The organism is Enterococcus sp. AZ067 (assembly GCF_051715005.1).
In the GTDB taxonomy this organism is placed as follows: domain Bacteria; phylum Bacillota; class Bacilli; order Lactobacillales; family Enterococcaceae; genus Enterococcus_D; species Enterococcus_D casseliflavus.
In genome coordinates this window covers 1-57,671 of record NZ_JBIOSY010000002.1, presented here as the reverse complement: position 1 = coordinate 57,671, position 57,671 = coordinate 1, and the positions used below count along the sequence as shown (strand labels likewise).

Annotated in this window: 54 protein-coding genes (1 of these 54 running past the window's edge); 47 read left to right on the top strand and 7 right to left on the bottom strand. The window is 37.9% G+C overall.

The window, feature by feature from the left end; all coding sequences use genetic code 11:
• From IGI82_RS18240 to IGI82_RS18210, 7 genes are all read left to right on the top strand, one after another.
• Window positions 1–90: the 3' portion of an LPXTG cell wall anchor domain-containing protein gene (locus IGI82_RS18240; protein WP_429976870.1), read on the top strand. It extends 243 nt beyond the left edge of the window; 90 of the gene's 333 nt are visible here — the last part of the coding sequence; its start codon lies off the left edge, out of view; its stop codon occupies window positions 88–90.
• On the top strand, window positions 87–827 hold the full coding sequence (locus tag IGI82_RS18235; RefSeq protein WP_438842652.1) for a WxL domain-containing protein: 741 nt from the start codon (window positions 87–89) through the stop codon (window positions 825–827). The genes IGI82_RS18240 and IGI82_RS18235 overlap by 4 nt, the downstream gene beginning before the upstream one ends.
• Before the next feature lie 89 nt (window positions 828–916).
• Entirely contained in the window at window positions 917–1,957 is a 1,041-nt protein-coding gene (locus IGI82_RS18230) for a DUF916 and DUF3324 domain-containing protein (RefSeq protein WP_438842651.1), read from the top strand.
• A gap of 15 nt (window positions 1,958–1,972) precedes the next feature.
• A complete protein-coding gene (locus IGI82_RS18225) occupies window positions 1,973–7,138 on the top strand; it encodes a WxL domain-containing protein (protein ID WP_438842650.1) in 5,166 nt (1,721 codons plus the stop codon).
• Window positions 7,139–7,291: 153 nt separating this feature from the next.
• Window positions 7,292–8,269 carry a helix-turn-helix domain-containing protein gene (locus IGI82_RS18220; RefSeq protein ID WP_438842649.1) on the top strand — a complete coding sequence of 326 codons (978 nt, stop codon included), beginning with the start codon at window positions 7,292–7,294 and terminating at the stop codon, window positions 8,267–8,269.
• A gap of 50 nt (window positions 8,270–8,319) precedes the next feature.
• Complete coding sequence (locus IGI82_RS18215; RefSeq protein ID WP_438842648.1) at window positions 8,320–8,769, top strand: hypothetical protein; 450 nt, start codon at window positions 8,320–8,322, stop codon at window positions 8,767–8,769.
• Window positions 8,770–8,791: 22 nt separating this feature from the next.
• Window positions 8,792–9,142: a DUF7006 family protein gene (locus tag IGI82_RS18210; protein ID WP_438842647.1), complete on the top strand. Its 351-nt coding sequence runs from the start codon at window positions 8,792–8,794 to the stop codon at window positions 9,140–9,142.
• A 675-nt stretch (window positions 9,143–9,817) separates the two neighbouring features.
• Here IGI82_RS18210 and IGI82_RS18205 read toward each other — a convergent pair.
• Entirely contained in the window at window positions 9,818–10,354 is a 537-nt protein-coding gene (locus IGI82_RS18205; RefSeq protein WP_429976769.1) for a TetR/AcrR family transcriptional regulator, read from the bottom strand.
• Between the two features lie 112 nt (window positions 10,355–10,466).
• Between IGI82_RS18205 and IGI82_RS18200 the strand changes: the two genes are divergently transcribed.
• The 6 genes from IGI82_RS18200 (at window position 10,467) to IGI82_RS18175 (ending at window position 15,917) form a co-directional block, all read left to right on the top strand.
• Complete coding sequence (locus IGI82_RS18200; protein ID WP_429976768.1) at window positions 10,467–11,477, top strand: alpha/beta hydrolase; 1,011 nt, start codon at window positions 10,467–10,469, stop codon at window positions 11,475–11,477.
• Window positions 11,478–11,621: 144 nt separating this feature from the next.
• Window positions 11,622–12,506 (top strand): alpha/beta hydrolase, encoded by an 885-nt coding sequence (locus tag IGI82_RS18195; RefSeq protein ID WP_438842646.1) that lies wholly within the window; start codon window positions 11,622–11,624, stop codon window positions 12,504–12,506.
• Window positions 12,507–13,306: 800 nt separating this feature from the next.
• A complete protein-coding gene (locus tag IGI82_RS18190) occupies window positions 13,307–13,948 on the top strand; it encodes a recombinase family protein (RefSeq protein ID WP_438842645.1) in 642 nt (213 codons plus the stop codon).
• 34 nt (window positions 13,949–13,982) lie between these two features.
• Complete coding sequence (locus IGI82_RS18185; protein ID WP_438842644.1) at window positions 13,983–14,300, top strand: hypothetical protein; 318 nt, start codon at window positions 13,983–13,985, stop codon at window positions 14,298–14,300.
• A gap of 217 nt (window positions 14,301–14,517) precedes the next feature.
• Complete coding sequence (locus IGI82_RS18180) at window positions 14,518–15,384, top strand: hypothetical protein (RefSeq protein WP_429976764.1); 867 nt, start codon at window positions 14,518–14,520, stop codon at window positions 15,382–15,384.
• Window positions 15,385–15,815: 431 nt separating this feature from the next.
• A complete protein-coding gene (locus IGI82_RS18175; RefSeq protein ID WP_074934965.1) occupies window positions 15,816–15,917 on the top strand; it encodes a type I toxin-antitoxin system Fst family toxin in 102 nt (33 codons plus the stop codon).
• A gap of 227 nt (window positions 15,918–16,144) precedes the next feature.
• On the opposite strand, the gene IGI82_RS18170 is transcribed toward IGI82_RS18175, so the two are convergent.
• The 3 genes from IGI82_RS18170 to IGI82_RS18160 all read right to left on the bottom strand — a co-directional run bounded on the left by IGI82_RS18170 (window position 16,145) and on the right by IGI82_RS18160 (window position 18,692).
• Window positions 16,145–16,735 (bottom strand): SOS response-associated peptidase, encoded by a 591-nt coding sequence (locus IGI82_RS18170; protein ID WP_438842643.1) that lies wholly within the window; start codon window positions 16,733–16,735, stop codon window positions 16,145–16,147.
• A 93-nt stretch (window positions 16,736–16,828) separates the two neighbouring features.
• The gene (locus IGI82_RS18165; RefSeq protein ID WP_438842642.1) at window positions 16,829–17,332 is read right to left on the bottom strand and encodes a hypothetical protein; all 504 of its coding nucleotides are present in this window, start codon (window positions 17,330–17,332) and stop codon (window positions 16,829–16,831) included.
• Window positions 17,316–18,692: a Y-family DNA polymerase gene (locus tag IGI82_RS18160; RefSeq protein WP_438842641.1), complete on the bottom strand. Its 1,377-nt coding sequence runs from the start codon at window positions 18,690–18,692 to the stop codon at window positions 17,316–17,318. Before IGI82_RS18160 ends, IGI82_RS18165 begins: the two co-directional genes overlap by 17 nt.
• 286 nt (window positions 18,693–18,978) lie before the next feature.
• Here IGI82_RS18160 and IGI82_RS18155 point away from each other — a divergent pair, with 286 nt between their 5' ends.
• From IGI82_RS18155 to IGI82_RS18130, 6 genes are all read left to right on the top strand, one after another.
• Complete coding sequence (locus IGI82_RS18155) at window positions 18,979–19,386, top strand: hypothetical protein (RefSeq protein ID WP_438842640.1); 408 nt, start codon at window positions 18,979–18,981, stop codon at window positions 19,384–19,386.
• Between the two features lie 133 nt (window positions 19,387–19,519).
• Window positions 19,520–20,575 (top strand): ParA family protein, encoded by a 1,056-nt coding sequence (locus IGI82_RS18150; RefSeq protein ID WP_438842639.1) that lies wholly within the window; start codon window positions 19,520–19,522, stop codon window positions 20,573–20,575.
• Window positions 20,576–20,600: 25 nt separating this feature from the next.
• Window positions 20,601–21,044, top strand: coding sequence for a hypothetical protein (locus IGI82_RS18145; RefSeq protein ID WP_429960975.1), 444 nt, complete (start codon window positions 20,601–20,603; stop codon window positions 21,042–21,044).
• 763 nt (window positions 21,045–21,807) lie between these two features.
• Window positions 21,808–23,307 carry a primase C-terminal domain-containing protein gene (locus tag IGI82_RS18140; RefSeq protein ID WP_438842638.1) on the top strand — a complete coding sequence of 500 codons (1,500 nt, stop codon included), beginning with the start codon at window positions 21,808–21,810 and terminating at the stop codon, window positions 23,305–23,307.
• A 163-nt stretch (window positions 23,308–23,470) separates the two neighbouring features.
• On the top strand, window positions 23,471–23,758 hold the full coding sequence (locus IGI82_RS18135; protein ID WP_153884110.1) for a type III secretion system protein PrgN: 288 nt from the start codon (window positions 23,471–23,473) through the stop codon (window positions 23,756–23,758).
• Window positions 23,759–23,954: 196 nt separating this feature from the next.
• Window positions 23,955–25,034: a hypothetical protein gene (locus IGI82_RS18130; protein ID WP_438842637.1), complete on the top strand. Its 1,080-nt coding sequence runs from the start codon at window positions 23,955–23,957 to the stop codon at window positions 25,032–25,034.
• A gap of 125 nt (window positions 25,035–25,159) precedes the next feature.
• Here the strand turns inward: IGI82_RS18130 and IGI82_RS18125 are convergent, their stop codons facing one another.
• A complete protein-coding gene (locus tag IGI82_RS18125) occupies window positions 25,160–26,113 on the bottom strand; it encodes a helix-turn-helix domain-containing protein (protein ID WP_153884111.1) in 954 nt (317 codons plus the stop codon).
• A 1,006-nt stretch (window positions 26,114–27,119) separates the two neighbouring features.
• Between IGI82_RS18125 and IGI82_RS18120 the strand changes: the two genes are divergently transcribed.
• From IGI82_RS18120 to IGI82_RS18080, 9 genes are all read left to right on the top strand, one after another.
• Window positions 27,120–27,251, top strand: a complete 132-nt coding sequence (locus IGI82_RS18120; protein WP_306290170.1) for a hypothetical protein — start codon at window positions 27,120–27,122, stop codon at window positions 27,249–27,251.
• 492 nt (window positions 27,252–27,743) lie between these two features.
• Complete coding sequence (locus IGI82_RS18115) at window positions 27,744–28,157, top strand: hypothetical protein (protein WP_438842636.1); 414 nt, start codon at window positions 27,744–27,746, stop codon at window positions 28,155–28,157.
• A 40-nt stretch (window positions 28,158–28,197) separates the two neighbouring features.
• A complete protein-coding gene (locus IGI82_RS18110) occupies window positions 28,198–28,425 on the top strand; it encodes a hypothetical protein (protein ID WP_153884113.1) in 228 nt (75 codons plus the stop codon).
• 89 nt (window positions 28,426–28,514) lie between these two features.
• On the top strand, window positions 28,515–28,790 hold the full coding sequence (locus IGI82_RS18105; protein WP_101699647.1) for a hypothetical protein: 276 nt from the start codon (window positions 28,515–28,517) through the stop codon (window positions 28,788–28,790).
• 33 nt (window positions 28,791–28,823) lie between these two features.
• Window positions 28,824–29,072 (top strand): hypothetical protein, encoded by a 249-nt coding sequence (locus tag IGI82_RS18100; RefSeq protein WP_438842635.1) that lies wholly within the window; start codon window positions 28,824–28,826, stop codon window positions 29,070–29,072.
• Entirely contained in the window at window positions 29,054–29,332 is a 279-nt protein-coding gene (locus tag IGI82_RS18095) for a hypothetical protein (protein ID WP_438842634.1), read from the top strand. The genes IGI82_RS18100 and IGI82_RS18095 overlap by 19 nt, the downstream gene beginning before the upstream one ends.
• A gap of 304 nt (window positions 29,333–29,636) precedes the next feature.
• Window positions 29,637–29,882, top strand: a complete 246-nt coding sequence (locus IGI82_RS18090; RefSeq protein ID WP_101699651.1) for a hypothetical protein — start codon at window positions 29,637–29,639, stop codon at window positions 29,880–29,882.
• 58 nt (window positions 29,883–29,940) lie between these two features.
• On the top strand, window positions 29,941–30,243 hold the full coding sequence (locus IGI82_RS18085; RefSeq protein WP_438842633.1) for a hypothetical protein: 303 nt from the start codon (window positions 29,941–29,943) through the stop codon (window positions 30,241–30,243).
• Between the two features lie 20 nt (window positions 30,244–30,263).
• A complete protein-coding gene (locus IGI82_RS18080) occupies window positions 30,264–30,482 on the top strand; it encodes a hypothetical protein (RefSeq protein WP_194195787.1) in 219 nt (72 codons plus the stop codon).
• Window positions 30,483–30,991: 509 nt separating this feature from the next.
• Here IGI82_RS18080 and IGI82_RS18075 read toward each other — a convergent pair.
• Window positions 30,992–31,399, bottom strand: a complete 408-nt coding sequence (locus IGI82_RS18075; protein WP_438842632.1) for a hypothetical protein — start codon at window positions 31,397–31,399, stop codon at window positions 30,992–30,994.
• Window positions 31,400–31,457: 58 nt separating this feature from the next.
• Complete coding sequence (locus IGI82_RS18070; RefSeq protein WP_422706026.1) at window positions 31,458–31,796, bottom strand: hypothetical protein; 339 nt, start codon at window positions 31,794–31,796, stop codon at window positions 31,458–31,460.
• A 131-nt stretch (window positions 31,797–31,927) separates the two neighbouring features.
• Here IGI82_RS18070 and IGI82_RS18065 point away from each other — a divergent pair, with 131 nt between their 5' ends.
• From IGI82_RS18065 to IGI82_RS17975, 19 genes are all read left to right on the top strand, one after another.
• Window positions 31,928–32,980, top strand: a complete 1,053-nt coding sequence (locus IGI82_RS18065; RefSeq protein ID WP_438842631.1) for a LysM peptidoglycan-binding domain-containing protein — start codon at window positions 31,928–31,930, stop codon at window positions 32,978–32,980.
• Between the two features lie 169 nt (window positions 32,981–33,149).
• Window positions 33,150–38,093: a SpaA isopeptide-forming pilin-related protein gene (locus tag IGI82_RS18060; RefSeq protein WP_438842630.1), complete on the top strand. Its 4,944-nt coding sequence runs from the start codon at window positions 33,150–33,152 to the stop codon at window positions 38,091–38,093.
• Between the two features lie 104 nt (window positions 38,094–38,197).
• Window positions 38,198–38,857, top strand: coding sequence for a class A sortase (locus IGI82_RS18055; protein WP_438842629.1), 660 nt, complete (start codon window positions 38,198–38,200; stop codon window positions 38,855–38,857).
• A gap of 19 nt (window positions 38,858–38,876) precedes the next feature.
• A complete protein-coding gene (locus IGI82_RS18050) occupies window positions 38,877–39,149 on the top strand; it encodes a hypothetical protein (protein WP_438842628.1) in 273 nt (90 codons plus the stop codon).
• Window positions 39,150–39,938 carry a hypothetical protein gene (locus tag IGI82_RS18045; protein WP_438842627.1) on the top strand — a complete coding sequence of 263 codons (789 nt, stop codon included), beginning with the start codon at window positions 39,150–39,152 and terminating at the stop codon, window positions 39,936–39,938.
• Entirely contained in the window at window positions 39,928–40,254 is a 327-nt protein-coding gene (locus IGI82_RS18040; RefSeq protein WP_438842626.1) for a PC4/YdbC family ssDNA-binding protein, read from the top strand. The genes IGI82_RS18045 and IGI82_RS18040 overlap by 11 nt, the downstream gene beginning before the upstream one ends.
• Window positions 40,255–40,270: 16 nt before the next feature.
• The gene (locus tag IGI82_RS18035) at window positions 40,271–41,005 is read left to right on the top strand and encodes a DUF3801 domain-containing protein (protein ID WP_438842625.1); all 735 of its coding nucleotides are present in this window, start codon (window positions 40,271–40,273) and stop codon (window positions 41,003–41,005) included.
• Window positions 41,002–42,774 (top strand): VirD4-like conjugal transfer protein, CD1115 family, encoded by a 1,773-nt coding sequence (locus tag IGI82_RS18030; protein WP_438842624.1) that lies wholly within the window; start codon window positions 41,002–41,004, stop codon window positions 42,772–42,774. Before IGI82_RS18035 ends, IGI82_RS18030 begins: the two co-directional genes overlap by 4 nt.
• Before the next feature lie 32 nt (window positions 42,775–42,806).
• Entirely contained in the window at window positions 42,807–43,091 is a 285-nt protein-coding gene (locus IGI82_RS18025; protein WP_101699665.1) for a hypothetical protein, read from the top strand.
• A gap of 24 nt (window positions 43,092–43,115) precedes the next feature.
• Entirely contained in the window at window positions 43,116–43,943 is an 828-nt protein-coding gene (locus IGI82_RS18020) for a type IV secretion system protein (protein WP_153884127.1), read from the top strand.
• 3 nt (window positions 43,944–43,946) lie between these two features.
• Window positions 43,947–44,318, top strand: coding sequence for a PrgI family mobile element protein (locus tag IGI82_RS18015; RefSeq protein WP_101699667.1), 372 nt, complete (start codon window positions 43,947–43,949; stop codon window positions 44,316–44,318).
• Window positions 44,257–46,617 (top strand): VirB4-like conjugal transfer ATPase, CD1110 family, encoded by a 2,361-nt coding sequence (locus tag IGI82_RS18010; RefSeq protein WP_438842623.1) that lies wholly within the window; start codon window positions 44,257–44,259, stop codon window positions 46,615–46,617. Before IGI82_RS18015 ends, IGI82_RS18010 begins: the two co-directional genes overlap by 62 nt.
• Entirely contained in the window at window positions 46,595–48,625 is a 2,031-nt protein-coding gene (locus IGI82_RS18005) for a CHAP domain-containing protein (RefSeq protein ID WP_438842622.1), read from the top strand. Before IGI82_RS18010 ends, IGI82_RS18005 begins: the two co-directional genes overlap by 23 nt.
• Before the next feature lie 15 nt (window positions 48,626–48,640).
• Window positions 48,641–49,327 carry a hypothetical protein gene (locus IGI82_RS18000; protein WP_438842621.1) on the top strand — a complete coding sequence of 229 codons (687 nt, stop codon included), beginning with the start codon at window positions 48,641–48,643 and terminating at the stop codon, window positions 49,325–49,327.
• Between the two features lie 52 nt (window positions 49,328–49,379).
• Entirely contained in the window at window positions 49,380–49,592 is a 213-nt protein-coding gene (locus tag IGI82_RS17995) for a hypothetical protein (RefSeq protein ID WP_438842620.1), read from the top strand.
• Window positions 49,579–50,886, top strand: coding sequence for a hypothetical protein (locus tag IGI82_RS17990; RefSeq protein ID WP_438842619.1), 1,308 nt, complete (start codon window positions 49,579–49,581; stop codon window positions 50,884–50,886). The genes IGI82_RS17995 and IGI82_RS17990 overlap by 14 nt, the downstream gene beginning before the upstream one ends.
• A 52-nt stretch (window positions 50,887–50,938) precedes the next feature.
• The gene (locus IGI82_RS17985) at window positions 50,939–52,144 is read left to right on the top strand and encodes a hypothetical protein (RefSeq protein WP_438842618.1); all 1,206 of its coding nucleotides are present in this window, start codon (window positions 50,939–50,941) and stop codon (window positions 52,142–52,144) included.
• A gap of 9 nt (window positions 52,145–52,153) precedes the next feature.
• Complete coding sequence (locus IGI82_RS17980) at window positions 52,154–52,342, top strand: hypothetical protein (protein WP_438842617.1); 189 nt, start codon at window positions 52,154–52,156, stop codon at window positions 52,340–52,342.
• Window positions 52,343–52,359: 17 nt separating this feature from the next.
• Window positions 52,360–57,573: an LPD1 domain-containing protein gene (locus IGI82_RS17975; protein ID WP_438842616.1), complete on the top strand. Its 5,214-nt coding sequence runs from the start codon at window positions 52,360–52,362 to the stop codon at window positions 57,571–57,573.
• The last annotated feature ends 98 nt before the right edge of the window (window positions 57,574–57,671 follow it).

Sequence of the window (57,671 nt, the reverse complement as noted above, 5' to 3'; positions counted from 1 at the left end):
TTCTTAGTGGCCGGTACCTTAGTGGTAGTAGAGTACCAAAGAAGAAAAGCAACACAAAAAATAATTGGAATGAAAGCAGGAAATGAATGATGAAATTTATCCGTTTAGCCACTGTAGCGGCATTATCAACAACGATCTTTGCCGGAGGCGTACAAGCCTTCGCTGAAGAAACAGAATCACAAGAAGTACGTCAAGCGACGACAGAGGGGCAAATTACCTTTACACCAAGCAATGACGATACCGTCGTTGATCCTGGAGATGATGGAGAAGATGTAACCATTCCACCAATCACTGGTCCTGATGGAGAAAACAAAGGACCTCTAACGATCGCAACTGTGCCAACCATGAACTTCGGTTCACAAATTATCTCAACCACAGATGAGCATTATAACATGGTCGCTGAAAGACAACAAAAAAACAGCAATGAAGGGTGGGCGTTACGTGTAAGTCTAACGGAATTCCAAGCACCTACGAATACATTAAATAATGTACTAAAAGGCGCAAAAATCACGTTATTTGAGCCGACCCTGCGTTACAGTATCGATAATAATGAGCAAGCACCGACCATTCATGCAAGCGGGTTAGAATTGATCCCAAACAGTGATGCCGTGCCGATTATGACGGCTGCTAATAACAAAGGTGCCGGTACTTCTACTGCTGTTTGGGGAGATCATGATGCGATCGCAAAACAAGTAGCAGACGGCGCAGCTGTTGTGGAGAATGAGGCGATTCAACTATTCGTACCAGGTTCGACCGCCAAAGATGCGGTAACGTATACCTCTACCTTGACTTGGGAATTGGGGCAAACACCTGACAATGAACTGTAAGAGGTAACCCGTTCCGTCTCCCAGTCTATTAGTCTCTAGCAGCGTTACAGATCTCTGTAGCGCTGCTTTTTTAGAAAGGATTACGACAAATGAGATATAAGCATGCCATGAAAAGCGGGCTTTGGCTCCTTGCGGCATTTTTCTTCTTCTTACCAGTTTCAGTCAAAGCAGAAGAAACTGCCTTAAATACACACGTCACCCCACTTTTTCCAGAAAGCCAAGTAGATGAAAGCAAAGGGTATTACGAGCTGTTACTTGCGCCTGGTCAAAAAGAGACCTTGAAGCTGAAAGTCGGCAATTCCAGTTCAGAACCAATCACTGTTCAGGTAACGCCGCATACTGCTTACACCAATACTTTAGGGAATGTCGAGTATGGTAAAGATGCCAATGAAGCAGACCCGACCTTGATCCATTCTTTGGATGAACTGATGACCCCTTCGGAGGTCATTACCTTATCAGGAAAAGAAACAAAAACCATAGTAATTCCTTTACAGATGCCTAAAGATGCCTTTGAAGGGTATTTAGCCGGCGGATTACGAATCGCTGAAATAAAAGAAGCGGAAGAAAGTGAGACGCCGGAAGGGGAAGGGGTCGCCATCAAAAATGAATTTGCCCACGTGATCGGGGTAGTCGTCAGCAATACCAGCGATTCTGTAGAGCCAGAATTGGAACTGTTGGATGTTTTTGCGGATCAGTTGAACTATCGGAATGTGATCAGTGCGACTTTACAAAACTTTACGCCAGCCTTTGTGAATCGCTTGGAAGTGGAAGCGACGGTCAAACGTGCCGGAGAAAACGACGTACTTTATGAGGCCAGTAAAGAAATGATGCAGATGGCGCCAAATTCGAACTTCAACTTTCCGATTTCGTTAGAAGGCGATCGTTTTCGCAGCGGGAACTATGTATTAGACCTAACGGCAAAGTCGGGAGAAAACGAATGGTCTTGGACACGAGAATTTACAATCGATGCTGATGATGCCCGTAAATTAAATCGAGAAGATGTGATGATCGACAATCATGCGAATTGGTGGATGATTGGTTCAATCGTCTTGGTTATTCTTTTACTTGTCGTCATTTTGTATCTACTGATTCAAAAGAAGAAAGCAAGAGTAAACGAGCAAGAACAGTAAGAAGGAGTGAATGAAATGACCACGAGATTGAGACGACCGATGCTTGTGTTAGGGACGACCATTTTGTTCATCCAATCTGTATGCATGCCTGTCGGCATGGTCTACGCAGAGACAAAGATGGACACTGAAGAACAAGAATTAGTGGAACTACCACTAATGAAAAACTATCTAGAGGAAGAAGAGATTAGTGATCCGCGCTTTTTCTTCACTCGTTCTCGGATGCAAGGAACGGCAGAAGAACCCCTTCAAGTGACATTCTTTTCTGATCAAGAAGTGTCTGAAGCACGAGTATTATTACCAGAAGAAGCAACGCTCTTGAAAGATCAATTACCAGCAGGGATCTCAGTTGAGGAAGGAACACAGCCTAATGAATGGATCGTTCAGTCAAAGCGTGCGCAAAATACATTTGTCCTTCCTTTAGTAGTTGAACAGGTGGGAAACTATGAACTGTCGGTGGAAGAAACGACGGCTCATTTAGAAATTAGTGAGAAAGAAGAGACGAGTGAGGAAGTCCCAGTCGAAGAAATAGAATCGTCCGATGAGGATCAAGCAGGACAAGAGGAATTAAAAGAAGAAAATGGAATAGAAGAAGAACAAGAAAATGAACAACCGGCAGAAGAAGTACGTGAACCTGTATCAGAAGCTCCGCAGGAGCAACAAAAAGATGAGGAAGAGACCGATGAGGCGTCACACGTGGTCGAACCGACCGTCTTTGATGGAGAAACAGCAGAAGTTACAACGATGGCCCAATTCAGAGAAGCAGTTGGCAATCCTGATATTGGGATCATTTCTGTTCAAGCCAATTTGACAGAGGCTACCGCAAACGTACTAACTGTGGATCGTCCGTTACTTATCCAAGGCAATGGGTATACATTGACTTTTGGTATCAATAGGTTTTACTTTCAACTAGAAGAAGTAACACAAGCAAGCACCATTCGACTTGAAAATGCGACATTGACAAAAGTTGGTGCTACACCATTAATCAACGCAACGGTAGAAAGTAGTAAAAATTGGACCGTTGAATTGGAAGATATAACTGAAGTGAATGCGAATAACATGCGATTAGCCTCTCTTCCTGAAGGAAGTATTCACTTTACAGGTGGCGTATCAAACTTCACACGCACAACTTCTACACAAACATTCATCGTAGCAAAAGAAGTCTTAGCAACCAACCAAGCAGAAGTCACGATTAGTCGAGGGAATGCGACGGTCTTCTTTTCTTCTGCCACCGTATCAAATCCAAAGCTTACGGTAGAACAGGGAGCAGCAATTACGATCACAACTACCGCAGGAGTGGCGAATACGATTGATCTAAGAGGAGAAAACTCGGAAGTTTTTTTGCAAAGTGGAGAATTGGATGTAGCTACTGTTGGGACAACAGCGGTACCTACAGATACAACGAATAATACGATCTCATTAACAGGAACTGCACCTAAAATAACGATAAATTCAAGTTTTCAATTAACAGTCAGAAGCACATTAGCCAAGAGAGGAATTCATCTGGCTGGAAAAAATGCGCAGCTTTTAATCAACAATTCTGAGATATCCGTTACTTCTGCGACACAAGCAGCTATAAATATATCCGGCTATCACTCCTCTTTTTCGTCAGAAAATAGCACAATTCAGCTTGGTTCAACGACGGGCATTACAATGAACATGACTGGTGAATCGCCACAACTAATTTTTGATTCATCAGTGGTAAATGTTACAAGTACCACTGGACAACGAATCAACTTGATTGGAGCTAGTCCATTAGTATCACTAACTAACACGGAGATGATTATGAATGCCTCGACCGGAAGAGGGATTTATTTACGGGGAACAACGCCACAAGTAAAGTTAGATAATAGTCAGTTACTTGTGACAGATACCAGTGCTTCGCAAGGAATGATCTTACAAGGAACAGATGCTTTACTTTCATTGAGTAGTAAGAGTGAACTAGCAATTACAGGTGCAGGGACTGGAGAGTTGGAAAATATACAAATTGGGAATAACAATGCACGCCCGGAACTTTCAGTCACCGGAGAATCTAAGCTTTCTGTCACAACAACCAGTGGAACTAGCGCTGCGACAAATACGGCAAATAACGCCATTCATCTACGAGGTGCTGATCCAAAAGCAACAGTCACTAGTCGATCAGAACTGGTAGTTTCAATAACTTCTAATGCACGAAGAGGAGTGTACTTAAATGGTGATAATGCAAATTTATCCGTTACTGATAGCCTATTTGATGTAACGACAGTTTCTGGACAGACACTAAATCTTACTGGAACTTCTCCGAAAATGACACTAAACAAATCGAGTGCAAGAGTCGTTTCAACGACAGGAGTTTCAATGACTTTATCGGGAAGTGACGCGGTACTTGAAGCGAATGAATCGGAACTATCGATTCAATCAACAACTGGCCAAAGAATGAACCTGATTGGCTCAAATCCAGTCTTGAATTTAGAGAATAGTCAATTAGACATGAAAGCGACAACCGGACGAGGGATTTATTTGCAGGGGGCAACGCCACAAGTAATCATGGAAAACAGTCAGTTATTGATGACTGATACTGGCGCTTCGCAAGGGATGTACCTGAATGGCAATAATCCAGAATTGCTTGTGACCGATAGTCAATTTGATGTAACGACAGTCTCTGGACAGACACTAAACCTTACAGGAAATTCTCCTACAGTGACAATGAACAACTCAGATTTAAGAATTGATTCAATAAATGGTGATGGAGTTCTCCTTAATGGCTCAGACGCCCGTCTGTCTGTAATTGATTCAACCATGAGGGTTGAAAATTCAAATGAAGCGACAGGCCTCGCTGTTCAAGGGGAAGGAGTTGCCATAGTTAATTTCAAAACGAGTACTATTAATATGGTTGAATCTAAGCTAGAAATGCACAGTAATGGCGAATTTATCATTGATGGATGTACTTTGGAGTTTAATGCGAATCAACCTGCGTCTGGACTTTTACAACATAATACGTTAAAACCATTGATCAGAATCAATTCTAATGAATTAAATATGTCTATTACTAATGGAACGAAAATGAGGCTTAAAACAGAATATGGTGTTCCAATTGCAACTAGTTCACTAGCAAGTTATATTGCAAAGTTAACTTTAGACGTTAGTAATAATTCTGAATTATTTGTTTCAGGGTCTAAAAAAGATAACAATCCCGCTATGTATCTTCAACTTAATGAACTGGATTTTTTGATAGACTCTACATCTAGGATAGAGCTAGAAAATAGCGGACAACATAACACGCCGGAAGGCGCTAATCTGTTTTTGGGAAATCAGGGGATTTTCCTTCTTGGAGCTGGACGTGATCCGAGAATACACATGACAACGGCTGGTAGTTTGAATCTTTATTCTGAGAGAGGATCAGGAATTGCCTATGGGGTGCGAGGCGGTGTGTCGGGGATTTTTGATGCACAAAATAAGGTAGATACCAACGCTACTTTTTTTGTTCGAAGTAGTATTTCATATGCCATTCAATATAGGTCATCTCAAGTTGATTCTATGAATAGCAAATTTTTATTAGAAAATCCTTTGTTCTATGACATTATCAGTGCCCCATTATTACCAGCAATATCACTTGCTGGTAGCAGCCCAAATTACGGGGATTTGACTATTTCTAAAAGTAAGTTTTCTGCATGGAGGACAGGCCAATCTAGTAGCGTACAACCAGATATTGCTTTTAATGAGCCGTTTGATGCTAGGCTTACAGGTACGGGAGGTTTTAAATATGTCGAAAGTTCTACTAATCCAGAATTTACTAATGAAACTTTGGGTACACAAGGACTGGATGGGTACTCACGCATTTCTGCAACAAATGCATCTTGGGCAATTGCCGATGAATTAAGAGTACCAACTAATGCAGATAAGAAAATTCATGGGCGAGTGAGTCTTCCAGTAGGGCTAGATGATAGTCGTCCAGCTTGGGATGATGAAGCAATGGTTACCGTAGAAGTAGAATCCCCATCGAGAGAAAGCACACAAGAATATACGGCCAAAACGGTTGGTCATACAAATGAATCGCCAGGAATCAGTATTTATGGCGAAGAGCCGCGTGGCGGACTCTTTGAAATCGATTTGGATGAACCTCTCGAAGCCGGATCAAAAGTTCGAATCAGTAAAGTTGAATTAACCAGTGGCGAACTTACAGATGGCTTCGAACACCAGATTTTAACGGAAACAGTTGAGGTTTTTCCAATTATACCACCAACACCGGCACAATTTTCTTCGTCAATCATTGCGCAAGATAGTACCACGATTCAAGGGATGACGGACAATCTAGATGCTGAAGTAACAGCTACACACAACGGGGAACCACTCAATACTGAATCTGTCTCGGTAGATGCGGATGGTAGGTTTTCATTAGACTTAAGTGAAGTTTCTTTAGAAATCGATGATGAAATACAAGTCTTTCTACGAGATGCAGAAGGATCAGCTGTAGCTGCAGGAGTTGTTAATCCTCCAGAAACAAATAATGCTCGCGGAAATATAAACCCAGTCACTGAATTCACGTTTCACGATGTAACCTTTGAACCGGCTACGACATTAATAGTTGGGGATGTGGGTCCGGTCTCACCAGTGGATCCTCTGGATCCAGAAATTGATGTGAATCCAGAAAATCAGCCGAAGCTTCCTGAGGACCAAGGGCTGTTGAGTATTGATTTCATTTCGTCTTTTACCTTCGGTTCACAAGCCATTTCTGCTCAGACCAAGCGCTACTACGCACAACCACAACGCTTATTGAATCATGATGGAACCCTCAATGATGCCGAAGAACGGCCAAACTACATCCAAGTCAGTGATCGCCGCCCAGACAACGAACGCAAGGGATGGACACTAGCGGTCACACAAAACAATCAGTTTACGGATCGTCAAGGCAATCAACTTAGAGGTGCACGTCTGGTGCTGAATAACCAACAATTTACTTCTGTCCAAGAAAATGGAGAACCGATGCTCCAAAACCAAGACGCCGTTGCCTTGATCCCAGAACAAAAAATGCCTCTTGTGACCGCACGCAACGGCCAAGGCGCAGGGACTTGGATCTATCGTTTTGGTGATGGAGAAAGTGCAGGAGAAAGTGTTGCCCTTGAAGTGCCGCCATCGGCGGATCCTAGAGCAACGACCTATCAAACGACCCTCACATGGGAGTTGAGTGCTGTACCGGATAACTAGGTAGAAGAAGAGAAGTGTGGCCGCTCTTTTCTTTTTATTGTAGATAGAATTGAAAAAAGGCGTTCTTTTCGTATTTAATGAACCGATAAGGTATGATGAGCAAAACATGTCGTTGGAAAAAAGAAGACTGAGGGGAAGAAGGGAGGGAATGCTATGCGAGAATTACAGCTCTCATTTATCACGAATGCGGAGACCCGTCGCTGGATGCGAATCTTATCGATTATTGAGCGAGAACATCATTTTACGATCGTGGCACTTAGCGAACGCTTAATGATTTCTCAACGCACATTGGTTAAAGATATTCAAGCAATTAGAAGCTATTTTGGTGAGACCATTGAATTGCTTTCTTTGTACAATGGGTTTCGTTTTGATGAACGAGACCGCGTCAAGTACCAAGAAAAAAAAGAAGCACTCTTAGAGAATGAAGTTCTTTTTGAGATCGTCGGCACTATTTTTTGGGGACAGCCGGTGGCATTGGCTGAATTGGCCCATCACTACAGTTATGCAGAAAGTACGCTCCGTCGATTTCTAGCGAGAATCGAACCAATCTTGGCCTCATATCGCTTGAGCTTGACCTTCACTCCGGTCAATTTCAAGGGGAAAGAAGCCGATATCCGAAAGTTCTTTTTTGATTTTTATTACAATAGCGAACAGACGCCCCATACGATTCGGCCACCAGAGCACCTGCACAAATTAGTCTTAGACGAACTATCCAATCAATTAGGTGAGTATGAGTTGGGCACAGGGACGACGGTTTCAGCCTTTTATTATCACTTGTATATCACCATGATCCGCGTCCAACACAATCATTTTGTCACGGTACCAAAGTGGTTGAAGGCGATCGATTATCAAGAAAAGGACTTTCAATTGCTGTATTCCTTGCAGGATAGGATCAATCAAGACTTTGAGATTCATCTTCCAAAGGAAGAATTTGCATGGCTCCACCTTTCGATCATTGCCAAGCGAACGATCGATCGCTCTGATCAGGAAATCACATTTGTCCAACGGTTCAACTGTTGGACAGGGCTTGAGCAGGTCGTTTCAGCGTATTTGTCAGATCCATTTTTTGAGCAATGGGATACAGATATACTCGGGCACTTTATGATATCATTTTTGTGTCACGTTTGGTGAATGAAGCTTTGAGTCCACTATTGAATAAAGAGTTAAAAGAAGTACATGACATGGTAGAAAAAAAACACAGTCAGATCCATAAAATCAATACTCACTTCTTGTTAACCCATTCAAAGGCCCTTCCGATTTCTTCCAGTACCTTTGAAGACGTAGCGGTGAGCTTTACCTTATACATGGATATGGTCTTTCGTTATTACCAACCCGTCAAACAAATTTTGTTTTTATTGGAGGGTGACTACTTAGTGGTTCAATCGATTCGCATAGAGGCCCGTGAACAGCTAGGGGACCACCACCACTTACTGTTTGTAAAGTTACAGGAATTTCTACCGGAACAATTAAATAACGAAAAGATTGATCTGATCGTGACGAACTATCGCCCCTATCTTTCGGACGATAGTCTAGAAACAGACTATGTGCTGATCAATAGTCAGCCGACAACCAAAGATTGGACAATGGTCAAACACCAATTGAATCCATTGACGGATCAGCTTTCATTTTAAACAAAAAGGAGGATAACGCACTATGACCGTGTTTACGACCCAACAAGACTATCTTCAGGGGTTTCAACGCACCTTTGAAGCAGTCGAGAAACGAGAAAGCACCGTCTTGAAAGACTATTTGACTGATCAGATTCGCCGTTTGAATACCTTAGTGGACCAAATTTCTAGTCGAAATTTCTGGGAAGTTTGGCCAAAGATTTTAGGGATCGATGCGAAGATCAGTTTAGTGGCTGAGTTGATCAATTTTGAAGATTTTTCAAGTGAAGATATCTTGCGAATAGTGGAAACGGATTATCAGACCTATTTCAAAGAACTGTGCGGGTATGATCTAAGCATGGAAACGAAACATTCGATGATATTCAATGTGATGTGATCCTGATCCCTTTTCATTGAACAACTAATATCAAAAAGGCAAAGTCCAATCAAAAGCTAAGCAGCTTCTGATTGGACTTTTTGAAATTCGTTCATCATAAAGTGATACGGAACACTCTATTTTGGTGTTTATAAACGCGCAAAAAAAGTAACGGGCATTTAAAATTTAGATTAATGAATATAATACCTCTTTGATGGTGTCAGAAACTTAATAGTTTTTGACCACAGAAAAAATTTCTTGATATGCTTGGTTTAAATTTTTTTAATGGCAAAAAATTTAATCGATCTATGTGAAAACTTTCAACATTAGTATAGTTTTTTTACTCCGATTACTAAACTATCTCTCGATGCTTTGACTACTTCTATAATAAATTGATCTAATTGATAGATTCTCAAAATACTATCAATTTGCGAAAGTAAACGATGAATAAGCCGGAAATTTCTTTTTGTAATCTCTGTGATCGTTGTGATTGCTTCATAATGGGGTGTATTGAACATAGAGACGAAATAGTTCGGTAGAAAATCAAATGAAGGTTATAATACTAAAAATCATTCGCCAACATTGCAGATAAAAAGGAGTGGCTTAATTACCAACTCCTTTTGTCTAAAGTATAAGATACCTTATATCTTTAATTTATCTTTGTGTTCAATATTAGGACTTCATAAATCTATCAGCTCACTGAGAGTCTAATGTGTAAATTTGTTGTATTATTTCAAGAATTAAATTTGATTGTAACTTAAAAAGTTGGTTAAGTTGATCTGGGTCTTCTTGCATTCCTCGAAGAATCCACTCGTTAATCCAACCAAAGATAGCATAGGAAAAGAAAGATTTTCCATAGGCTGTGGCATTGGGGAGGTTTGGATGCAGTTCTAGCTTCTCCTTTATTGTTGTCAGGATAACTTGGGTAAGTTGGTAGCGGTAGAGAATACTATAAAATTCTTTATGCTCTTGAAAATGCTCAAAGAGACTCTCAAAAACACGTTGAGCCGTGGCTTCGGGGTTATGCTCTAACTTCTCCCCCCAGTCTATTATAAGCTGTAAAGATTTTTTGTTGAGAACTTCTTCTAATGAGTTGTAGTAACGATAAAATGATGCTCTACCAATTTCAGCTTCTAAACATACTTCTGTTATTGTCAGATTCTTGAGATCTTTTTCTTTTAATAAATGAATAAGAGCGTTTGTAATTTGGGTTTCGATATAATGTTCTCTCATGAGACATTTTCTTCTTTCTGTCTTAAATTACGTGAGATGCTTGTCTCATCAGGTGATTAATAATACAATATAAATGCTATTTAATCAAGATGATAAGACTGAGAGGGATAAGATGAGAAAAAAAATATTATTTATCATTTCATGCATTTTTGTTATAGTTGGAGGAATATATTTATTGGTTACTTCGAGACCTCAGATTGTGATTGGAGCTATTCAAAAGGTCATTTACAAGCAAAGCTCGCCAAATTCGTTTAGCCCTCTTTATAGCCCAATTGATAGTTTGAAGGAAAATGGTCAGTATCTCAAGAGCGAGATAGCCTATGATAAGGACTATCCCAATAGCTTTTTAGATATTATTTACCCAGATCAAAATTTTGAGGTTGACCGACCAACTATTTTTTATTTTCACGGTGGAGGGTTCTTTGCAGGTAGCAAGAACATGGGAGACCCTTTGGCAGCTAGTCCGGCGACTTATTTGATTGATGATATGGTATCAAAGGGGTTCAATGTGGTTAATGTGGATTATGCTTTAGTTCCAGATTATCATTTTCCAGTACCTTTAATTCAGATGAACCAAGCAATTGGATATATGAAAGAGCACGCTGAAGATTATCATTTGAACATGGAGAATGTTGTTTTAATGGGGTCATCAGCGGGGGCTATTATGGTAGCACAATACGGTAGTCTTTTGGCTAGTGATGACTATGCTCAGTTGCTAGAAATTAAACCGAGTATTAACAGAAGTAGTATCAAGGCTTTGGTCATTGATGATGCCCCTCTTGATTATAGAAACTTCAAATTAGGTACCAAGATGTTGGTTGGAAACTATGTAGCTGAATCTATTTATTTGAGTGATGAGGAAGTGATTGCTTATAACCCGATTTTGCATGTTACAAAGGATTATCCAGAAAGTTTTCTTTTGGGGAGCGAGTACCGAACAGATATGGTATCTATGCACGATGCCTTGAATCAATATTCCGTTGAAAGTGAATTAGTTGATCCTCTGGCAGAAAAGGGGATTGAAAAGCCGCATGGTTTTATTGCTAATTTGAGAAAAGACCCAGAGGCAGCAGAAGCCTTTCAACGCTTAATGACATTTTTAAAAGAGAGAGTTAAGGAGTAACCTATATGACTATTCATGATTTACCGCAAAAATGGCGTAGATGGATTCTAATACTAAGAATTACAGTGGTTGTTTTACCCGTACTATTTCTAATCTATTTTTGGCTGACTTTTGGGTCCTTGATAAAGGTGATTGTGGGATAAGATGACATTCGGAGAATTACCTAAAAAATGGAAAGTACAGATTATCCTTTTGTCAGCTCTATCGTTACTCTTTCTGTTCATGTTTGCGAGCTTCAAAATCCTTTTAGAGACATATCGTGAGACTAATCAAGTTCAAAGATCCGAGTTGATGAAGCCAGATGACCAGTTGATAGGAGAGCGTTTACTCATTGACCGTCCCAGGAAAAATCCTGTTAAGGTCAATATATATAGGCCTAAAGGAGTAAGCGAAACCAGTCTTTCCCTAATTGTTAATGTCCACGGAGGGGGATTTGTTGGTGGGGATGCAGATGCTTTGGATACTCAAAGTCAACGGATTGCAGACAAATGGAGAAAAGTTGTTGTGACAGTCAATTATACAAAGGCAGACGTTCGTCCAATTTCCTATGGCGCAGAGGAAATCAAGGATACTGTCTTGTATTTTGCTAAGGAAAAGACAAGTTATGGTGTAGACCCAGCCAAAATTTTCATTATAGGCTACTCAGCGGGAGCCCATTATGCGGCCTTATCCGCAGAATTACTGTCCAAAGAGAAATTCGGACTGGCTGGATTGGTTATGGCATATCCTTGGACAACAGGCTTGTCTGTGGAAAAACAAGAGAAATCTTTTCCACCAACGCTTTTTGTTTTAGCTGGTCAGGACCCGATTTCTCAAAAAGCTAAGCCTTTTATTGAAAAAATGAGAAAAGTAGGTCGCACAGTTGAAGTAATCGACTACCCAGAAGCAGTGCATAGTTTTATCGAGTCCAACAATCCCGAAGGTTTGACAGGAGCGAACTCTGATATGTCCGATATCGTCAACTCTGCGCAGGAAATTTTGGCTAGAAAGTCTGAGAAAGAAATGTTGAACTGGGTAAATAATCAGTAACTCAGAGTTGTTAGATCACAACTTAGAATTTGAATACAAAAAGCCGACTACCAGGTTTTGGGGTTCACGAATCAACCGAACAGAAATTCCAAGTAGGAATACGAACAATTACAGAAATTCTTGTTAATTATTCGTGTTTCTATTTTTTTATCTAGTGCGCTATAAAATTTATTTAAACAATTAAAAAAAGAGAATAAGTAATAAATTTAAATTAAAGAATTATATTGTTAACCATTAAAGAACTAATATAATATTTGTTAATTTAGCATCTGATATTTGTCCAACAAATTTTTTTAAAATAAACCAAAATATCTTAAAAAAAATTAATAATCATTTAAAAAACGTAATTTCATTATTTTAATAATATAACTTAATTTTGACAACGCAAATAAATTATGTACATAAATATAGGGGTGAAGCTAAGTGTAAATGATGTAGATTATTTTAAATATTTTTATGAGTATTAAAAGAATTATTTACTGTGGTCATAAACTTAATAGTTTTTGGGACTGTGTTAATATCTAAACTCTGTTCGGGTTTAAGTTGACCATAAACTTATGTCAATAAATATTAAAAAACATTTAATCTAATAATTCATTTTAACTATTTAAAATAAATATAAAAGATAAATCAATAAAGTCGTGTGTATTATAGGTATACCCATAGGGTACACCTGTGATGATTCCAAAATAGTACTGAAAACTCTTGATAAATCAGGAGTTTTCTTTTTTTAAGGATTGTATCTTTTGGGTTGTATATTATATACTGTTTGGAGAAGGACATTTTAGGAGTGATTTTTTGTGTTTATTGCATATTTGAGAGTATCGACTAGCGAGCAGAATTTAGCTCGTCAAAAAGAAGCCATTCAACAATGGCAAAAAGAAAAAATGATCACTGATGAAGATTTAAGAATTTTCGAAGAAAAAGCTTCGGGGAAAAATACAAGCGACCGAACAGAGCTAACAAACGTATTATCATTTTTACGTGAACGAGATACTTTAGTTGTGACTAGCTTAGATCGATTAGGGAGAAACAGTCGTGAACTAAAGGAACTACTTCAAACCGTAAAAGCCAAAGGTGCAAATATAGAAATTTTGGATCTGCCATCTTTTTCAGGTGTTAATGATCCAACTTTGAGAGATTTGTTAACAAATCTCGTTATTGAAGTGTTTAGCTATGTCGCTGAATCAGAAAGAAAAAAAATAAAAGAACGGCAAAGAGAAGGAATAAAAATTGCAAAGGAACTAGGAACATATAAAGGTAGACCGGTGAAGTACCATGAGCACGCAACAGGTGCCGATAAACTCGTGTATAATCGGATTATTGAACAATTAGATGCTGGCGTTTCCGTTGCAGCGATCGCTAGAGAATTAAACATTACTCGCAAAACAGTGTATGCGGTGAGAGATAGAAGAAATCAAACACAAAATGAAGCTATATAATAGAAGGAAAAATTTTAGGAGGTGGCCACCTCAAATGAAGAATAAGAGCAGCTATTACAAAATTTTGCATCTAACTGCTGAAGAGGGGTGGTTAAATAATCCAGAAATTGTTAAAGAGGTTCAAGAGCTAGGGATTACTATCCCAGATGGACGAGCGTCCCCTATGAATTATAAAGATGCAAATGGAATAAGAGTGACTGATTATAAGAACGATTCCAGAAAATACGAAACAATCGATAACTGTGTAGCTAAAGAGCGACTGTGTCGAGCAACCATTACGAAGCCCATTAAGAGTAGAAGCAAAGCAAAAGACGGCAGAACATTCACCAGCAATTTTTTATTTAAAAATTGAACAAAAAAAACACACATTTTTAACCCGAGTGGTTAACAAATGTATGTGATACAGTTTCATAAATTGTTGTCCAATGGGGATAATCAATTTACATCTTTAATATACCATGGAAGATTAAAACGCGCAAGAATTTGAAAGCTAAAATAAATATTTTTCCAAATAAAATTATTTATTTTGTGATATCATAAAATAAGACATAAAATAAGGTTCAAGGGGTATGAAAGTGAAAGAACAGGTTTCTGTTTTTATGGATGAAAGTGGTAAGCAAAAAAATGAAGTTAGTCTTATTGGAAGCATTGTAGTTCCTAATAATTTTTATTATTCAGATAGAGTTAAAAATTTGAATCAAAAACTTAGAAACAAAGAAGTCAGTTTTCATTTGACGGATTACAGAAAAAAAGATTTAAATTCTTACTTAGATTTATTTAATTTATTCGTATCTAATGAGAATCTTCTTCGTTTTAATGTTGTTGCATTTAAAAGAGGAAGATTTAAAAATCATATTCTTAGTAATAAAATTGACGATATGGTTTATTCCAAAATACCTGAAAGATCTATTTATGGATCTTTAAGAGGGTATAGTTCATTTACAGAGGTTGAAGCTGACATTTATATTGAACATGCAAATGATTATGAAACTAGAGGATTAAATAGTTTAATAAAAACGCAACTTAATACACATTCCCTATATCGATACGATCATTTTAAAATTTTGAGTTCAAAATTAGTCTATAAAAATACGGAAATAGGGTTAGAATTTACAGATGCATGTTTGGGAGTATTACGAAATATACTTGAAAATAAAGATGTAAAAGCATTGGGAAAAGATAGTATAAGTAAAAGCTTAGTTTATAGAAAGCAGCTTGTACATGAACTTATGGTTAAATATCGTAATTTTTTTGAACATATTGATCTATTCGAATTAGATGACAAAGGCTTATTAGAGCGAATTGATATGCGTAAGTATATTAATCTTTTTGAATCTAAATTTCAAAGAGAAAAAGAACAGTATAAAGAAGTAACTGAACTCTGTAGCAATAAACTACCATTAAAGAAAATCGCCAAAAAAGTGCCATATCGATAATTTATTAAATTGATTTATTTGGAAAAAGGGAAAAGATGGCAACTGAACAAGTTGCTATCCAACTCACATATTAGCAGTCGTAACTAATAATAAAAAGGTGCTCCATTTCGTCACGGTTAAGGAGTGCCTTTGTGTTGTATCAGATGCTTCTACTTGTACATAAAGGCTAGTAAAAAGTGAATAGACTAAAGGGATACTTCTAAACAACTAGATTATATTTTAGTTTACATAACATAGATTATACAAAGATAACTATTTTAAACACTGATAGTAAAGCAATGCTGTATAAAGGTTTAAATTTATGTAAACTTAGAAGATCCTAGCATTAGTTTGACATAAAGCTCTTTGAAGTATTTTCGCTTCGTTAGAGTTTAGCAGCTTGATATTTGCTATAATAGAAAAGGCAGCTTGCCCCGAGAGGGGGGTTGTACATGCTAGAACAAATCTTCACATTGATTGTCGCACCGCTATTAGTGGGCTTAGTTATTGAACTAGTTTCTCATTGGTTAGATGAGAAAGACGACGATCGATAGCAAGTTGCTATCTGACCCACACGTTCGGAGTCGCAACGAACGCAAAAAAAAGACAGACCTATTCGCACTAGGTCTGTCTTTTGTGTTGTACATGCTCGAAATCTTCACATTTCGCAAGATTAGTATAGCATAGAATTAAGGGAAAATCTACTTTAGAAGATCTATCCCTTTTAGTGAAGAATACTAATTACAAAGAAACATCAATAGCAGCAAACTAGAAAGTACTCCTATTGAGCGTCGCTGAGGGCTAACTCCGGCATATCAATTGATAGATAGTTTCTCGCAAACTCAATATCTGAAAGCCAGCTATTGATGTCATTTTTCTTTATAATTAAAGGCATACGATCATGGATAGGCGCTACGGATTTACTAGGCGCGGTCGTCATGATCACTGATTCAGTTTCAAATCCAGCGCCACTTTTGTGGATCCTATAAAAACCACCAACATATAAGAGATCATTGCCGCCTTCAGCTGAGAACAGAATTTTTTTCTTATCTTGATCCCACTCATAAAAACCCAACATAGGGAATACACAGCGTGTCTCTTTGAAAGGTTTTGAGAACGTCTTCTTCTCTTCCACCGTTTCAGAACGTGCATTGATCATTAGCTGCCCTTTTTTGAATCCTTCAAATCCCCAGCGTGTGACACCAGGAACTATATTAGCCTCCTTATTGAGACCTAAAGTTACAACATGGTTTGATGGGAATATCTCATTATAACCGATTCGGACATGCTTGCTAGTTGCATTCGGAGCGACTTGATCATAATAACTTTTCAGCTCATTTGATGATAGATCGAAAAAATAGCGACCACACATAATATACCCTCCATTTTCTACATTTTTAATGAATAACGTGTGTCAGACGGCCATTCTAAGCCGTTTTAAATCGTTCTAGATGGATAATCCTCTTTAATCGTCTTCTATAAACGGCTGGTAATACTCATTTTTTATTATTTCAATTTCAGGATCTCTCGTTTTCTTCTTCTCTTCTATTTTACTTGGAGAACCCTTGTTTCGAAAGTAATCGATATCGAACCATTTTTTTTCTTGTTTAATTTCAATGTGACGAACGTCTGTCCAGAACACTTGCCGATCGCTTATTACAAAATAGTCCTCATATGCTTCACCGATAAATAATCCTTCTATCGGATCTAAGAATCGCCCAAACTCGTCTTTTGTATTAAGTTGGATGGAAACAGGCTTATGATAAAGAAAGGATTCAGATAGAATAGCGTCTATCTCTTCGCGTGTCATAAGGTCAAGACCTGCAACTTCTTTGGTTGCCCAAGCTTCATTCTCTTTTACGCCCTTCATTAATTCGTCCATTGCGTAAGCAGTCCCCCACTTGAGGCCGAAAGGACGATCGCGATACTCATTATAGTCTTGAAACGTCTTCTTAGTTCGCTTTACCATGACTTGCACCTTCAAGTCCGGACAGGCCACCTGCGTGACCACCGACCAAAGAGCTTCGAGCGATCGCACGTCCACCCTCCATTAAGCTATTAGCATGCACGATTGATTTAAATCCGTACTTCTTCCGGATAGTATCAACTACATAATCTACCTTCAAGTCCTTTACTTGCTCGTCTGGATCCTCAAAGAGATCCAGCTGTAGAGCATTAGAATAAACGAGTTTCGAGCAGTTTACTCCTATATTCCTGATATCCTGATACTTATAATGCTTATCAAATATTTGAAGCAGGTATCCAGAGATTTGTTTGCTGCTATTGGTTGCTGGTACCTTCATTTGCTGGTGAAATCCTCGACTTCCTGATTGATCGACATAGCCCATCGAAAAACCAATCCACAAAGAAACGACTTCAGCTTTCGCTCCTGTACGGCGTAGCCTAGTTGCTACTTGATCAGCCATTTCCTTTATGACGATTTCAATCTCTTTTCTCCTGGTATAATCGCGGTTTAAAACCTGACTGTTCCCGATAGATTTCGATTTGGGTGTATATTTCTGGCCTAAGAATGATCGATCGATGCCCCAGGCATTTGCGTACAGCTGAGTACCTAAAACGCCAAAATTCTGCTTCAGCAAATAATAATTTGCGTGTGCTAAATCATGCATAGTAAATATGCCCATTCGGTTCAGCCTGATAGCCGTCCGACGTCCTATCCCCCAAACGTCTATAATGTTTTCTACAGACCAAAGCTTTTGTTGAACGTCTTCATATCGCCATTCTGCTTTCATATCTGAATTATTTTTGCTTTCAAGGTCTAACGCAAACTTTGCCAATAATGGATTATCACCAATCCCGATCGTAGTATAGATTCCTGTTTGTTTACATACGTTGATTTGGATCATTTTAGCTAAGTCTCGAGCATTCTTTGCTCCAAACAGTCTTAACGAGTCAGTGATATCTAAAAAGCTCTCGTCGATGCTATAAACTGCGTGATTCTGCTCGTCTGCATACTTTTTGTAGATGTTATTGATCTCCATGTTTTTACGCATATAAAGTGCCATACGTGGCGGTGCAATCACCAAGTCCTCCGGATACGGGAATGGAAGATCACGAGACCGACTGACGTTTGATATTCCGTATGCTTTTTTAGCAGCAGGACTTGATGCCAGGATCAAACCGCTCCCTCGTTCAGCTGGATTATCGGATGGATAAGAGATGACTACCAACTTTGCTTTCAGCGGATTTAATCCTCTCTCAACGCATTCTACAGACGCGTAAAAGGACTTGCAATCGATACAAAGGATATCTCTCGAAGGTTCTTTAGTATAATCAAATTTTGGATTTACGCCAAACTGCATAACCATAAAAAAGCCCCTTTTCTAAAATGATACGTTTTATAACCATATTAGAACATGTGTTCGCTTTAAAAGTCAAGGTATTAGAATTTAAAAAATTTAATAGAAAAGTCAGCGGACGTAATTATAAAATATATCGTAATATGACTTTACGACTATCTGAAAATAGTGTAAAATACAATTATAGATGATAGCTATAATCATATTAATATTAACATTGCTATTAATAGTAATGTTGCTAGCAATTATAATAGCAATATTAAATGGTACGAATTTTAAATTTAGGAGTGATCTAGTGGATACTTTAAGCAAAATAAAAAGTGTTTTAAGTTCAGATTTATCTGCATATGAGTTAGAAAAGCGAACTGGAGTAACCAGACCCTCTATTGTAAACATGAGGAAAGATACATACGACTTTTCAAAAATGTCTTTCCAGATAGGTGAGAAATTAGCAAACTATTATGATGAACAAAGAGAATCAACTTTAGTTTTTAAGGATCAAGGAGCGTTCCTATCATTCACGAGTACGTTGGATCAATTTATGAAAGATACTATAAAAGAAATTGTTCCAGAATCAATTACTGATGAAGCGATGAAAGAAGTGTTAGTAAGAGTTAATTCTGAGATTTTAAAAGATAGCTACTTGTTAGAGGAACTTTATACAGTTTACAAAGATGCGTTGAGGAAAAAACAAAAATCTTAAGAATGAAGATAGCATTATTAATATTATTATTGCTAATAACGTTAACATTAATATTATTAGCATTGTTAATAGTGTTATTGCTAGCATTATTAATAGCAACTAGTTTAGCCAATAAATCAACTAGGAGGATTAGATGAATAACACTGAAGTGAGTAAAGAACCCATTTATAATGCTGAATGTATTGCCTCTGCTACACAAAAAGGCGGGGTTTTAAAGACTACAATCAATGTGAATTTGGCCGGAGATTTATCTCAAAGGCCTAATAAGTTGCAACCCTGGAGAAAAAATAAAGTACTATTGATGGATAAAGACTCTCAGGGAAATGTTTTATTAACTTTTGGTATGAACCCAGATAAGGTTGAGAATACTATTTACGATGTTTTATTAAATGATTTACCAGCTGAAGAAGCCATAATTGAAATTAATGATAATTTGCATATTATTCCTGCCAATGATGATATGGCTTTTTTTGAACTCGACGTTCTGACAGGAATGGCCAATAAAGAAGTCTTAGCAGGCATGGAAAATATTTTGCCTATGATTAAGAATTTACTCTTAATTCTTAATTCCTTGAAATCTATGGTTCAGGATGATGAACTATTATCTAAAGTCGAGAGTCTTGAAAATGAGGCACAGGGACACTTAAGACAGTTACAAATGAAAATAGCAGCTAGCGGAATAAGCGTTGAAGATATCTATGTGTTGTTAAAAAAAGCTATTGCTCCTTTAAAGACAAAGTACGATTTCATTATCATCGATACTCCGCCTCAGCTTGGAATTGTCGCTGGTAATGTTTACAATGCTGTAGATGATATACTTATTCCCTTCCACCCTGAAAAATATTCATTTAGAAGTTTGATAAAAACAATAAATACCATTAATTCATGGAAACAAACAAATCCCGATCTGAATGTTAAAGCGATTATTCCAGTCAAACTCAAAGAGCAAACGATCACACACTCTGTGTTTCTTGATAGTTCAAGCCAAATTATCAGTTCCAACAACGATTCTCTTGATATCACAAAAACAGTAATTCCTGAATCAATCAAACCAGCTGAGGCATTAGCAAAGTACAATATGCCGTATACAATGATTGATATTGACACAGTAAGAACTAAAAAAGAAAGAGAACCACTTATTATGCTAAAAGAAGTTTTCAAAAATCTTGTCGACGAACTAGGCTACTAATAGATATGTATGAGGAGGATGTATTATGGCCAGATCAGTGAATGGTAGATCAGGATTTATTCCCGAAAATTTGACGGCGGGATTAGATTTAGAGATTAATCAAACTAATACAAAAGATAAAAAAGCAACCAGTGATGAAAAGCCAAAAAGAACCAAGGCTGTTGAAGCAGCCCCTACAGAAGAATTACAGGAAGATAGAAAAGAAGATGTTAAAGAGACTTCCCCATCGGAAAATAGCTCTGATTTAGCAAGCATATTAGGGAAAAAGAAGAAGAATAGTAAAAATGTACAAGTGAACGTTTATTTGTATGACGATGACACTAGAAATGAGTTATATGCCATGGGGAAATTAGTGGGTAAGCAAAACGGTGGAAAGTCTTTGATTGTGGAAAATGCATTAAAAGAGTACTTTGAGAGAAATAGAGAATACGTGGATCAAGCTTTAAAACAATTTCCCCCAAAAAAATGAAGAGCGAAAGCCCTTCTTTTTTTTGCATAATACTATTACTATTAATATCAACATTGCTAGCAATAATGATAGCTTCTTTCCTATAAGCTTATTCCATAGGCTTTTCTTGTGGCTTTACTCATTAAATCACTATAGGACTGTGCTAGTTTTGTTACTATTAATAATGCTAGCAATAATAATAGTAACATTATTATTATTTTTAATAGCAATATTACTATCATTATCCATAGCAATATTAGTACTAATAGTAATAGCAATATTGATTTTAATAAAGATAGTAATAGCATTAGTATTATTAATGTCATTATTGCTAGCGTTAAGTCAACAATAGCAATAGAAAAAAAATAAGAAAGTGACTTTACGTAATTTGAAATAAATGGTAAACTGTTGTTGAGAAAAAAACTATTTGCACAACATTGTTTTAGGTGGTAACCTAATAAAGAATTTAAAAATAAAAAAAAGAGACGGAAAAGTTAATGGATTGGACCCCACTAATTTTTCTGAATCACATACAGCAACTATGTGTTCTCGCTCGTCTCGGAAGTTATTTAAGTGGCTGGAAACCACTTATGTAATTTGATAAGTTTTTCGGACTCGCAATCCGAACTTACAAGCTTATCTTACCATTTTTTGACGAGCAACTCAATATATACATGCTTATTTGTCATGCTTTCTTTAAATTTTTTGACATTTCTAGCCATTGAGGGAACACAAATCGGATGATTATTTGTGTTCTCTTTTTGTTTGGAAAGGATCAGCAACCATGGCAGCTTCTTTAGACGTCGTCTATTCAACAATCTTACAAAATGGTATTCGTAAATTCAAATATAAAAATAGCCGCCTTAAACCGGTCTCTTTTAGTGATCAATCGGGAAAAGGGGCTATTTTTGCCTACCGTTCAAAAGAACATATGGTTGAAGGGATTGGCCTAGTAATCACTTCGGAAGAGGGGATTATTGAGAATAACAATTCGTTTAGCCATTGGACACCTAACGTTTTTCGCTATGGGACGTATGCTGATGAAGGGAGAATGTTCACGAAGGGCCATTCTGAGGACAATTTACGTCAGATTAATACGTTTTTTGTTGATTTTGATACGCTAGACCCCAATTTTGATTACGGAGAAATCATTCTGGCTAGTAATGAGCTTGGCTTTATGCCGACGATGGTGTTACGGACAACTCATGGATACCAGGCATTTTATGTATTAGATAAACCTGCCTATGTAACAAAGAAATCCAACTTCAAAGTGATCAACGTGGCTAAAATGATCTCCAATAACTTGAGAAACAAATTAGCGAATGACTATGAATTTCCAGTTGATGTCAATGCAAACCATTTTGGAATCACTCGTATACCTACAGAAGAGAGTGTCTTATTCTTTGAGCCAGAGTACCGTTATAGTTTCGAAGAGTGGATCAATTGGTCGATGAGAGTGGATGCTGACAAGAGTTCTGAGAGTATGAATGTCTTTGTCTTGCCGTCAAACCAGGAGTTTCGCCAAGTCGATGAACCGTGGTTCCAGCTGTTATTACGGAGTCAAAAAATTCAAGGAGAGAAGGGAATCTATGGCCGAAATAATGTCATATTTACCCTTTCTTTAGCCTACTTTTCTTCAGGATACGAGATTGAGGAATGTGAGTTAGCTATGCTTGAGTTCAATGATCGATTAGCAAGTCCATTGAGTGACCGAGAACTGACCAGGATTATTCGATCGGCTTATTCAGGAAAGTATCAAGCCGCACATAGAGAAAAAATTGTTGTATTGTGCCAGGAGTGGGTCGATACTAATCTCTCTGAAGAGCAGCTATTCAATAAAAAGCGTGGTTGGTGGAAATTCAAGAAGGAAAGATCCGTACGAAAGTATTCTCATAGTCACGAGTGGGCAGCTGATTTGCTGGCTTATTTGAACGAACAGTCCTATACCTACAAACCTTATATCGTTTCTACAAAAAAAGAGTTGAGAGAAGAATTAAAGATTCCGGAAAGATCCCTTGATAAAGTGCTGAAGCAACTGAAGAACGAAAATAAGATCTATTTCCGCGTTCGGGCCGGCCGCAATGGCGGAATTACTTTAGCCTCTGTTCACGGCTTGATGCGATCAATCATTCGAGTTAAAAAAGAGGTGCAAGAAGCGTATTTCCATGCGATTTCTGAGGCCTTTGGCTTAGGCCGGACATTTATACAAGAGACGTTGAAACAGCTGATAGAGCCTAAGAAAACCGCCGTACAAATGGAATTATTGCACCTCGATTCCGGATAATATTAAAACCCGCAAACTGCCTTTTACATTATATCTATGATACTTCTTGCCTTTCTAATGCTCTTACTATGTCTTATTCAATATGGCCTTGGTTGCCAGGTTTTAAGGAGTGGGGTACTATTATCACATATGCGATAATAGTACTTGAGGAGGTCTACCGTCTATGTCTGTTAATACTTTTGTTTATCCCTATCCTATCAATGTCTTTATTATTCGGCAGCTAGGGATGTCTGTAGAAGAATTTTGTGAGTTACATGATTATAAGCAAAGTACAGTAGCAACTTGGTCTTATCGGAGTCGTGCTGTGGGTTTATTACCATGCGATTTTCTGTATTGTTTAAGTTTGTCTTCTGGGTGGCCAATGGATAAGGTTTATAAAGAGTTGTTAGTTCTGGAGGAACAGTATTTGAGGAGTATTGACCCTAAGAAGGTAAAAGAGCAGGTTCAGTAGCTATTCTGATATTTTTGGCTTTTTCAATACATTGGAGTAAGGATAATCTAGATAGATTTCTGACAAAAAAATCTATATTTTCTCAAATTATTTTTCTGTTGTCTTAACGCCTTATGATATAATCATAGTAAAACATCATAAAATCATTAATATTTAAAAATAATGTTGGTTTTATGAAAAATGTGAGGAGTTAATGATGAAAAAGTTTTGTTTGTTTTTAGGGACTGTTTTCAGTGTTTTTCTGTTGTCGGGATGTGGGCAAGGGAATATTGAGATGTTGGATTTTGTTGATGTCAATTTTAGAGGCTTAGATACCAGAGGAACTGCTAGTTATTCAGTGGATTATGAAAGACTCCACAATTATTTGATTGAGAATGATAAAGAGTTAGAATTTGAAAGTCAAAACGTCTATTATGATGATCAACAACTTGAAGAAATGTTAGGTATAGGCTTGGATAAAAGCTCCGATTTATCGAATGGGGATAGTGTTACATTGACTCTTGATATTGATTCTTCCAAAGTTAAAAATTTGGTTGGTGGCGATAAAGAGTTTGTGGTTGAAGGTCTTGATGAAGCTAAAAAGTTAACCACAGAAGAGCTTGAAAAGCATTTGGTTGTAAACTTTAACGGTGTAAGTGGACTTGGGTCTGCAACAATTGATAATACTCTTCCTGGCGAGTTAGGTTATCTTGGATTTACTCTAGTCGATGATGGAAAATTTAAGAACGGTGATCTAGCGAAAATTGAAATAACAGAAGATTTAGAGAATCGGTTAGCAGATAACGGATATCTTTTGGATGATGATTTTGATCCTAGTTTTGAAGTTAAGGGGTTAGATGAAGTCGCCGAAAAAGCTACCGATATTGCAAATTTAGATGACATTAAACGTATGATTGATGAAGAAGTAAATAGATCATATAAAGATTGGAATCCAGAAGCATCTTACGGATCTCGTTATGAGATAAAAGAGGAAGGGCTATTTTATCGTCAATTTGTTAGGGATAGCAATGATTCACAGTTCAGTTTTAATTCTGCAACGAACAATGGAAATCTAGTGAAAATTTTGAGTGTCAAGAGGTATTATGGTGGAACCGAGAATAAGCTGAATACGGAATTCACTGCTATAATCGGTTTTTCAGATTTGTTCCTTGATGAAGAAAATAAGGTGAATGTTGCTGATCTTATAACTATCAAAGACACTAAGGATTCAACTTATTCGGTTGAATCTGTTGTCCAGCTGTATGAGGGATATGGATATAACCGAGTTGAAGAATAATTTTGTAGTCTGCCGAAAGAGAATCGGTAGACTTTTTTATTTTGCTAGAGTAAGATGTTGTAGAGGATTTAGTGCCAAAAATAAAGCTACTCAGAGGTTTACTCTGAGCTAGATGTTCCAGATAATCAGTTGATTATGTAATTGATCACTTCAGATGGGCCATTTCCTGATAAGAGATTTTCAATCGACTTAATACATTCCTCAGCATAAACGTGACGAATTGGAGATTTGGATTTTAAGTAATAAAGCTCTTCTAGAAATTCCCGTAGGTTCAGTATTGCTTGCTGTTTTAACTTGTTATTTTCAGTTTTATAATAGTCTAGCCGATACTTGGAAAACCTGTATAGTAATACGTGATCAGACGAATATTTAAGTCTTTGGTAACTGATGAGAGTTTCTAGGATCTCACTAGCGTTATTAATCAGGTCTTGTTTTAACTGGTTTGTTGTTTGGGTTGCTCGATCAATGGATCTGTCAGCTAAGTTGAATAATGCGTCTGGCAGTTGATGAGCATACCTAGAATTCAAAGAGGATATTTGACGAAAGTCATAATCTTTGAAAATTGTTGATATATCAAGGATTTGTTCGTCAGAAAAATGTGCTGTGAAATCAATAATGAATTGCAGATAAATAGCTGTAATATTTTTTCTGGCCTTGATTTCTTTATATACATGATCAGTATCCTTTTTGGATAATTCAGGAATTAGGTTACTGACGTGATTGAAATGTTGACGAACGTAGTAATGATAACGTAAATAGGTCATTGACCGATCTTTTAGGTCGTCTATATATCTATACAATGCTTCGATATCTTCTGTATCAAGATTGCCAGCAAAGGCTTCCTTGCATTGTTGTGTAATAAAAAGCAGAACCTGATTTTTTTCATTTTGTATATCGATAATATCTGAAAGCTGCATGCCTAAACGATTTGCAAGTTTTTCGATATCGCTGATAGAGAGCACTCTGTCACCATTTTCAAAGCGGGAATAAGAGGTTCTTGAAACGATACCTTTGCTTATTTCATCTTGTGTCATATTGACTTTTTTTCGAATATATTTGATTGCTTGATGAAATTGCATAATATCACTCCATTTATATTAATTTATTTTAATGTGCCGAATTAGCACATTTTTGATATTATATTGCGTTTTTTTGACGAAATTGTCATACTATGGTTAGATATCAAAACCGATTGTGCACAACCATAAGGGGGTTGAGGAATGTTTCCATTTAGTCCATACGATATACAGATTACCCGTCCGTAGACAATAAATTATAATTATTTTTTTGCTGACACCATAATAATAATTTATTCAAACTAAAAAAGCATGCAGTTCTGTATTTTCGAAAATCACTTGCGAAAAGAACAGAACAATGCTATGCTTTTTGTGAAAATGATGTTTTTAGCAAAATAAAAAACAATTAATGTTTAAATATAGTTTTTTTGGTTGCTCAGGCTGAGATATATTTCAGGCAATCAAAAAAGGGGATGCGACACGACCGGAAGACTGGTAATCTTTCGAACGTGCGTACATGAATATTAGAATCGACCTCTAATACCATGTTGCATACCCCCTCTGTTGGGCTACGCCCAACGAGGTTTAGTTTAGCATAGAATAGCTTCTTCGTCACGCCCTAAAAGGGGAAGACTGTAGACTTTTCTAGTTAAATATCTCGTTGGGAATAGTTGAACAGTCAGGGGTGTCACGTGATTTAGGTCGCGTGGCACCCCTTTTTTGTTTGTCTGAAAGTATCTTAGCAAATTTTCACAAATTATGGGAGGGAGAAAGACTGAGTTAAGCATAATTGCAATAATTTCTTAATAATAGCGGTAAGCAACTTTGATTTAATTGCTAGAGCAGCAGTGAAAGCAAGATCGATGACTAAAACTTATACAAGTGAATTAGTTAGAAAGGATTGATTGGGATGGTAGTCAAAAGTAAAAAAAGGCGTCAAGCTAGGGAATTAACTTCTGTCTGTTCTCTTTCGGAAATTGAAAGTCGTGCTCAATCTATTCGGTTATTTGACCGATCAATATGGATCAATATCGGTGATGGTCAAATTCTCAATATAGAGACAAAAGCTATGGAATCATTGACACAAAAATATGACGAGATCCGCACGGCTACACTGCCAGGGAAAATCGTTTTTGCCAAAAGAACGAAACCAGCTGATTCTTTGCGCTTAGTGAAATATCCCTATAAAGTTCGCTCATAACAAAAAATTGATAAAAGAATATTTCTACTTGCAAGTGAAAGCTTGTTTGTCCTTTGAAAACTGAATAGCAAGAATAGCAAAAAAAGACGTGGGAGTCTGACTGTCTATATCACGTTGCTATTCACACTAAAGGACAGGGCTTGGAGTGACTGTTGGATCACTCTAGGCATTGAAGTTCATATTTTATTCTTTCAGACGGCTTTCAGATGGATGTCTGGGCTTGGCTATACTGGCAGCAATGAGGTATGAGAGGTTGCACGGGATCCTAAACCGGCCGGTTCTCACTCAGCCTAAAAGTGATTCCAATGTCATTTGTAAGTAAAAATATTTTTTTATCTATCAAAATACTTAGTTTCAGCTATTAGAGAACAGCACAGAAAGCTTTTTCTTCTCTTTTATTTTTGCAATAGAGGTGGTCCAAAGGAAAAAGCTCTTTATCATGTTTAATAAAAATGATTGAAAGTAAGTGTTTAACTTGAAGGAGGAGTTGGTTTGAAGAGTGAAAGTGAATTGCTTGAAGGGATCAGGCAGTGTCAGCAGAACATGCTTGATAAAAAGATTAAACATGAAACAATGAAGTTGGAGAAGATGCTGAATTTGTTGGAAAAAAGCTATTTTAAGAGGGTCTGTCTAATTTTTAGATCCGGTTCAGAACATGGTCTAAAGCTTTTGAGCATTGCTGTGATGTTCATAATAGGATATCTGCTCAGCTCTTATTTTAGTACTATTTTTAGAATACCTATTGATTCAATGGGGAATGTAATCTTTACAATTCTCGGGACGGTTGTTGGAACGAGTTTTTTCGCAAGCATGTTTCATACTATGACGACAGTAAATTTATTGTCTCAGATTGAGGATCAATATAATAAATTAAGTTTGTTGTATAAGCAATCAGATGAAGTTTAACAGCTGATTGCTTATGAACTTGAAAGACGGGTGGTCTACTATGTCAGAGGTTGATAAACTACTAGCCTTCATGAAAACTGGAAGGAGAAAAGCTATTACTTTGGCAGAATATATTTGTTATCAAGAGAAAAAAGGAATTTGGAACAAAAAAAGAGCTATTAATTTACGTAGAGAACTAAGTTTTTCTAAATGTTTGGATATTACTTATATTCGTAAACAAATGGAAGAAGATATCATGAAAACAGAAACATTAATCAAAATTAGATAATTTTTAACAAGAAATGAAAGTACTAAAAGCGCATAGGATCATTCCATGTGCTTTTTATTTTTATGATCAGAAAGGAACGAGTATAGGATATGGAACAAAATGAATCTTACTACAAGGTTAGAAAAAAACATTGCCAAATTGAAATGGCAGGGCACACGAACGAGTATATTGATAAAGGAGATCTATTTATTGCAATTGAGTATCGGTTCTTTAATAGCGGTGCGATAGATATCCATGCACTGAGGGCTGCGAGAGGAATTGAATTACACGGAAGCGGAAAACGATACAATATTTCAAAAATTTATAAATCCAGGAAACATGTTTTTCTGTTTCTTGAAAAGCCTGAGTTATTGTTGGAATTCTAGTCGGATTAGACGAAAAAAAAAGGAGGAGTTGCCATGAAGCAAATAGAAGATTATGTCAAAGATGGGTGGCACCTGCAGTTAACAGTAGCTCCTAGTAGAAAAGGGGTATCATATCATGCCTGGGCTTATGAACATAAGGAGGACAAGGCCGCTGCATTGGTTGGAGAAGGTGAGACAATGGAAAGTATGCTTCGGGATCTTCAGGAATGCGAAAAAGAACTTTATCCTCATTTGATACGAAAACCTAAGCATAAGGAATTGAAATGGCAAAGAATATTTTGAATTATTTACCCAGAATTTGTTTTGCATTAGGATCAGCAGCTGTAGCAATGTATGGCTTTTATACTCTAAGAATTGCCCCATTAAAAAACAATCATAAATTACTCTTCGAGGATACAAAGAATCTTTATGATTTTTACATTCAATACAGAGATCAACTGGCAAATCTTTATCTTTGCTTATTCATTAACTACCTACTAATGATTGCGATAGGATTTATTTCAGGATTTCTAATATTTGCTGCGTCTTGGGAGGATAATTAAGTGAAAATATCTGAAGCAATTGAAACTGAAAAAAAAATAAAAAGAATACAGAAAATGAAAAGCTGTTTATTATCAGTTCATATAGTTATTTCAATTTTGAGTTGTTTTGTCTTATTGTTTTTATTCGGCTCAAATCGATTAAAGGATATCCATTGCTTCATGAAGTGGTTTCTTACAATATCTGCTTTGCTTTGGCTTGTATCAGGCTTTCTACGAATAAAGATTATCTTTCAGAAACAGAAATTGTGAAGTTTCCAAGAATGAAATTTCGAAAAATAGTCCAATTGATAGAAAGGGTGCCTTAATGGAGGATAAGTTAGCAGTTTTAATGGATTTTAACGAGAGACAGCAACAATTACTAGAAGATTTAAAACACGTATACACCTGGCAACATAGTCACGCTTGGGACTTGTTCTATTACTTAGTTGATAAAAATACCCAAATGTTTGACGAAGAAACAATATACAATTTTATAACTATGTCTGAAGAGGAATCTCTTGCAGTCCAAATTGTATTCAGTCAGTGGGTTTTGTTACGGGAAGACAAATGATTGCACTATCAACCATAACAAACTAATTGATGATGATTTAATAAGGGGGTTGTAAAAGATGTCGAATGTGATGAATAACGGAAAAGAAATAAAAACAGTAGAAAACGGTGCAAAAATAATAGTTGATTCAAAAGGTTATTTAACAAACAGTGCAGACTTGGAAGATAAAGGTTACACAGTTAAAACAGTTTCCTTAGAAAAGGATAAATTCAGTCGTTTTGATCCATACAAAGCTTTGAAAGAACTGGCTGAAGAAGATCCGGTTAAATTTAAAAGGGTCTCAAATGAGTTAGAAGACATTATCAAAACGGAAGAAGGAATTATGAACGAAGATGGATTTGTCAGCAATAGACAGAGATAACGGAATAGGGGGAAATGAAAATGAAGTTAAAAGAATTATTGAAAATTTTACCAGATAAAGCCGATGCAACGTTTGAAATTGTAGAAGAGACTTACCCAACAGGGATTTTGGTAAAAGATATTTTAGCGACTTATCCACGAGCGGCAGATTATGAGGTAACTCTACTAGACGCAGGAATTACAACACATGGGGGAAGAGATATTATTACCTTGTGCATAGAAGTCAGTAATGCGAATTAGTCAGTAATTCACCAAAATAGTTGAGTAGCAACGGCAAACTGATCTAGGAGAGTTAATTTATGAATTGAAATTGAAGAAGGAGAGTGAGACAAATTATGGTATCGAATGTAAATGAGCGGACACTGAAATGTGAAAGGCGTCTTGAGGTATTAGCAAATTGGTTTTGGAGAATCTTTATCGGTGGTTTTCTTGCTGTGGTTCTAGGATCAGTTGTTTATTGGAATCATTATTTTCCCGGAATGTTGTGGTTTCCGTTATTTCTATTGCTTTTATGGTACTTTGTTGTACTTAGTTTTTTATTGATTTCAATGAAATTGATACGATAGTGTAAAAAATCTACTGTAGCATTAAATTTCAACTTTTGGTACTCTATAAGTATAAAACGAGTTATTTTAGTCATATAAAAATAAAATATCACCGTTTTTTGAAAATAAAATAAAAAGTAGTCCTCGGCTAAGATTTACTAGGGTCAGGGGCATGCGAACCTTGGCAAATCTTAGCTGAGAACTTTAGTCAGTTTCTAAAGGATAGTAGTAATAATTGGTTTGGTCGTCAGTAGCAAGACCAAACGTGTCACCGATAAAGAAAGAATCGGGGCTTGAAATCAGTTTTTCCAGTTTGAATTTATTTGTTTCTCGATCAATCAGAGCAATCGGAAAAATGATCTCGTCATTATCTGTGACAATTGTTGCTTCGTTGACGTCTTCAAAGTGAACATATTGGATAAATCCTTCACCCAAGTCGGTAAGATTCTTATTCAGTGCTTTTTGAAGTTGTTCGAACGCAGAGAGTTCAGCCGAATTAGAAGCTTCACTCTCCAATCGATGTTCATTTCTAGCCGAACGTGTTTGATATAAAAGGAAAATGCTGATCGATAAGAAGAGTATTGGAAGGATGATATATAATTTTTTTTTCATATGTTGTCTCCAGTTTTTAATTTTTGAAATCAAGCTCTTTAAGTTGTATCGGTTCGAATTACTGTTGAATTTCGTATAATCCCATTTTTATCAGTATCAAGACTGCGTTTGTACGATTATCTATGCGATTTGCATGCTGAAATTCCTTGATTTGTTCCAACATTTCATTTGGAAGTGTCAGAAGTACTTTCTCATAATCTTTAGTAGCAAGAATTTGGAAGTTTTCAACTGGTAGATTACTAGTTAATCCTAATCTAATTAATTCTCGAATCTTTGCGGATCTATTAGTGGTGTTTCTTTTCTTACTAGTATCTAAATTCAGTTCTTCAATTTGCTGAAAAATGTCTGTATTGATTCTTTGCAACACCTGTTTTGATTTAGTTTTATCAATAGCCATAGCAATATTCCTTTCTTAAAACCTATAACTTAAGAATAGTGCTTAAAAAAAGTGTTTGCAAGCAAAAGTTATATATGATATATTGATTTTAAGAAAGTTATATATAATATACAACTATAAGGAGGAAAAATATGAAATCAATCAAAGGGAAAATCTCAGTAGCGTTGGCGTTACTCGCAACTCTTTACGTTGCAGGTACAACAGGGGTTAAGGAAGCAGCGGCAGCTGAGCAAGAGGCGACTCCGATCAGTGCAACTGTATGGATTGCTCGTACTGTAGATCAGGTAAAAGTAGATTTAGATAAAATGGTAGATAACACTTATACAATTGTTAGAGGTGACACGCTCTCTGTTTTAGGACAAGCAACAGGTATTCCGTTTGAGGACATTGCCAAAAGAAATGGCATTGCGGATCCTGATTGGATCTATGAAGGCAACAAGCTGATTTTTGATCGTGATCGTAAAGCTGTAACGATTCAAGATGAATCTGGAGAAACAGTTGCGCAAATTGCGGCTCCAAAACCTAAAGAAGACAATGCTGGTTCTACGAAGCCAGCTAGCGGTGGATCAACTGGCGAAAACGGATCTGGAGATTCAAGTAAACCAACAACACCACCGACAACAGATAATGGTTCAGGTAGCAGTGACAGTGGAACAACTACACCACCAACGAGTGGAGACAATGGACAATCAACAGATCGCGAAGTGTCAGTAACAGTTGTAGGCGAGAATGCTATGTTCACACGTTTCCGTGTTGGCCCGTTCAATAATACTGATGAGGCTTCTGCATGGGTCAAAGAGAATTATCCAAACGGAATCAAAGGATACGAAGTACACCCTGATGGTGACTATATTTATATTGAGTTCGAGATTGCGAAAGATGACCAAGTAACTCCTCCGGGAGGCGGAGATAATGGCTCTGGTGGCGAAGACAACGGCTCTGGTGGTGGTGAAACAACTCCTCCAGGAGGCGGCGATAATGGTTCAGGCGGAGGAGAAACCAATCCTGATCAGCCAACTAATTTAGGAAACAGCGGAATTTTTGTTGCAACACAAGAAGCTGCTTTCGCTGAAGCTTACGCACTATGGGCAGAAGGTAAATTCCTTGAATTTACAGATTTTGTCGCTTATCCAGCGTTGAATGCGGCTGGTGATATTATCGGCTGGACTGTAAATTTCTACTAGAATAATCAATTGAATAAGAATATTGAAAAAGAGGAAAGCATGAAAATGCTCTCCTCTTTTTTGTTTTTGAGGTGAGATATGGATAGAAAATGTCGTAGTCCTTCTTTTAAACAAGCCAATCAATGCACCATGGTTATCCATTGGTCTTTTAATCAAGAGGAGGATTTTTATGAGATTTAAAAAGCTACGGAAGATTATGAGCATTCTAATGCTCTCACTTGTAATTACTACAAGTCTTCCGCTCGAGTCATTTGCGATTACTCTTGCAAATGGAATCGAAAGTACAGTAGAAAATGAAAGTGAAGAAACTGATCAAAATAAACAGGCGGATGGATCGTCTGAAAATGAAGGGGTCAGCGAGGCTGATAATAAAGATTTTATTGGTCCAATACAAACTGGAGAAAGCCAAAATGCAAACGATGGACCGACCGTTGAAACACGGGAAGTACCTGAAGAATTAAAACAATTCTTTATCGGTGAAGAAGATCTTCATGCTATGTCTTCTTATTTTGAACAACAAGAATTGGCAGATCAATCAGACGAGTGGCAGCAACTAAAAAAAGAAAGCATGTTAAGAAGCACCACGTATCGTTTAAGCGAGAATGGACGAACGAATGCAAATGTGGCCCGTTATACGCCGTCTGGTCTGCATTACACGCATGATATTATTATTCGCTGGCAAATCGATGGCGAAGATGTATTTTGTATCCAAGAAGGTGTATTTACTGAAGCGGGTATTCAGTATACGCAAAAGTTGGATCTGTCTTCGGTTCTTACAGCTGAAAGAGCTGCTAGATTGAGTTTGATCGGATATTTTGGTTATTACCAATCACCTACGATGCAAAATTACGCACTAACACAGATGATGGTTTGGGCGGAAATGGGCGGAAGTTTTATTAACTATGGTGTGTTTGGTAAATCAACTTATGATGATTTTGTATCAAAAGTTAATGCAAGTATTGCTGATCACCGTTTAACGCCTTCATGGCATAATACAACCGTCACTGTTAAAGTTGGCGAAGAAGTTCGAGTGAGAGATACACACAATCGTTTTGCTTCTTGGAATGGCTCTGTTATCGCCAATACAGCTGGTGTTAACGTTCGGAAAGACGGTAACGACTTGGTGATTACTGCAACTGCGGCTTCCAATGATTCCGGAAGAATCACATTGGCGAAACTTAATCCTAATGGAGCCGGTATTGGTACCACTTATGCATATACTAACGGAATTTCTCAAGATCTATCAAGAATGCATTTACCCGATCCTGGACAAGGATTTTTAAATGTCAATGTATTGAAACAAGGTCATGCACGCGTCCGGAAAGTTGATGAAACAACGGGAGAACCTCTAGCCGGTGCTGTATTCCGTTTTACAACTGATGATGGGGAAAAGAAAGAGATCACTACAAACGCTGAGGGAATAGCAGAATGGCGCGATCTGATTCATGATACTAAGGTAACGATCGAAGAGATCACAGCACCAAACGGATATGTCATTAATCGCACACCGCAAACAATTACTATTCGTGCAAATGAAACCACTACGGCAACCTTTGATAACCGTGTACAACTAGGGACGATCACGATCGATAAGCTAGGGGAAATGTACGGCAAAGATATGCCTAATGATCATTACACGCTAGAGGGAAATATCTTTGAAGTCTTTGAAGGTTCAGATACCAATGGAGATTTGGTTGATACCATTACAACCAACGCTTCAGGAACCGCCAAAACAAGAAGTCTCCCTTTAGGAATCTATACGATTCGAGAAAGACAAGCGTCAAGAGGTTATGTATTAAATACAAATACTTGGACGATTGAAATAAAATATGCTGGCCAAAACGTTGAAATCACAAACGTTAGCCAAGAAATAAAAAATAAAGAGCAGCTAGGTACGATTACGATCGATAAATCTGCTGTAGAATTTGGTAAAGATATGCCAAATGCTAACTATACTTTGGAAGGAAACATTTTTGAAGTATACGAGGGATCAGATACTTCTGGTAAGCTAGTAGACACGATTACAACCAATGCTTCAGGTATTGCTAAATCGAAAAGTTTACCTTTGGGTACCTATACGTTAAAAGAAATCCAAGCTTCTGAAGGATTCTTACTGAACACGAATACGTGGACCGTAATTATCAAATATGCAGGTCAAAATATTGATGTTACTAATATCATGCAAGAAGTGGAAAATCAGGAACAACGAGGCAATGTGGTTCTTAAAAAGCGTGACATTGAGACAGACGGTGTTCCACAAGGTGAAGCAACTTTTGAAGGAGCCAAGTTTGATTTATATAGAGCTTCTAACAAAGAAAAACTAGGAACCTACACAACAGATTCTAAAGGTGAACTAACTGTTCGAAACCTTTTGCTTGATGATTATTATTTTGTAGAGGTAGAAGCGCCGAAAGGTTACGTCCTTGATGATACGCCGGTACCATTTACGATTGCCTATGCTGGCCAAACAGCTGCGGTAGGAGTACAAGCAAATGTGACCAAACAAAACCAGGTAATTACAGGTGGTTTTGATTTGATTAAGATCGGTAACTACAGCTGGTGGAACAACGCTTGGCATTGGATCACTGGTCAAGATCAATCAAATGAAGTAACTGTATTAGAAGGTGTTGAGTTTACCGTATACCGAGATCACGGCAATCGCGAGGAAGTCGCTAGAAAGACTACAGATGCTTCTGGCCATGTAAGTTTTTCCGGACTTCAGTATGGAACCTACCGTGTGTCGGAAACGAAAGTTCCTACAGGTTATGATGGTAGCGAAGACTTCTATGTAACGATTAGTGAACATGGACAAACGTTCCATTATGTCATTGAAAACAAGGTGAAAGAAGCAAAGGTTCGCTTTGTAAAAGTTGACGAAGAAACTGGCAAAGAGATTGTCAGATCTAAAGCAGGTTTCGAAATTTATTCAGAAACGACTGGCGAACAACTGAAAATGAAAGACTTAGACGGTGTAGAGCATTCCGTTTTCTACACGAATGAAGAAGGTATTCTTCAACTGCCAACACAATTTGCGTTTGGAGAATATAAAGCAGTTGAAGTAGAAGCGCCCGAGGGATATGTCCTAGCTGACGAGCCAGCATACTTTGAAGTCAGTGGTGAAGAAGAAGACGGGATCGTCTTAGTTGTGATCACCAACAAGAACCAAATGGGGCAATTAGAAGTCAACAAAACGGTTGAAACGAATGTTTCTGTTGCGAATCATGAATCTGAATATGGTGAGTACAGTGAACTAGAATTCGAACAGCATGCAGGTGCAGGTTTTGAGTTTAAAATTCGTCCAACTGAAGATATTGTGACTGGTGATAACACTGTTCGCTTCCCAGCTGGAGAATTTTTACAGCAAGATGGGGAAGATCTTGTTTGGACAACGGATGAAGAGGGCCGCTTCCTAACTGATCCAATTCTCTATATCGGAAAATATGAGTTAATTGAAGTGGGTGCGCCAAAAGGGGTCGTCTTATTGGAAGATCCAATTCCTTTTGAAATCGAATATGCCGGACAAGCACTAGAAATCACTTCTAGTACCCTAGATGTAGAAAACTTTTTACAAGAGATCAATATCTATGGGCAAAAAGAGCAGGAAGTAGTTATTGGTTGGGAAGATGATCAAGCTGTAATTGATTTGGAAGCCGCAAACAACGGACAAGTTTTTGCTTTACGTTTAGCCGAAGAATTGACGATTGGGGAGTCAGTTCTTGAAGCAGATACAACATTGCGCTACACAACGGTAGAAGATGGAATCATTGCTTTTGAAGGACTGAAGTTACCGAATCAGACGATTCGTATGTACTTGCAAGAAGTAGATGCTGGTACAGATCATGTCTTGAATGAAGCGAAATACTTCTTCACCTACGAACCAGAAACAAATGATCAAAAACACGATATTCATGTTTCAGCAAAACAAACTGAAAACGAGCCAGAAACCGATGAAGAAGCTCCAATCGAAGAAGGCGAAAACGAAGACGAAATAAATGACTTAGGGACTGAAGGGGAAGCAGAGAAACAGGAAACTCCCGAAACAGAAGAAAATGAAGCAGACGCTGGTGCTTCTGAAGAGTCAGAGGAACAAGAAGAAGATTCAGTGGTAACGGAAGAAGATCCTGAAGAAGGATCCGATGCTATTTTGAATCGTCTTGCACGTGCAAACGTAAAAGTAATCAAAACAGATGGAATGGATCAAAAGGCGTTACCTGGTGTCGAATTTGATTTGATTCGAATTGGGGAGTTCAAACAAACCGAACCAGAAACGGATAATGATACCACAGATAGTGAAAATCCGTCTGATTCTGACGAGAAGGAAACGGAAGAATCCACTCCTGAAGACGAAGCAGAAACAACGCCAGAAACTCGTTCAGAGTCTGCTGAGGCAGAAGAGGAGCTTCCTGAAGATAATGCCGTTGAAGAAGACAACGGAAGCTCAGAAAGCGACTCACGCACTGTTATCGGTACCTATGTAACAGATGAGAATGGAGAGATTCTAGTTGAAGATCTACCAACCGGTCAATATGTGTTTGTTGAAACGAAACCACTTGATTGGTATCACGAAAATAACGGAGAATATCCGTTTGAGGTCTCAGCTGAGAATCATGAAGAAACGATCGTAATCGAGGTTGAAAACGATCGATTGGATCTTGAGGTTGAGACTGTGTTTGCAGAAACTGAAACGGGTGCAAAAATAGTAGATCCAACAGTTGATAACAAGTTGACTGATTTTGCATGGGTACGCGGTGGAAAAGAAGGACACGAGTATTTTGTCGTTACGAAATATATTAATGTGGCTACTCAAGAGGTTGTCGATATCGAAATTTCTTCCTTCGTTTCAAAAGGAGAAGAAGAACAGGAACTTCTCTTTGATTTGTTATTGCCTGCAAATACTATGCAAGACGGAGACGAATTAGTCGCAACTCATATGGTTTATAGTGATGAGGATCTAACAGACCTTGTTAGTGATCACTTTGATCTAGATAACAAAGAACAAACTGTTGGATTTGCGGTTAATAAAACACCAGAAATTCCTCAAGCAGGAAGCTACAGTACTTGGGATAATTGGAAACTCAAAGTAACAAGCTTTTTTGCAAATTTATTTGAATAGCAGCAAAAGAAGAGACGAAGTGAAGTTCACTTTGTCTCTTTTGTATTTGTGGAAGGAGAAATAGCGTGAGAGGACTATTAATCAAAACCAGGAGATTGAAGCTTTTGTTTAGGCAGACGTCCAAACGGAAAAAAATTGCTGTTTATACAACTACAGTGATTTTGATTTTCGGTTTGGTAGTACTTGGCGTATTTATCAAGCATTTCCAGTTTTCTAAACAAGTGAATGCATTGCAACAAGAAGCATTGGTGGAAATGCAACAAAAATCACCTGATCAAAGAGTGATAGGAAATTACAGTGGGGAAGATATAGAACCGTTACGATCGTCACATTTGCCTGTGGATCCGGTTGAACTGATCGATCAGTATGGCGTTGGATTTATACGTATTCCAGCTGTAGGAATGGATCTGCCTATCTTAGAAGGGATCACGCAAGCCAATATCAGCATTGGAGCTGGAACAGTTAAGGCAAATCAGCAAATCGGTAAAGGAAATTTTGCTCTGTTAGGCCATTACATGACTTCACAAGGGCTGTTGTTCGGTTCTCTACAGTATGTATCAGTCGGAGACGAGGTAGAAATTACCTTTTACGGGGAAGAAGCTACCTATGTCGTACAAGAGACAAGAGTTATTCACCAAAGTGAAGGGCAATATATGTTGGATGATCCAGACGATAGTCATTGGTTGACTTTATTAACTTGTAATAGTGATCGAGTTGGCTCAGATTATCGAATTATGGTTAGAGCAACAATGAAAGAAGAGTAAAGAAAGGAGTGGTCAATACATGCACATATCCGGACAAGAGAATATAAACAAGGATGGTTGTAGTTATCGAATCTCCATTGCGCAATCAGTAATCGAAGTTTCTTTACGTTGGGAAGATGGCTTTTATTCTTACAATGAGGAAGAAGTGATCCAAACGATCAATGACGACAATCGGATCACTGATCAACTTAAATTATCTATTTATCAGTGCATAGATCATATGAATCAATTGTTTTACTTTTCTCACGCAATACTCAGTGAGGGGTTGACTAGTGAGACTGGAGGAAGATAGTTGATGAGAGCTGCGCTTGGTGAAAATAAATCAGAATACACAGTGCTTATTGGGCAAAGTGGATGTGGGAAAACAAACTTGATCAGGAATATGATTTCTCATGCATTAAATACATTTAAAAACGATAAGATCATTCTTGTTTCTCAGGAAAATGAATATGAGAGTTTTTTAAAGCACATGGATAGTAGTAATAGTCGTTTTACTTTTGTAGATTTTGATAAAAACATTGGAGTTGGGGTGACAGCTTATCCTGGTATGCCAATCGATAAGCAAAATATAGATTCATTATTTCGCTCGATATGCCAAATGATCAAACAAAATACGAAAGATGGGAGAAAAACGTGGGTTTACTTTGATGATCTTGAATATTTCATTCCCAATATAGATGAGGATACTCAGGTTATCGATTTATTGGAAGAAACTAACGGCCTGAATGCAGCATATTTGTTTACTGCCCATCGTGTTAACGATCTTAATTGGAGACAGCTGTATTTGTTAAAGCATGCAAGTTTTGTATTAGCTATGCAAATGCCGACTACGTCTGCAGAAATTTTAGCGAATGAAAATGTGATACCGAAAAGCTATATCAAGCCTATTACTAAACTGAAAATAGGGGAAGGTTATCTCTTTTCTGAGGATGAACAAATATTCAAGTTAGCAAACAAGAAATATGATTGTTCAATCCGTTCTGAAGTTACATTAACTCCCTCGAAACAGTTTATACATGCTGAGCAACAGTTGAACAGACTTTTAGGAATTTCATTTGGAGGTGGTATCAATGGTTTTTGATTTAACAAAGAACCAATCGAAAGAAGAAAACAAGGAAATTTCTTTTGAAAAAACAGAAGAAATCGGCATCATTGCAAGAAATAAGTGGGGAACTACTGAGCTTAATAAGGTTTCTTATAATGGGCGAGATCCAGTGTATGATCTTCGAAACTGGTCGCCTGAAGGAAAGATGAAAAAAGGAATTACGCTTACTGATCAGACGTTGGAAAATCTTTTAATTGTATTAAAAGCACACTTAGAAGGAGTTATTCCGACCGAAGAAAAGGAAGACACTGAAGAATCAGATATTTCAGCACATCTTCCTGAAGACTTTTGAACTAGGAGGCTAGATTATGAGTCAATCGCAACAAGAGGCTTATCAAGTTATTTGTAAAGGAACACCTCAAAAGCTCTATCAATTGTTTCGCCTCTTTTCGATGCTGAAACAGGCCGCAAAGTCTAAGGAAATGAAACAACAGGCAGAACAACTTGCAACGGATAATTGGGAAAAGTTTAAAAAACTCAGAGAACAACTTGGACTCCCAGATAGACCCGAATTAGAATTCAAGTTTAAACAATTGCCCAGAGAGAAACAAATGGAGTTAATCCGCGATTGTGAGAAAAAGCTTCTCATTAAGGCCGGTGAAAAAGACTACGAGTTTCTATTGGCCAGTAATAAAATGCTGGCTGAACCACAGCTGTTAAATAAAGAAGTGAATTTAGATCAGCTGAAGACAATGTTGACGGAGTATGGTCTTCAATTCCATGTCAAGGAACTTCCTGATCAAACAATGGAGCTACACTTTTACGCAAAAGATGCGAACGTTGCTACACGAGCACTTCAACGGACGATCGATGAAATCGTCAAGGATCCGGATTGTGTCACGAAGCCCACATTTGAAGCGTTGATCAAACAGGCCAAAGAACAATCAACAGAAAAAGCAAAATCGGTAGAGAAAGAAAAAGAAGCCAGCGTTCAAGTTGGATCAGAAGGAACCAAATTAGTTGGAGATAGTGCGAAAGAGGCAAAAGAAACCTTGGACGCACTATCTCTTTTTGAAAACGCTGGTGGGGGAATTGAGCTATGACAGAAAAGCAATCATTTCTTCCGTATGCTTTTTTTGGTGGAGCCGGTGCTTTTGTAGCGAATCGAGCTGCAGAACTAGCCATGCATGCACCAGAAGGTGAGAAGCTGGCTGCAGCCGTGCAAGTAAGTAAGGAGATTTTCTATAATCCGCTTCATTTTTCTACAGAAAGAACGTCGCTCCTTGTATGTGGTGCCGCATTGACCGTCGCTTCTTTGGCCTACCTTGTAAGAGATACTAGGGAATATGATCCAGGAAAGGAATACGGTAGCGGCCGGTGGGGAACCAAAAAGGAAATGAAGCAGTTTAGGAACAAGAAGAGCTTTTCAGACAATCTTATTTTTGGCCAAGGCTGCTACAAAAACTTGTACGAGGGAAAAAATCCGAGGTTGAACAGAAATAACAATGTAATGGTTATTGGAGGATCAGGATCTTGGAAGACCACCTCGTACATTATGAGTAATATTGCTCAAATGAACTCAAGTTTTGTTGTAACTGATCCGAAAGGAAAAACCGTGAACCGTGTCGGAAAAATGCTAGAAAGAAATGGCTACAAAATCAAAGTGGTTGATTTTGATACGCTGAAAAATACCGATCACTTCAATCCATTTGCTTATGTCAAGGATGAGGTAACGTTGAAAAAAGTGATAAACGCTTTGATAGATTCTACAAATGCCGACCATGAGAAAAAAGGTGAGCCGTTTTGGGATAAAGCTGAGGAACTGCTTATTACAGCTCTGTTTGCTTATCTTTATTATCGTTATCGCGGTACAGAAAAAATCAAAGGTGACGGTATTATGCCTAGTCTGGATCAAATAGGTACCTTAGTTCGATTACTGAAGCGTGAGAATAAGGATGTCGAAAGTCCTCTAGAATTCATGTTCAAGAATTTTGCGGAAGAGTTTGGTGAAGACAACTATGCCTATCTTCAATGGCAAAACTTTATTCGGAATTTTGAAGGTAAAACAAAAGACAGTGTACTCGCAATTACAATCACTCGTTTTTCACTATTTGATCTCGAACAGGTCAAAGAATTCATTAAAGATGACAACTTGGAAATTGAGAAATGGGTTGAGGAAAAAACTGCGGTTTTCTTGAAGATTCCAGATATGGACGACACATTCAATTTCCTTCCTCTTCTTATTTTCTTACTGTCATTTAGAACACTGGAACACATAATTGACAATGAAATGGGCGGAGAAGCTAATGTTCCAATCCAATTTTTAATGGATGAGTTTGCCAATTTAGGTAAGGTACCTAATATCAAACAAGCTTTGTCTGTATTCAGAAGCCGTTTGATGAGTATCACGATTTTACTACAGAGTGTCAATCAAATCGTAGCCATGTACAAGGACGATTGGAAGTCATTTTTTGGTAATTGTGACGCGTGGATCTATCTTTCAGGATCTACCGAACCAGATACTCAGAAATTCTTCTCTGAGACTGCTGGGAAGAAGACAATTTACATTAAAAAACGCGATAGAGGATCCGTTCGTAGTGAACCAGTTGGAAAAGAAGTTATTTCTCAAAGTGAAGTTGGGGAGCTGGACAGGTTGAATGCACTGGTAAAAATTGCTTCAGTACCAATGTTCAAGGTTCCTAAGTTTAATTATAAGAAACACCCGAATGCTAAGGAGTTCGGCCATAAGGAAGGCGATCCGAATTGGTATGAGGTGAAACGATATAGAAATAGCCTAGAAAAATTTGAAGTAAACGTATCAAAGGAAGCAAGTACTGAACCGTTGGTTTTGGATATTGATTGGGCAGCATAAAAAATTATAAAAGTGAATGGAGACAGAAAATAATGAATAGAATTTTATCAAATGTAGCTACAGGATTGAATCAATTAGTAGTAGGGAATGCTAGCAGCACTGGTGCAACAATCGCTGAAGGGATTATGTGGATGATTGGTGGGGGCGGTGTTCTTTTAGCCGTGTGGGGTGTTGTTCAAATCACCCAAGCAGGTCGACAAGGGGATTCTCAAGGGAAAATGGAAGGGTCTTGGTTAGTTATCGGTGGAATGCTTTTGATCGCTATCGGCGGAGGATCGTTAATTAGTGGAATTTTCTCGAACCCTCCAGGCATGTAACAAACACTTCAGAGGAGGATTCGTATGGATTTAGTTGAAACGCTCACTCAGAATATGGGGGATTTCTCTCCGGAAACATTGAGTTGGATCAATAATATTATTGCCAATTCAACACGTGCTGTTGGTGCGTATCTAGTAGGAATACTCATAGTTTTAGAAATCGCGAAAATGTTTGAAAAAGCAAATTCGTCAAATGCCGGTATTGTGACCTTGAAAATGTTTCAAGGTCTCTCTTTTCGTCTTGCTCTTGGTGGAATGGCCGTTGCTTTTTCAAGTATGACGTTAAATTTTATTTTGGATATTGGGATTGGACTTGGGAATTTAATTTCAAGACATGCAGGAAATGCTTTTGATGTTTTTCTCCTACCAAGTGTAGAGGTTCCGACAGATACCTTATCAATAATTGGTGAATTAATTGGTGCGCTATTGAATCCTACTGAAGCACTACGAAGAGGAATAATGGTGCTTTTATTGGTGATTATTGGTGCTCTTGTAACATTGGCTGCCTACGTCATGGTATGGGTAATCGTTTTGCTACGGTTCTTCCAGTTATATGTCATGCTGGCACTCATGCCTATTCCGATGTCTTCCTTTGCGTCTGAAGAACATGATCATATTGGGAAAAACTATATTAAAAGAATTTTAGCTTATGCTTTTCAACCAGCAGTAATAATGGTCGTTTTTGGTGTGTACCATTTCTTATCTAGTATCACACTGGATCTAACGGGGTTAGGTAATCCATTGAACATTGATATGGAAGTTCAGTTCTTCCAAAATCTAATACTGGCGGTTGTTTTCATTATCGTTCTGTGGCAAACACACAAAAAATCTTCAGAAATGTTTGGGGTGTAAACAGTGGAAATCAAAGTTTTTAGAGATGTTTCAAAAAGGGATAAAACAATGGCCGGATTGACGGGATCTCAATGGCTTTTGATCTTAGGCCTTTTACTTACGTTCGGATTGGATGTCGTCAATGCCATCTATGGATTTATTCCAGTAGGCTTGCTTAGAGGATTGTGCTTTCCCTTATTAGGTTTAATTGCTTTTAACGCAATGTTCAGACCACATGGTTATAAGTTTTCTACTTGGGTAAAGCTAAATTTGAAGTATCAAACAACGGTTCAAATCAGAACATATCAAACCAAAGAAGGGATTGAAAAATATAGTGCGAAAGACTTCCAAAAAAACAAAAAAATTAAAGAAACAACAAAAAATAAAAGCTGCTAGTACGCAAAACTCTTTGTATTATACAGCCTTGTTTGAAGACGGGCTGATGCATGTCGTCGAGGATATCTTTTCTATGACTTATACGTTAGGAGCAATCAACTACACAACTGCACACGTTGAGAAACAAAAACAAGTACTCTCTCAATACAACAAAGCAATCAATCAATTGTCTGAAAAAGAACATTTTCAACTATCGTTATTAGTTACCAAAAATCCAAAAGGAAAGTACATGCAAGAAACTGCGTATCCTTTACAAAATGACGCAGGTGACGAACTTAGAAATGAATTGAACCAAATCATTGAGACGAGCTACGATGCTGGACGGAATAACTGGAAAGTAGAACGTTTTATTACGCTGTCTACTCATGCAGAAAACATTAGAAATGCACAAAAACGATTGCTAAATATTAGTGATGCATTTGCAGATGAATTGATGGCTGTCAAAGCCCCTATGGAGGCACAGGATGGCATGCAAAGGTTAAAGACGATGAACAAGATCTTGCGTCCTGGCAAGCCGCTGTATGGCGACTATCAAGACATTGAGAGAAGCAAACGAACAACGAAGGACTTAATTGCACCAAATTATCTCGACTTTAAAAAAGTCGGAAAAATCGACTTTCAAATGGATGATCATTTTGGTCAAGTATTATATTTGCGCGATTTTCCACGTAACTTATCTGACAACATGTGCAAAGAGCTGACAGAAGCGGAAGCAGAAATGGTGATCACAATTCATGCAACCCCTTATTCGATCGCAAAAACAGCGAAAAAGCTTAGAGAAGAAGCGACAAATCTTGAGTCTGATGTAATCAAGCGAGAAATGAAAGCTAGTGAGCGCGGATATTCGACTAGGCACATAGCACGAACGATCCGAGAACACCAGGAAGATTTGAATGAACAAATTGAGTTTGTAGAAGAAACAGGGGATAAGCAGCAAGCTTCTACATTCCTCATTTACGTTTGGGACGAGTCAAAAGAAGCCTTGTATCACCAGATAGACAAAGTGAAGGCTGTTGGTGAAAAGTTTGGGGCTGTATTTGAACCATTGTATCTGACACAAGAAGAAGCGCTGAACTCTAGTCTACCGATCGGCAAAAACTATTTAGACTATGAACGAACGTTTATGCGCGATTTGATCACACCGAATATTTCGATTAATTCTCCATTTACCAGCCAAGATGTTCAACATAAGGGCGGAACCTATTACGGGACAAATCAATTATCAAAAAATAATATTTTGATTAATCGAATGGGTAGTGAAATGAAGAACGCAAATGGCGGAATCATGGCTGTATCCGGTGGTGGGAAATCTTTTGCGGCCAAGAATGAAATAATTGCTACACGTCTTAGAAACCCTGAAGCTGAAATCATTATTTTGGATATGGAGAGAGAATATATTCCTCTTGCTGATGCTTTAGATGGTGAGGTTGTCACTGTTGCCCCAGGAAGTGATACGTCGATAAATATTTTGGAGTTAGCTGATGCCAAATATATGTCGGCAGGAGACAGTCCGGTCGCTATCAAATCGAACTTTTTGATTAGTCTGATCTCTAACTTGGTTGGACATATTACTGCTGGTCAACGAACAAAAATTGATTCGGTTACACAAAAAACTTTTAAGGAATATGATAGGCCTACCTTGCAAGAGTGGTATAAAGTCTTGAAAGAAGACACCTCTGAAGATGCAAAAGAATTGATTGATGCTTTGGGACTATATATCACTGGATCTTTAAATATGTTTGCAAAAGAAACCAATGTGAATGTGGCAAAGAATTTAACTATCTATGATATGTATTTGCTAAAAAATGAAATGACCACGTTTGGCTATTTGTCGATCTTGGATCGAATTTGGAACAAAGTAGTAGAAAATCGTGCAAGGGGAATTGAGACACGGGTTTATATTGATGAATTTCAAGTCATGATTAATCCTTCACAACCCGAAATCTTGCGTGTACAAGCTTCGGAGATCTATTCTCGTATCCGGAAATATTATGGATGTCCAACGTTCATGACCCAATCGGCAGAAACCATGTTATCGACCATGGAAGGTCGATCGATTCTCTTCAATTCAGATTTTCTAATTCTCTTAGAACAAAAGGGAGAGGTATTGGATGCCTTAGTAGATCGCTTCAAACTGACGGAAAAAGAAGCTATGTACCTTCAGAACAATAGAGTCGGAACTGGATTGATTATTGCAGGTGGTCAAATTATTCCCTTCTCTAATTTGATTCCGAAAGAAACGAAACTATTCGAATTAATGAATACGAGCAGAAAAAATGAAAATCAACTCACGGCCTAAAGACAAATTTAAGCTACCAAAAGAGGCTCGCTTTAAGGGAGAGCAGCGCTCTTTGAAAATTCGTTCCGGTACGATCGCTAAATTTAATCAAAGAGCGGTCTATGGCTATACAAGCAGTAAGAAGCAAATTGATGCTACAAAGCAACATACGAAACAAAAGAATGAGCTGAATGCGGGGATATCTTCAGGAACAAGCCACTCAGAAAATACAGGATCTACAGTTGGCACTCAACAGTTCAAAGAAGATAGTTCAACATTTATTACTCAATCTGATAAGAAGAAAGCTAACTCCCTTACAAAACATGTTAAGGGAGAGGCTTCTTCGTTTGATCAAGGACCGGATAGAGAATCAGCTTTCTCTCATAAATCAAAAAAAGAAACCATTTCAAGCAAAAATAAAAAACAAGCCAAAGAAGCTGCTAAAAAATCTGAAAATCTAAACGAAGACAAGATAGTTAACAAGTCAAAGAAAACAAAAGAAACAAAGTCGAAACCAAGAATCGGTAATGAGCAAGCTGCACCTTCTGAATCAATCTTTTCGGCTTCAGCGAAAAAAATAGGAGCAACACAACTTCTTGATCAAAGTTTCAGCATACTTGATCAAGAAGAAGATACAGAAGGTTTGCAAGAATTCAAAACAAATGCGAAAAATACCGATCACCTTTTCAAGGGAGCAAAAAAAGTAGATCGATTTTTAACCAAAAACCAAAAGTTCTCCCAATCTGTAACTACTGGAAAACTTGAATCTTTGCGTTTCGCTTCAGACAAGCAGGCAAGCAAAGTGGCGAGTGTGGCCATGAAATCTGTAAAGAGCAAGTCAACACAGCAAGTCACCACTTCTCAAGTTGCTATTAAGATTCAACAAGCAGTTGCACATGCAACGAGTAAAGTAGTCAGCAGTTTCACGGCCAGTAATCCGATCGGATGGATTGTGGCCGGTATAGCCTTTGTGTTATTGATCTTTTTTGGCTTGTTGTTCATGTTCAATAGTCAAAGCAACGCTTCTTCTAATGACGGCGTTTTTTATGTCAAACATTGGGACGGAGACAATGCATACAATTCTTCACTACTAGCCCAACGATACGGGATTACAGCTGAGCAAATAGATACGTTCATTGCAAACGAGGGATATACAGTAGACTCTCGTGCCACAGGGGAAGAGTTTTTGCGGCTTCAAGCCATTTCAGGGATAGATGTCCGAATGCTTGTAGCTTTCGCTCAATGGGAAAGCTCGTATGGTACAGCTGGAGTAGCCCTCCAATTCCCTAAAGCGAATATCTTTGGATATGGTGCATTTGATAATGATCCTAACCAAGGTGCTTCTTGGGACAATACAAGAGCTGTACAAGACTTCAGAAGTACACAAATAGATTCTTACGGGAATCGAACATTGGCGATTATGGACGCACGTGCTAGGGCTTATCATAACAATACATTGCAACCAGGCGAGTTTGTTTATTGGACCAAGTTGGACGCGGGGAAGTCGAGAGCTGAAACAGCTGAAAAATTAGATCGATGGATCGATGCGAATGGCGGTACTCCGGATCCGCCTGGAGGCTATGGACCTGTTGGCGGCGGCGGTGCTGGATTAGCAGTATTGGATCAACGCTTAGGTACAGTTATTAGTGGAGAATTCGGTGGTCTAACTGGCGAATGTTATGCGGTGTCTGCATTTTACGCTAATTCGATCAATCCATCAATCATTTTGAGAGGTGGAGTCAAGGCTAGTGACATTGGAACAGACTATCCGTGGGCCAGCTGGGGCTGGTCAGTCATTCGAAATCCTAGCTATCAAGAAATCCGTGCCGGTGACATTATTAATTACGCTACAGGCGGCAATATGGGATCTTGGTACGCCCATTCTTTATATGGACATACTGGTGTTGTAGGTCAGGTCTTAGGAAACAATCAATACGTATTATATGACCAGAACCCTGGGCCTTTGAAAACATGGACAGTCACATTTTATCCTGGCAGCGTGTCTTCTGTTGTTCGGCCGCCAAACTAATAAGGAGAGGAACCAATGCAAGATAAAAGAAAAATCAAAATCATTATGGGTGCGAGTATATTTTTATTAGTTGCGATCGTTGTAGGGCTTGTGTATATGACAATAGCTTTCATGAATACAGACAGTAAGTCTGTGCAGCCGCCAACGCAAACCCAAGAAACTAGCGATCGGCAAGGTACTTCAGGAACTACTGAAGGCATGTTGACGGAAGAAACAGCTTCTAGTGAAATGCTTCAGACACAAGAGTCTACCGAGTCTAGTATTGAAAAAAACGAGTCCGTTGACTTGTTGCGAAACTTCTTTAGTGTTTATTTCACGTGGGATCTTGATGAAAAATCAGTATCAGATCGCGCGGATTTGCTAAAAGATCTTATGAGTGAGGAGTTATACGAGCAAAAACGTATCGAGGCTGATAGTGAAATAATCAAGGAGTTGATCAATACCTATCAAGAAACAAAAGAAATCAATACGTCAAATTCAACGCAACTGGTGTCAAGTCGATACCTATCCTCTCAAATTTACCAGGATACAGCTGATAATAATTTGTACAAAGTAACTGTAAGAATAGAACAAAAGGTGCCTTACCAAGACTCGCCTTTCATGACAGAAGAGTCTTTTCTGGTTCGTTATTTAGGTGACAAAATTACAGAAATGTATGAAGTAAACGATCAAGCAAGGAGTGATTCAAGTGAGTCAGAGTAAGTTAGAGAAGCTTCGATCTAAAATGGAAGACTCAATCAAAAAGAGGGACCAGTTGGATAAAAGTATAAAGAAACTACAAACTCAAATTGCTGAAGAGGAAAGCAAAGGGTTTCGGTCAGTAATCGAGGAAGTAGGGATCTCTTATGAGGAAGCGATTAAATTATTGAAAGACCGATCAATTTCGACTCCTTTCGTTGGTCATGAAGTTGTTCAACAAGAGGAATCAGATCTTTCCATGAAGGAGAATAGCTATGAAACTATTTAAGAGAAAGCCTAAATTTATCTATGAAATATCCGAGAGTGAAAATTTGCCGGATTCACAACTATATGATGCTTATGATCTTGTGGAATACATTACCGATCAAGACTTTCGTTTCAAAAGAGACTATTTGAAGGGTTCTGTGCTTATTACGAAAGTAAGAAACAATATTCACGGCACTGTCTATTTTGCAAAACGCATTTACTTACCCCAAGAAGAGGGCTTCGAATGGCTAGAGGAGTTATCGGATTTCTTTACGAAAAAACCAATTGATTATTCTGTGGACGATACTGAAGAAATTAAAGCTGAAGATACAACTGAACACAAGGAAACACCTAATGGAAACGATGGATTTACCTTAGAGGATTTTGAGTTAGAATTACATCAGGATACAACTCCAGTGCAAGCAGAGCAAACTTCAAGCACAGACGAGTTAAGTATGAACGAATCGGCTGTGGAGGAAAGGAAATCCGCCGATGAAGCTCCGAACGAACCAGAACTTGTCCAAGTTTCTAAAAAAGAATTTCTATCGCTAAAACAAGCGATAGAAGCGCAAAAAATGGAGATCGATCAACTCAGAGAAGAACGAGAACATTCTGCTTCAGCTAATCCGGAAGCCTACGTGTCGGATTCTAAGCTGAATCCTATCATTCCTGATGAAGTTTCTGATCTATTGGATAAAGAACTTGAGATTGACGTGAGTCAGTTAGAAATTCAATCTAGTTCAGATGAAATCGTTCAAAGTGTACTTCAATCAACAAAAGCTGAGATTGATAATGCTTTGGCAGCCTTTGTCGAAACTGAAACCAAGAAGATAAAAGAAGAAATCAAACAGTTAGACAAACGCGACTTGATTGAAGAACTAGTCACTAAGCGGTTAACAGCTGAAGAACAGGATCGACTAAGCAACTTAAATCAACAGCTTTCTCTTGAAAAAGAGCAGAAAACTCAGGAAGAAATATTACGTCACCAGCAAGCGTTACGAGAAATTGAACAGGCCTTTGTTTCTCAGTTGCAAGAAGAAACCAATGTACTGAGAGAAGCTTACAAAAACAAGATCGATCAGACGATTAAAGCCGAATATGAAAAACAAACAGATCAACTCTCTCGAATCTTACAAGGGAAAATGGACGAGTTAAAAATGCGGCAACGTACTATGAATGCAGGTCTGGAAGCCAATTTCAAAGAAGCACTGGCTAATTTTAATCGAGAACATACGCAAGTTATTCAGGTTGTGGAACAAAAAAAGCACTTTTCCCCGATTGACCTTGGGGAAAGGCGGAAATTGAAACAAGCATAAGCTAAAAAAGACACGTTTGTTCGTGTCTTTTTTGTTTTGGAGGTGAATGTATATGAACAAATACAACCCCAATCGATTGAAAGAACTGGCTAAACAAAAAAATATCCTGGATGTTGCAAGTTCTTTAGGTTTGGAGTTGAAGAAAGTCGGAAGGACGTATGCATGGATCGAACACCCTAGTTTTAAAATAGATCCGGATAAAAATACCTTTTCCTGGTACTCAAAAGGGAATGAACTTCGTCACCAAGACGTAATCAAAATGGTTGAAGTGATCAACAACGTGTCATTCAAAGAAGCCCTTCAGTATCTTATCGGTACTGAAGCCGGAATATTTGATGGTTCCAAAGTACCTAAGAAAGAACCTTTTGTCTATCGAGTAAAGGAAGTTAAGACGTTTGACTATGCTAGAAAATATTTGAAAGAAGAACGCGGGGTATCTGACGAAACAATCGATTTTTTTTTAAGTAAAGGTATTATGGTCCAAGCTGTCCATAGAGATTATGAGACGGGAAAAACTGAACCAATTATCGTTTTCAAGCACCATAATTTGGAAGGGAAAATTGTCGGAGGTGCTAGGCAAGGGATCTGGTATAACAAACAACTCTATCCTGAGAAGGGCCGGTTAAAAAAGACGTTATATCGAAGTGAAGGATCAAGTGGAGTTATTGTCGATATCGGTGATAAGTCACAGTTTAGCAAAGCTACGCCAGAAAACCCTTTCTCGGTCTATGCTTTTGAAGCCCCTATTGACATGATGAGCTATTACGAACTGCATAGGGACAAACTTTCCAATTGCCGTTTGGTTGCAATGAATGGACTGAATAAGGCGATTATTTCCCGTGCGATCGTTGAAGCACTTTGTTCGGATGTAACGAACCTGAAAAAGATTGAAGAAAAAGTAAGCGTGGAACGGTGGCTGCAAAAGATAGATGATCTAGCTGGAGAATCAGGAACCAAAATTGAGAAATTGAAGATCGTTTTGGCCTTGGATAATGATGCGCCACAGTTTAATCCGCAATTAGCACGTGTGGAGGTACCAGCGAAAGATTTTTATCATTCTTTTGGGATCAACAACATTGATGTGATTCCCCATTTTCCAAAATGCCATGAAGGCATGACGAAAAACGATTGGAACGACGAGTTGAAGTATCAAAAAGGCTTGCTGAAGGAAGCAGAAGACCCTTTTTCACTACAGCACTTGATCAACAATATCCAGAAAGATGTAGTGACGAAAGAGTCGGAATCAATGCAACTATAGGAGGACATTATGGAAGAAAACACATTCAATGAAACACAGTTCAATAACTATATTCTTCGGTTGATCAAGGATTATCAAGAAGGTGAAATGACTGACTATAAAAGAGGAGCAGTTTCAGCCCTGTTACAAATTTCTGATCAGTTCCAAAGAATGACAGTAGAAAAGGGTTCTGCTGACAAACCAATGAACAGAGACTAGGAAAGGGGATTTCTTTAATGGAAAATCAATTAACTTCGTTGCTTAAAAAGAAGTATGGGACCACTACTTCGTCTCCAGTGGTATTCACAGACAAAGATACCTTGTATACGGCCTTTCGAAAGTTAGCTGATAATATTTATAAGAATGGCTCTTGGACACAAGAAGACGAAATTAGGGCAGTAGACACATTTATCCGAAATCGATATGGATATCCAGTGGGAACGGAAGAGGCTTTAGTTTTAGACTGGAATGGGCAACCTTGGTCAGCTGAAGTTAAGATCAGGCCGGTTGAGGAAGTTGAAAGTATCATGCTTAGAAGTAAGGCCGAGGGGCAATCAGTATACTCGGCTATAGCTACAAGGAAAGAGATCAATGGATCTGAAGAACGTGTCAAAACTATCAATGTGCTTTTAGATCCAAAGAATAAAAATGGTACAAAGCACGGTGAATTTTATTATTTTACGCCTAGTAGCTCTAAGGATCCTGATTACTACGCTCTAGGGAATATGAATCGGGCGATTGGCTACGATAAATTACAGCGAGATATCTTAAAAGAATTTGATGATTCTGCCCAGGAGTGGAAGTTTGCAAGAAGGGATTTAGAACGATTACTGGAGCAACTGTCAATTGCAAGTTATACCGGAAAAAAGAATGCTCATTTATTTCAAAAAAATTCTCACGGGGAATTGACGGATGCTTTCTTGGCCACACTACCTAGAGATGAAGGAGAGAAGTACCTTGGCAATCCGTCACAAATGAAAGAATTGCTAGATAGTAATGAGGTACAAGGAGAAGAACGGCAATGGTTGGAGGAGCAACTTGCTGCTAATTGGGGAGATCTACCAGATGATCCCGAAAATCCAGTCAAAGTAAACTTAGACAAGTCACCGTATCTTCTTAAAGAGGGGTATCGAACTACCTATCTTTATCTAAAAACGATCCAGAATGCTCGGAAACAAAACCAGGTAATTGATTTTGTAGAAGGATATATTCAAAACACCTACGATATTTTCCTTCAACGAGAGTACGAAAAAGATATTGATAAGCAAACTAGGGCTTCTGCTTGGCAAACAAAAAAGAATATCAACAAGGATACTCGCGAAATAATGGAAACAACAACCCTAAATCAATATTTCCAATTCGTTGAAATAGATAATGATGTGGATCTAGCGTTGTTTTCACGGTTTGAGGAAGAAATGGAATGGATACACGACATTCTCCCAAAAACTGGTGAAAAACTTCCTGAGCTGCGTTTGAGGAAGCTCGGGAACCATAAAGCCCTCGGTTTGTTCGTACCTACCAAAAATACGATCGCAATCGATTTTAGAGATACTGACGATGAAATTGGTGGTGTGGGTATTCAATCATTTGTTCATGAGTACGGCCACGCATTAGATTACGGTATAGATAACGGTCGCTTATTGAGTATGAGAGACGATTTCAAGCCAATCGTTGCAAGGTATAGAGCAAACCTTTCATTAAACGGAAAAGGCAGCTACGTGGCTGAAAAGGCAGAATATTATACAGCTCCTACAGAAGTATTCGCAAGAGCGTTTGAATTATATGTTAGCGAAACTGGCCTGAGTAGTATTTTCCTTAAATCGAAAGAGACCTATTCAACAAGCATTGAGTACGCCTTATTTGACCAGAAGATGCGTGAAAAAATTACAACCTTTTTTGACAGTGTCTTTCCGGATTTAAAAACTGCAGTTTTAGAATCAAGCAAAGAACAAAGTGATCTTGATCAAGAAACGGTACAAGAACGTGTCGATAAAGAAGTAGAGTCTATTAAATCGATGAAATTTTTTCATGAGAACAATGAACTGACTGTTGGAGAAGCCCTGGAAAGTTGCGAGCTTTCTTTAGTAGGAAAAGCTACTGCTATTCAAATGCAAGAAGAGACAATTGAGTTATATACGAATGCTATTCCTCAAACAGATACGATGGAACAAATCACAGAGATTCATAAGAATACCTTAGATGTTATGAAGGAACTACCTGAAGGAACACTTTTCTTGTTTGATGGATCGGAACTTGCTGACTATTCACTGGATCATGACGAAATGTTGTCAATGATTGGTGAAAGGGAAGTATTCCATGGTGTTTATGGAAATTCGTTGACCGAAATGCTGTTTCCTTCTGCTTTAATGAGTGAGCAGTCACAATCAAAAATTGACGTAAAACAAATTGGTGATGAAAGATCTGTTTCAGCAGCCGAAGAACAATTAAGAAAGTGGCTATCTCTGCCCGAAGAAGCGCAAAATGAGATCTTGATCATTACTTTCCGTAATCCCGTGAATGCAAAACTGGCATTGATGAAGTACGGTTTAGAAGATGTAGATAGTATCTTCAGCAGCTTAAATAATCCGCTTGGAGTCGAGTGGGAACACCGTTATAAAAATCTGACTGAAGATATTCAAGCATTCGATGACAACAGACGTGAATGGTTGAATGTCTACGGTGAAGAAAGAGCCATGTATATTCCGGAAACTCTTTGGCCAATCGCCGAAAAATTGGGAATGATGGAAAACTACCCTAAACTTCCTGATAAAGCAGAAAATTCACTCTCTATTACCAATAAAGCTGAAGCGACTGATTTAAATCTTACGTCAACTAATCGTACTGAAGCAGCAACTTCTGAAGAGGATCTTGAGGATAATAGTCGTTTAGGGCAAGCAAGAAGGAAGCTTTTACGTTTGAGAAATGAGTATAACGAAAAGTTTGATCAACTATTCGCGCACCAGGAACTAACAAACGGACAGCCGATGAATGATAAGAGAAACGGCCAATCTTGGTTTAATCGAAGAGATCAGATTGAAAATAGTATCAGGAATCTGTCAGATCAAATAAAACAACAAGAGGATCGTGTCGCTAAGTTAGAGGAGCAAAAAGAAAATAAAGAAATGGGCTTAAACAAACAAGGCGGTCTTATTATGAGTGTTGAAAATATTCCACGTATACAAGAAGAAATCGAAAAATCAAAGGCCGGCGAGTCCAGGTTTTCAAAAGATACTATCCGAAAATACACAAAACAATTAGAAGAGTTGATCAAAAATAATGATCAATCCGACAAAGCACACAAAAATATTAGCAAACATTCTCAAGCGCTCATTGACAGTAAGGCGATTACACAATGGACTAAGAATCCAATGATCTACTTTATTAAAGGCCTAAATAAGGTAGCCTTAGAGCTTCAAGAAGACGGTGATTTTATTCCTTCCGAAAAATACAGCGCTAAGACGACTAAAGACCAAGAGGTAATAGAAACCTTGTTAAAGAGCAAATCACGTGAAGAATTCCAGATTATGAAAGTACCTATAGTCTATAGTAATCCATTTTATGAATTAGATAAGTTTAATCAAGAGATAGTAGCGGTCAATCGTTTTTGGACCGAGGTTCTTGATAAAAGAATTCCATTTGAGATTTATAGCAAGAGCTTAAACGCAGATAGAAGTGAGAAGACTTCATTGGCTCTAGTTTTCTCTTACAGCTCAAACAATCGAGAAGACTTTCAGTTGACTGAGTTTGATCAAGAAGGTCAGGCGTTTACTCATGACGTAATAACTCAGGAGCAGCTAGAGGAAGTATTTGAAGGAGACTCGAGCAATTTGCTTCGATTGTTCCCGTATAGTAACGATGTGGCCGACTATACTGTTAAATTCATTGAAGATGAAAAAACAATCAGTATGTCCGAAAATGAGACGCACAAAGGAAAAGAAGGGGTAGAGTTTTCCATAAATGAAGGAGGAGATCATGTGCTGAAATTACATGAAATAGAAGAAATAAAAAATTTGAAATATATTGAAATTGGTAACCAGATTGAAGTATTGAAACAAGAAAGTATGGATCATAGGGACAAGCAACAATGGGATAAAGTGGCCGAAATCGATTGGGCTTTGCGTAAACTTAATTTACAAGTTGAAGTATTAGACGAGAATAGCGTGGAGCCAATTCTAAAAGAAGTTGCTGAATTTGAGATTGATATTGCAGGATTAGAAAGCATTGAAGTCGCCAACGATAATCCAGAACAATCAACCGCAATTAAAGACAGAATAATCCGATCAAAGGAGAAAATACAAGAGCTTGTAGGAATTCAAGAAAGCTACTCTAAATTTTACAAGGAGAAAATAGGAATAGAAATTGGGAATACTTCGAATGCTTTCAAAACTCAATTAGAATCAGCATTAATTCAAATAGAGAATAATCAAGTGAATGAGTCGGCGGTTTCATTGAGTGAATCTGGTCAGAGTAGGAAAGTAGTTGAGGAAGATAATCCAATGCTAAATGATATGCCTAGAAATGATGCCTTTATCCAGGATATCAATGTTGCTTTTAATGAAACGAAGCAAGATGTAGATGATTTTATGAAACAGATGATTCATCAAGGTGTACAACATGTGAATAAAGCTGAGTTGGAAACTATTTTGGAAAACCATTTAAAGCAAGTTGAATTAGTAATTAGAAACTCAATTAGTGCAGTAGATTCAATGATGAATCCAACCGAAAACCAGATCCAATCAGAAACGAAAAAGGTGAAAAGAAGTATTGGATCTATTCTGGGAGATTTAAAGAAGAATATAAAACAATATTTCGCTACGAAAAAGGAAAATACAGTTAGTAGGTTAAAAAGTACAAAGGAGGACGTTCGACTTGGATTCAAGAATTCGTTTAATCGAAAAATCCTAGCAATCAACGGTCTCTTGAGGCAGTTATCTAACAAAATTGAACAGAAATTTGTTATAGAAGAAAAACAAATTCCTTCAAATCAAGTTGAAATATCAAATGATCCGGATAAATCTTCTCAACAACCTAGTCCAAAAGATTTATCTGTTCAACAAGTTGAAACTAAAACACCAGGTAATACTGTGAATGAGAATATTCAAGAAAGCACGGAAAAGCCAGCAGAGGTTGTTGCTCCTTCTGCCGAAAAGAGTCAATCAAGTTTGACGGAAACCCTAGAAGGTAAAGATCAGTCGGAAAATGAAATTAAGGATGAATCGGTTGAAGTAAGTCCAGCTGAAAAAGAAATGAACAACATAGAGCTGCAACAAATGAAACGAATTGAAGAGTTAAGCGATAAATTAGGAATGAAGGCAAATGAAAAAGAGAAAACGTCGATCAAAGAATTATCTCAAGCTCAAAAAGCAGAATTGATCCGATCTATGGAAGCTGTAGTCGAAGAAAAGAGCAAATCGGTTTCTACAGAAGAGGCTGAACTTGAAGTGGGATAAAAGGGGGGTAAGAAAATGCCAACGTTATTTCCTGAAGACTATGAAAAAGGCAGCTTGACTAAAAAGAAGAAATTGGCTAGAGACTTAAAACTAAAAAA

Coding starts and splice junctions, on each gene's coding strand:
- IGI82_RS18235 (WP_438842652.1), top strand. CDS start 87: ATGATGAAATTTATCCGTTTAGCCACTGTAGCGGCATTATCAACAACG.
- IGI82_RS18230 (WP_438842651.1), top strand. CDS start 917: ATGAGATATAAGCATGCCATGAAAAGCGGGCTTTGGCTCCTTGCGGCA.
- IGI82_RS18225 (WP_438842650.1), top strand. CDS start 1,973: ATGACCACGAGATTGAGACGACCGATGCTTGTGTTAGGGACGACCATT.
- IGI82_RS18220 (WP_438842649.1), top strand. CDS start 7,292: ATGCGAGAATTACAGCTCTCATTTATCACGAATGCGGAGACCCGTCGC.
- IGI82_RS18215 (WP_438842648.1), top strand. CDS start 8,320: ATGGTAGAAAAAAAACACAGTCAGATCCATAAAATCAATACTCACTTC.
- IGI82_RS18210 (WP_438842647.1), top strand. CDS start 8,792: ATGACCGTGTTTACGACCCAACAAGACTATCTTCAGGGGTTTCAACGC.
- IGI82_RS18205 (WP_429976769.1), bottom strand. CDS start 10,354: ATGAGAGAACATTATATCGAAACCCAAATTACAAACGCTCTTATTCAT.
- IGI82_RS18200 (WP_429976768.1), top strand. CDS start 10,467: ATGAGAAAAAAAATATTATTTATCATTTCATGCATTTTTGTTATAGTT.
- IGI82_RS18195 (WP_438842646.1), top strand. CDS start 11,622: ATGACATTCGGAGAATTACCTAAAAAATGGAAAGTACAGATTATCCTT.
- IGI82_RS18185 (WP_438842644.1), top strand. CDS start 13,983: ATGAAGAATAAGAGCAGCTATTACAAAATTTTGCATCTAACTGCTGAA.
- IGI82_RS18180 (WP_429976764.1), top strand. CDS start 14,518: ATGAAAGTGAAAGAACAGGTTTCTGTTTTTATGGATGAAAGTGGTAAG.
- IGI82_RS18175 (WP_074934965.1), top strand. CDS start 15,816: ATGCTAGAACAAATCTTCACATTGATTGTCGCACCGCTATTAGTGGGC.
- IGI82_RS18170 (WP_438842643.1), bottom strand. CDS start 16,735: ATGTGTGGTCGCTATTTTTTCGATCTATCATCAAATGAGCTGAAAAGT.
- IGI82_RS18165 (WP_438842642.1), bottom strand. CDS start 17,332: ATGGTAAAGCGAACTAAGAAGACGTTTCAAGACTATAATGAGTATCGC.
- IGI82_RS18160 (WP_438842641.1), bottom strand. CDS start 18,692: ATGGTTATGCAGTTTGGCGTAAATCCAAAATTTGATTATACTAAAGAA.
- IGI82_RS18150 (WP_438842639.1), top strand. CDS start 19,520: ATGAATAACACTGAAGTGAGTAAAGAACCCATTTATAATGCTGAATGT.
- IGI82_RS18145 (WP_429960975.1), top strand. CDS start 20,601: ATGGCCAGATCAGTGAATGGTAGATCAGGATTTATTCCCGAAAATTTG.
- IGI82_RS18140 (WP_438842638.1), top strand. CDS start 21,808: ATGGCAGCTTCTTTAGACGTCGTCTATTCAACAATCTTACAAAATGGT.
- IGI82_RS18135 (WP_153884110.1), top strand. CDS start 23,471: ATGTCTGTTAATACTTTTGTTTATCCCTATCCTATCAATGTCTTTATT.
- IGI82_RS18130 (WP_438842637.1), top strand. CDS start 23,955: ATGAAAAAGTTTTGTTTGTTTTTAGGGACTGTTTTCAGTGTTTTTCTG.
- IGI82_RS18125 (WP_153884111.1), bottom strand. CDS start 26,113: ATGCAATTTCATCAAGCAATCAAATATATTCGAAAAAAAGTCAATATG.
- IGI82_RS18120 (WP_306290170.1), top strand. CDS start 27,120: ATGGAATCATTGACACAAAAATATGACGAGATCCGCACGGCTACACTG.
- IGI82_RS18110 (WP_153884113.1), top strand. CDS start 28,198: ATGTCAGAGGTTGATAAACTACTAGCCTTCATGAAAACTGGAAGGAGA.
- IGI82_RS18105 (WP_101699647.1), top strand. CDS start 28,515: ATGGAACAAAATGAATCTTACTACAAGGTTAGAAAAAAACATTGCCAA.
- IGI82_RS18100 (WP_438842635.1), top strand. CDS start 28,824: ATGAAGCAAATAGAAGATTATGTCAAAGATGGGTGGCACCTGCAGTTA.
- IGI82_RS18095 (WP_438842634.1), top strand. CDS start 29,054: ATGGCAAAGAATATTTTGAATTATTTACCCAGAATTTGTTTTGCATTA.
- IGI82_RS18090 (WP_101699651.1), top strand. CDS start 29,637: ATGGAGGATAAGTTAGCAGTTTTAATGGATTTTAACGAGAGACAGCAA.
- IGI82_RS18085 (WP_438842633.1), top strand. CDS start 29,941: ATGTCGAATGTGATGAATAACGGAAAAGAAATAAAAACAGTAGAAAAC.
- IGI82_RS18080 (WP_194195787.1), top strand. CDS start 30,264: ATGAAGTTAAAAGAATTATTGAAAATTTTACCAGATAAAGCCGATGCA.
- IGI82_RS18075 (WP_438842632.1), bottom strand. CDS start 31,399: ATGAAAAAAAAATTATATATCATCCTTCCAATACTCTTCTTATCGATC.
- IGI82_RS18070 (WP_422706026.1), bottom strand. CDS start 31,796: ATGGCTATTGATAAAACTAAATCAAAACAGGTGTTGCAAAGAATCAAT.
- IGI82_RS18065 (WP_438842631.1), top strand. CDS start 31,928: ATGAAATCAATCAAAGGGAAAATCTCAGTAGCGTTGGCGTTACTCGCA.
- IGI82_RS18060 (WP_438842630.1), top strand. CDS start 33,150: ATGAGATTTAAAAAGCTACGGAAGATTATGAGCATTCTAATGCTCTCA.
- IGI82_RS18050 (WP_438842628.1), top strand. CDS start 38,877: ATGCACATATCCGGACAAGAGAATATAAACAAGGATGGTTGTAGTTAT.
- IGI82_RS18040 (WP_438842626.1), top strand. CDS start 39,928: ATGGTTTTTGATTTAACAAAGAACCAATCGAAAGAAGAAAACAAGGAA.
- IGI82_RS18035 (WP_438842625.1), top strand. CDS start 40,271: ATGAGTCAATCGCAACAAGAGGCTTATCAAGTTATTTGTAAAGGAACA.
- IGI82_RS18030 (WP_438842624.1), top strand. CDS start 41,002: ATGACAGAAAAGCAATCATTTCTTCCGTATGCTTTTTTTGGTGGAGCC.
- IGI82_RS18025 (WP_101699665.1), top strand. CDS start 42,807: ATGAATAGAATTTTATCAAATGTAGCTACAGGATTGAATCAATTAGTA.
- IGI82_RS18020 (WP_153884127.1), top strand. CDS start 43,116: ATGGATTTAGTTGAAACGCTCACTCAGAATATGGGGGATTTCTCTCCG.
- IGI82_RS18005 (WP_438842622.1), top strand. CDS start 46,595: ATGAAAATCAACTCACGGCCTAAAGACAAATTTAAGCTACCAAAAGAG.
- IGI82_RS18000 (WP_438842621.1), top strand. CDS start 48,641: ATGCAAGATAAAAGAAAAATCAAAATCATTATGGGTGCGAGTATATTT.
- IGI82_RS17990 (WP_438842619.1), top strand. CDS start 49,579: ATGAAACTATTTAAGAGAAAGCCTAAATTTATCTATGAAATATCCGAG.
- IGI82_RS17985 (WP_438842618.1), top strand. CDS start 50,939: ATGAACAAATACAACCCCAATCGATTGAAAGAACTGGCTAAACAAAAA.
- IGI82_RS17980 (WP_438842617.1), top strand. CDS start 52,154: ATGGAAGAAAACACATTCAATGAAACACAGTTCAATAACTATATTCTT.
- IGI82_RS17975 (WP_438842616.1), top strand. CDS start 52,360: ATGGAAAATCAATTAACTTCGTTGCTTAAAAAGAAGTATGGGACCACT.